General features: G+C 61.9%; 52 protein-coding genes (2 of these 52 cut by a window edge). 38 read left to right on the top strand and 14 right to left on the bottom strand.

The features are described 5' to 3' along the window. The 13 genes from IOC61_RS07735 to IOC61_RS07675 form a co-directional block, all read left to right on the top strand. On the top strand, positions 1–459 hold the final stretch of the coding sequence (locus IOC61_RS07735; protein WP_195688279.1) for a Na(+)-translocating NADH-quinone reductase subunit A. Its footprint begins 891 nt before the window's first position; the window shows 459 of its 1,350 coding nt (coding positions 892–1,350); its start codon lies off the left edge, out of view; the stop codon is at positions 457–459. Next, complete coding sequence (locus IOC61_RS07730) at positions 459–1,685, top strand: NADH:ubiquinone reductase (Na(+)-transporting) subunit B (protein ID WP_195688278.1); 1,227 nt, start codon at positions 459–461, stop codon at positions 1,683–1,685. The genes IOC61_RS07735 and IOC61_RS07730 overlap by 1 nt, the downstream gene beginning before the upstream one ends. Beyond that, complete coding sequence (locus tag IOC61_RS07725; protein WP_195688277.1) at positions 1,685–2,503, top strand: Na(+)-translocating NADH-quinone reductase subunit C; 819 nt, start codon at positions 1,685–1,687, stop codon at positions 2,501–2,503. The genes IOC61_RS07730 and IOC61_RS07725 overlap by 1 nt, the downstream gene beginning before the upstream one ends. A 2-nt stretch (positions 2,504–2,505) precedes the next feature. Then, positions 2,506–3,174 carry an NADH:ubiquinone reductase (Na(+)-transporting) subunit D gene (locus IOC61_RS07720; RefSeq protein WP_195688276.1) on the top strand — a complete coding sequence of 223 codons (669 nt, stop codon included), beginning with the start codon at positions 2,506–2,508 and terminating at the stop codon, positions 3,172–3,174. Position 3,175: 1 nt separating this feature from the next. After that, positions 3,176–3,793, top strand: a complete 618-nt coding sequence (gene nqrE, locus IOC61_RS07715) for an NADH:ubiquinone reductase (Na(+)-transporting) subunit E (protein WP_195688275.1) — start codon at positions 3,176–3,178, stop codon at positions 3,791–3,793. Between the two features lie 69 nt (positions 3,794–3,862). Next, positions 3,863–5,095, top strand: coding sequence for an NADH:ubiquinone reductase (Na(+)-transporting) subunit F (gene nqrF / locus IOC61_RS07710; RefSeq protein WP_195688274.1), 1,233 nt, complete (start codon positions 3,863–3,865; stop codon positions 5,093–5,095). Between the two features lie 184 nt (positions 5,096–5,279). Then, positions 5,280–5,534 (top strand): (Na+)-NQR maturation NqrM, encoded by a 255-nt coding sequence (gene nqrM, locus IOC61_RS07705; protein ID WP_132045376.1) that lies wholly within the window; start codon positions 5,280–5,282, stop codon positions 5,532–5,534. Between the two features lie 517 nt (positions 5,535–6,051). Next, positions 6,052–8,427 carry a polysaccharide biosynthesis tyrosine autokinase gene (locus IOC61_RS07700; RefSeq protein ID WP_195688273.1) on the top strand — a complete coding sequence of 792 codons (2,376 nt, stop codon included), beginning with the start codon at positions 6,052–6,054 and terminating at the stop codon, positions 8,425–8,427. Between the two features lie 30 nt (positions 8,428–8,457). Next, positions 8,458–9,540 carry a glycosyltransferase family 2 protein gene (locus tag IOC61_RS07695; protein ID WP_195688272.1) on the top strand — a complete coding sequence of 361 codons (1,083 nt, stop codon included), beginning with the start codon at positions 8,458–8,460 and terminating at the stop codon, positions 9,538–9,540. Positions 9,541–9,679: 139 nt separating this feature from the next. Beyond that, positions 9,680–10,879, top strand: a complete 1,200-nt coding sequence (locus IOC61_RS07690) for an O-antigen ligase family protein (RefSeq protein ID WP_195688271.1) — start codon at positions 9,680–9,682, stop codon at positions 10,877–10,879. Continuing rightward, complete coding sequence (locus IOC61_RS07685; protein WP_229332993.1) at positions 10,879–12,141, top strand: glycosyltransferase; 1,263 nt, start codon at positions 10,879–10,881, stop codon at positions 12,139–12,141. Before IOC61_RS07690 ends, IOC61_RS07685 begins: the two co-directional genes overlap by 1 nt. Then, positions 12,138–13,319 (top strand): glycosyltransferase, encoded by a 1,182-nt coding sequence (locus IOC61_RS07680; protein ID WP_195688270.1) that lies wholly within the window; start codon positions 12,138–12,140, stop codon positions 13,317–13,319. Before IOC61_RS07685 ends, IOC61_RS07680 begins: the two co-directional genes overlap by 4 nt. Further along, on the top strand, positions 13,316–14,446 hold the full coding sequence (locus IOC61_RS07675) for a glycosyltransferase family 4 protein (protein ID WP_195688269.1): 1,131 nt from the start codon (positions 13,316–13,318) through the stop codon (positions 14,444–14,446). Before IOC61_RS07680 ends, IOC61_RS07675 begins: the two co-directional genes overlap by 4 nt. Before the next feature lie 506 nt (positions 14,447–14,952). Here the strand turns inward: IOC61_RS07675 and IOC61_RS07670 are convergent. From IOC61_RS07670 to IOC61_RS07655, 4 genes are all read right to left on the bottom strand, one after another. Next, the gene (locus tag IOC61_RS07670) at positions 14,953–17,049 is read right to left on the bottom strand and encodes a polysaccharide biosynthesis protein (protein WP_195688268.1); all 2,097 of its coding nucleotides are present in this window, start codon (positions 17,047–17,049) and stop codon (positions 14,953–14,955) included. 328 nt (positions 17,050–17,377) lie between these two features. After that, complete coding sequence (locus IOC61_RS07665) at positions 17,378–19,453, bottom strand: YjbH domain-containing protein (RefSeq protein ID WP_229332992.1); 2,076 nt, start codon at positions 19,451–19,453, stop codon at positions 17,378–17,380. A 74-nt stretch (positions 19,454–19,527) separates the two neighbouring features. Next, positions 19,528–20,346, bottom strand: a complete 819-nt coding sequence (locus IOC61_RS07660; protein WP_195688266.1) for a capsule biosynthesis GfcC family protein — start codon at positions 20,344–20,346, stop codon at positions 19,528–19,530. A gap of 111 nt (positions 20,347–20,457) precedes the next feature. Continuing rightward, positions 20,458–21,234, bottom strand: a complete 777-nt coding sequence (locus tag IOC61_RS07655; protein ID WP_195688265.1) for a hypothetical protein — start codon at positions 21,232–21,234, stop codon at positions 20,458–20,460. A gap of 2 nt (positions 21,235–21,236) precedes the next feature. Between IOC61_RS07655 and IOC61_RS07650 the strand changes: the two genes are divergently transcribed. The 13 genes from IOC61_RS07650 to IOC61_RS07590 all read left to right on the top strand — a co-directional run bounded on the left by IOC61_RS07650 (position 21,237) and on the right by IOC61_RS07590 (position 35,193). Beyond that, positions 21,237–21,398, top strand: coding sequence for a hypothetical protein (locus tag IOC61_RS07650; protein ID WP_195688264.1), 162 nt, complete (start codon positions 21,237–21,239; stop codon positions 21,396–21,398). A 779-nt stretch (positions 21,399–22,177) separates the two neighbouring features. Then, positions 22,178–23,320, top strand: coding sequence for a polysaccharide export protein (locus tag IOC61_RS07645; RefSeq protein ID WP_195688263.1), 1,143 nt, complete (start codon positions 22,178–22,180; stop codon positions 23,318–23,320). Between the two features lie 21 nt (positions 23,321–23,341). Further along, positions 23,342–23,779, top strand: coding sequence for a low molecular weight protein-tyrosine-phosphatase (locus IOC61_RS07640; RefSeq protein WP_195688262.1), 438 nt, complete (start codon positions 23,342–23,344; stop codon positions 23,777–23,779). 147 nt (positions 23,780–23,926) lie between these two features. Next, positions 23,927–26,125 (top strand): polysaccharide biosynthesis tyrosine autokinase, encoded by a 2,199-nt coding sequence (locus IOC61_RS07635; RefSeq protein ID WP_229332989.1) that lies wholly within the window; start codon positions 23,927–23,929, stop codon positions 26,123–26,125. Positions 26,126–26,269: 144 nt separating this feature from the next. Then, positions 26,270–28,099 (top strand): ABC transporter ATP-binding protein, encoded by a 1,830-nt coding sequence (locus IOC61_RS07630; RefSeq protein ID WP_195688260.1) that lies wholly within the window; start codon positions 26,270–26,272, stop codon positions 28,097–28,099. A 10-nt stretch (positions 28,100–28,109) separates the two neighbouring features. Further along, positions 28,110–28,880: a hypothetical protein gene (locus IOC61_RS07625; protein ID WP_195688259.1), complete on the top strand. Its 771-nt coding sequence runs from the start codon at positions 28,110–28,112 to the stop codon at positions 28,878–28,880. A 164-nt stretch (positions 28,881–29,044) separates the two neighbouring features. Continuing rightward, positions 29,045–30,067, top strand: coding sequence for an NAD-dependent epimerase (locus tag IOC61_RS07620; RefSeq protein WP_195688258.1), 1,023 nt, complete (start codon positions 29,045–29,047; stop codon positions 30,065–30,067). Between the two features lie 433 nt (positions 30,068–30,500). Beyond that, on the top strand, positions 30,501–31,205 hold the full coding sequence (locus IOC61_RS07615; protein ID WP_195688257.1) for a LuxR C-terminal-related transcriptional regulator: 705 nt from the start codon (positions 30,501–30,503) through the stop codon (positions 31,203–31,205). After that, entirely contained in the window at positions 31,184–31,702 is a 519-nt protein-coding gene (locus IOC61_RS07610) for a CsgE family curli-type amyloid fiber assembly protein (protein ID WP_195688256.1), read from the top strand. Before IOC61_RS07615 ends, IOC61_RS07610 begins: the two co-directional genes overlap by 22 nt. Positions 31,703–31,721: 19 nt before the next feature. Further along, positions 31,722–32,165 carry a curli assembly protein CsgF gene (locus IOC61_RS07605; protein ID WP_229332988.1) on the top strand — a complete coding sequence of 148 codons (444 nt, stop codon included), beginning with the start codon at positions 31,722–31,724 and terminating at the stop codon, positions 32,163–32,165. Between the two features lie 34 nt (positions 32,166–32,199). Then, the gene (locus IOC61_RS07600; RefSeq protein WP_195688255.1) at positions 32,200–33,036 is read left to right on the top strand and encodes a CsgG/HfaB family protein; all 837 of its coding nucleotides are present in this window, start codon (positions 32,200–32,202) and stop codon (positions 33,034–33,036) included. Between the two features lie 395 nt (positions 33,037–33,431). Beyond that, positions 33,432–33,926 (top strand): hypothetical protein, encoded by a 495-nt coding sequence (locus tag IOC61_RS07595; protein ID WP_195688254.1) that lies wholly within the window; start codon positions 33,432–33,434, stop codon positions 33,924–33,926. 118 nt (positions 33,927–34,044) lie between these two features. Further along, the gene (locus IOC61_RS07590) at positions 34,045–35,193 is read left to right on the top strand and encodes a hypothetical protein (RefSeq protein ID WP_195688253.1); all 1,149 of its coding nucleotides are present in this window, start codon (positions 34,045–34,047) and stop codon (positions 35,191–35,193) included. Positions 35,194–35,323: 130 nt separating this feature from the next. Here the strand turns inward: IOC61_RS07590 and IOC61_RS07585 are convergent, their stop codons facing one another. Together IOC61_RS07585 and IOC61_RS07580 are read right to left on the bottom strand one after the other, a co-directional pair. Further along, complete coding sequence (locus tag IOC61_RS07585) at positions 35,324–35,695, bottom strand: hypothetical protein (RefSeq protein ID WP_195688252.1); 372 nt, start codon at positions 35,693–35,695, stop codon at positions 35,324–35,326. 69 nt (positions 35,696–35,764) lie between these two features. Next, on the bottom strand, positions 35,765–36,985 hold the full coding sequence (locus IOC61_RS07580) for a DegT/DnrJ/EryC1/StrS family aminotransferase (protein ID WP_195688251.1): 1,221 nt from the start codon (positions 36,983–36,985) through the stop codon (positions 35,765–35,767). Positions 36,986–37,351: 366 nt separating this feature from the next. Here IOC61_RS07580 and IOC61_RS07575 point away from each other — a divergent pair, with 366 nt between their 5' ends. The 7 genes from IOC61_RS07575 to IOC61_RS07545 all read left to right on the top strand — a co-directional run bounded on the left by IOC61_RS07575 (position 37,352) and on the right by IOC61_RS07545 (position 44,185). After that, the gene (locus tag IOC61_RS07575; protein ID WP_195688250.1) at positions 37,352–37,942 is read left to right on the top strand and encodes a GNAT family N-acetyltransferase; all 591 of its coding nucleotides are present in this window, start codon (positions 37,352–37,354) and stop codon (positions 37,940–37,942) included. 204 nt (positions 37,943–38,146) lie between these two features. Beyond that, entirely contained in the window at positions 38,147–39,433 is a 1,287-nt protein-coding gene (locus tag IOC61_RS07570; RefSeq protein ID WP_195688249.1) for an alanine racemase, read from the top strand. Beyond that, entirely contained in the window at positions 39,405–40,493 is a 1,089-nt protein-coding gene (locus tag IOC61_RS07565; protein ID WP_195688248.1) for an ATP-grasp domain-containing protein, read from the top strand. The genes IOC61_RS07570 and IOC61_RS07565 overlap by 29 nt, the downstream gene beginning before the upstream one ends. Before the next feature lie 190 nt (positions 40,494–40,683). Next, positions 40,684–41,748, top strand: coding sequence for an O-antigen ligase family protein (locus IOC61_RS07560; protein WP_195688247.1), 1,065 nt, complete (start codon positions 40,684–40,686; stop codon positions 41,746–41,748). A gap of 256 nt (positions 41,749–42,004) precedes the next feature. Then, the gene (locus IOC61_RS07555; protein WP_195688246.1) at positions 42,005–42,868 is read left to right on the top strand and encodes a phytanoyl-CoA dioxygenase family protein; all 864 of its coding nucleotides are present in this window, start codon (positions 42,005–42,007) and stop codon (positions 42,866–42,868) included. A gap of 64 nt (positions 42,869–42,932) precedes the next feature. Further along, a complete protein-coding gene (gene purN, locus IOC61_RS07550) occupies positions 42,933–43,574 on the top strand; it encodes a phosphoribosylglycinamide formyltransferase (RefSeq protein ID WP_195688245.1) in 642 nt (213 codons plus the stop codon). Then, positions 43,571–44,185 (top strand): sugar transferase, encoded by a 615-nt coding sequence (locus IOC61_RS07545; protein WP_195688244.1) that lies wholly within the window; start codon positions 43,571–43,573, stop codon positions 44,183–44,185. The genes purN and IOC61_RS07545 overlap by 4 nt, the downstream gene beginning before the upstream one ends. 32 nt (positions 44,186–44,217) lie before the next feature. Here the strand turns inward: IOC61_RS07545 and IOC61_RS07540 are convergent, their stop codons facing one another. The 6 genes from IOC61_RS07540 to leuS form a co-directional block, all read right to left on the bottom strand. Then, positions 44,218–44,649 (bottom strand): DUF488 domain-containing protein, encoded by a 432-nt coding sequence (locus IOC61_RS07540; RefSeq protein ID WP_195688243.1) that lies wholly within the window; start codon positions 44,647–44,649, stop codon positions 44,218–44,220. Positions 44,650–44,669: 20 nt separating this feature from the next. After that, the gene (locus IOC61_RS07535; RefSeq protein ID WP_195688242.1) at positions 44,670–45,635 is read right to left on the bottom strand and encodes a PA2778 family cysteine peptidase; all 966 of its coding nucleotides are present in this window, start codon (positions 45,633–45,635) and stop codon (positions 44,670–44,672) included. 11 nt (positions 45,636–45,646) lie between these two features. Continuing rightward, the gene (locus tag IOC61_RS07530) at positions 45,647–46,039 is read right to left on the bottom strand and encodes a PA2779 family protein (protein WP_195688841.1); all 393 of its coding nucleotides are present in this window, start codon (positions 46,037–46,039) and stop codon (positions 45,647–45,649) included. Between the two features lie 225 nt (positions 46,040–46,264). Then, complete coding sequence (gene holA, locus IOC61_RS07525) at positions 46,265–47,323, bottom strand: DNA polymerase III subunit delta (RefSeq protein ID WP_195688241.1); 1,059 nt, start codon at positions 47,321–47,323, stop codon at positions 46,265–46,267. Further along, entirely contained in the window at positions 47,320–47,802 is a 483-nt protein-coding gene (lptE, locus tag IOC61_RS07520) for an LPS assembly lipoprotein LptE (protein WP_195688240.1), read from the bottom strand. Before lptE ends, holA begins: the two co-directional genes overlap by 4 nt. A gap of 3 nt (positions 47,803–47,805) precedes the next feature. Then, positions 47,806–50,400 carry a leucine--tRNA ligase gene (gene leuS / locus IOC61_RS07515; RefSeq protein WP_195688239.1) on the bottom strand — a complete coding sequence of 865 codons (2,595 nt, stop codon included), beginning with the start codon at positions 50,398–50,400 and terminating at the stop codon, positions 47,806–47,808. A gap of 215 nt (positions 50,401–50,615) precedes the next feature. Between leuS and IOC61_RS07510 the strand changes: the two genes are divergently transcribed. Beyond that, positions 50,616–51,131, top strand: a complete 516-nt coding sequence (locus tag IOC61_RS07510) for a zinc ribbon-containing protein (RefSeq protein WP_195688238.1) — start codon at positions 50,616–50,618, stop codon at positions 51,129–51,131. 55 nt (positions 51,132–51,186) lie between these two features. Here the strand turns inward: IOC61_RS07510 and IOC61_RS07505 are convergent, their stop codons facing one another. Continuing rightward, the gene (locus IOC61_RS07505) at positions 51,187–52,527 is read right to left on the bottom strand and encodes a hypothetical protein (RefSeq protein ID WP_195688237.1); all 1,341 of its coding nucleotides are present in this window, start codon (positions 52,525–52,527) and stop codon (positions 51,187–51,189) included. A gap of 31 nt (positions 52,528–52,558) precedes the next feature. Continuing rightward, on the bottom strand, positions 52,559–53,443 hold the full coding sequence (locus tag IOC61_RS07500) for a LysR family transcriptional regulator (RefSeq protein WP_195688236.1): 885 nt from the start codon (positions 53,441–53,443) through the stop codon (positions 52,559–52,561). Between the two features lie 321 nt (positions 53,444–53,764). Here IOC61_RS07500 and leuC point away from each other — a divergent pair, with 321 nt between their 5' ends. The 4 genes from leuC to asd all read left to right on the top strand — a co-directional run. Continuing rightward, on the top strand, positions 53,765–55,228 hold the full coding sequence (gene leuC, locus IOC61_RS07495) for a 3-isopropylmalate dehydratase large subunit (RefSeq protein WP_195688235.1): 1,464 nt from the start codon (positions 53,765–53,767) through the stop codon (positions 55,226–55,228). Positions 55,229–55,231: 3 nt separating this feature from the next. After that, complete coding sequence (leuD, locus tag IOC61_RS07490) at positions 55,232–55,885, top strand: 3-isopropylmalate dehydratase small subunit (RefSeq protein ID WP_195688234.1); 654 nt, start codon at positions 55,232–55,234, stop codon at positions 55,883–55,885. Positions 55,886–56,128: 243 nt separating this feature from the next. After that, on the top strand, positions 56,129–57,208 hold the full coding sequence (leuB, locus tag IOC61_RS07485; protein WP_195688233.1) for a 3-isopropylmalate dehydrogenase: 1,080 nt from the start codon (positions 56,129–56,131) through the stop codon (positions 57,206–57,208). A 317-nt stretch (positions 57,209–57,525) separates the two neighbouring features. Continuing rightward, positions 57,526–57,671: the 5' portion of an aspartate-semialdehyde dehydrogenase gene (gene asd / locus IOC61_RS07480; protein WP_195688232.1), read on the top strand. 967 nt of this gene lie beyond the right edge of the window; 146 of the gene's 1,113 nt are visible here — the first part of the coding sequence; the start codon lies at positions 57,526–57,528; its stop codon lies beyond the right edge, outside the window.

The raw sequence follows: 57,671 nt of genomic DNA, 5'->3' as shown, positions 1-57,671 counted from the left end.
GACACCCGCGTCATCTCCGGTTCGGTGTTTTCGGGCTTCACCTGTGAAGGCAGCCTGCGCTACTTGGGTCGCTTCCACAATCAGGTCAGCCTGCTCGAGGAGGGCAACAAACGTGCCTTCATGGGCTGGATCTCGCCGGGCAAGAACCGCCATTCGGTGATGGGCATCTATCTCTCGAAGCTGACCGGTCTCAAGAACTACGCCCCGACCACGTCGACCAACGGTTCCGAGCGCGCCATGGTGCCGGTGGGCGCCTACGAGCAGGTGATGCCACTGGATATCCTGCCCACGCAGCTGTTGCGCTCGTTGATCGTCGGCGATATCGAGACCGCCATGCAGCTCGGGTGTCTGGAGCTGGATGAGGAGGACCTCGCGCTGTGCACCTATGTGTGCCCCGGCAAGTACGAGTACGGTCCCATCCTGCGTGACAACCTCACCACGATCGAGAAAGAGGCCTGATGATGGGTATTCGACAGACACTCGACAATCTTGAGCCGCACTTCCACAAGGGCGGCAAGTACGAGAAGTTCTACCCGCTCTATGAGGCGGTGGACACCATCTTCTATGCGCCCCCCAGTGTCGCCAAGACCACGGCCCACGTGCGCGATGGCGTCGACCTCAAGCGCATCATGATCACCGTCTGGCTGTGCACCTTCCCGGCGATGTTCTTCGGCATGTGGAACGCCGGCTGGCAGGCCAACATGGCGATCGCCGACGGCTACGGCTCCATGGCCGGCTGGCGCGAGGCGATCATGATGGTGCTGGCCTCGGGCCACAATGCCGACAGCCTGTGGGCCAACTTCGTGCTGGGCGCCACCTACTTCCTGCCGATCTACCTGGTGACCTTCGTGGTGGGTGGCTTCTGGGAGGTGCTGTTCGCCATCAAGCGTGGCCATGAGGTCAACGAGGGCTTCTTCGTCACCTCCGTGCTCTATGCGCTGATCCTTCCGGCCACCATCCCGCTGTGGCAGGTGGCGCTGGGCATCACCTTCGGTGTGGTGATCGGCAAGGAGATCTTCGGCGGTACCGGCAAGAACTTCCTCAACCCGGCACTGACCGGCCGCGCCTTCCTCTACTTCGCCTATCCGGCGCAGATCTCCGGTGACGCGGTGTGGGTGGCGGCCGATGGCTTCACCGGGGCGACCGCCCTGTCGGTCGCCTTCCAGGACGGCATGAGCGCGCTGACCGAGCAGTTCAGCTGGTGGGATGCCTTCCTGGGCTTCATCCCCGGCTCGGTGGGTGAGACCTCGACCCTGGCGATCCTGATCGGTGCGGCCGTGCTGCTGTGGACGGGCATCGCCTCCTGGCGAATCATGCTGGGTGTCTTCCTGGGCATGGTGGCGACCAGCGCGCTGTTCAACCTGGTCGGCTCCGACTCCAACCCGATGTTCGCCATGTCGTGGTACTGGCACCTGGTGCTGGGCGGCTTCGCCTTCGGCATGGTGTTCATGGCCACCGACCCGGTCTCCGCTTCCATGACCAATCAGGGCCGACTGATCTTCGGCGCCCTGATCGGCGTCATGACCGTGCTGATTCGCGTCGTGAACCCGGCCTTCCCCGAAGGCATCATGCTGGCGATCCTGTTCGCCAACCTGTTCGCGCCGCTCATCGACCATATCTTTGTTCAGGCCAACATCAAGCGCCGACTCAAGCGCACCGGTGTGCCGGCCGAGGAGACTGCCTGATGGCACAGAGCAACAACTCCATCAAGAAGATCCTGACGGTGGCGTTCGCACTCTGCATCGTGTGTTCGGTCATCGTCTCTACCGCCGCGGTGGCACTGCGCTCCAAGCAGCAGTTCAACCAGGAGCTGGATCGTAAGACCAACATCCTTAATGTCGCCGACCTCTACGAGCCCGGCATGGATGTCAACGAGACCTTCGCGTCCAGCATCACGCCGCGCGTGGTCAACCTGGAGACCGGCGAATACTCCGAGGAGCATGATCCGGCCACCTACAACGCCTTCGAGTCGCGTCGTGACCCGGCCGCCTCACGGACCCTCTCCGGCGAGAAGGACCCGGCGGGGCTGACCCGTGTCGAGACCTACTCCACCGTCTACCTGGTCGGCAACCCGGATGATCCCGAGCAGATCATCCTGCCGATCCGTGGCCAGGGCCTGTGGGGCCTGATGCGCGGCTTCCTGGCCGTGGAAGGCGACGGCAACACCATCGTCGGCATCACCTACTACGAGCACGCCGAGACTCCGGGTCTGGGTGGCGAGGTGAACAACCCGCGCTGGCAGGCTCAGTGGGAAGGCAAGGAGATCTTCGACTCCGCCGATGCCGTCGCGCCGTCGATCCATCTGGCCAAGGGTGGCGCCAGCGGCGAGAATGAGGTGGATGCCCTCTCCGGTGCGACCCTGACCAGCAACGGCGTCACCAATATGCTGCAGTACTGGCTGAGCCCCGAGGGCTTCGGTGACTACCTGGCCAAGTTCCGTTCCGGCGTGAGCCAGGACGAGGCCCAGGGCGCCGACGTTGAACTCGAAACGGAAGGAGCCTGATCATGTCGGAAGCTACCCCGAAGGGCGTCCTGACGACGCCGCTGTTCAAGAATAACCCCATCGCGCTGCAGGTGCTGGGCATCTGCTCGGCCCTGGCGGTGACGACCAGCATGAGCGTGTCGTTGGTCATGACCTGCGCGGTGATCTTCGTGACGGCCTTCTCGAACCTGTTCGTATCGCTGATCCGTCACCATATCCCGTCCTCCATCCGCATCATCGTGCAGATGACCATCATCGCCTCGCTGGTGATCGTGGTGGATCAGATCCTCAAGGCCTACGCCTACGAGATGTCCAAGCAGCTCTCGGTGTTCGTCGGTCTGATCATCACCAACTGCATCGTGATGGGGCGTGCCGAAGGCTTCGCCATGCAGAACAGCCCGGCGCTCTCTTTCCTGGATGGCATCGGCAATGGCCTGGGCTACGGCTTTATCCTGATGACCGTCGGCTTTATCCGCGAGTTGTTCGGCTCCGGCAGCGTGTTCGGCTTCACCGTGCTCGAGACGGTGCAGAACGGCGGCTGGTACGTGCCCAACGGCCTGCTGCTGCTGCCGCCGTCGGCGTTCTTCATCATCGGCCTGATCATCTGGGTGCTGCGCAGCCTCAACCCGGAGCAGGTCGAGGAGAACGAGTTCAAGATGAAGGCCAACACCGAGCCGAAGGAGGCCGTGTAACATGGAACATTATCTGAGCCTTTTCGTTGCCTCGGTCTTCGTCGAGAACCTGGCCCTGGCATTCTTCCTCGGCATGTGCACCTTTATCGCCGTGTCCAAGAAGGTCTCCGCGGCCTTCGGCCTGGGCATCGCGGTGATCGTGGTGCTCTCCATCTCCGTGCCGGTCAACAACCTGGTCTACAGCTTCCTGCTGGCGGAAGGGGCGCTCTCCTGGACCGGCATCAGCGGTGCCGAGAACATCGATCTCTCCTTCCTGGGGCTGCTCAGCTACATCGGCGTTATCGCCGCGCTGGTACAGATCCTGGAGATGTTCCTCGACAAGTACGTGCCGGCACTCTACAACGCCCTGGGCGTGTTCCTGCCGCTGATCACCGTGAACTGTGCCATCCTGGGTGGCGTGCTGTTCATGGTCGAGCGTAACTACAACTTCGGTGAATCCGTGGTCTATGGCTTCGGTTCCGGCGTTGGCTGGGCACTGGCCATCACGGCCCTGGCCGGTATCCGCGAGAAGCTCAAGTACAGCGACGTTCCCGGCTCCCTGCAGGGCCTGGGCATCACCTTTATCACGGTGGGCCTGATGTCGCTGGGCTTCATGTCCTTCTCCGGCATCCAACTCTGAAGCAGGTCGTCCCCTGTCCGGCACCGGGAGGTGCCGGGTACCAGGCAACGCAAGCAATAGGAAACCGACATGGTTGATACATCACTTATCTTGCTCGGCGTGGTCATGTTCACCGTGGTCGTCATCGGCCTGGTGCTGATCATCCTGGCCGCCCGCAGCAGGCTGGTCAGCACCGGTGACGTGCAGATCGAGGTCAACGATGATCCCGAGAACACCATTACCACCCAGGCCGGGGGCAAGCTGCTCAATACCCTGGCCGCCAATGGCATCTTCCTCTCCTCCGCGTGTGGCGGCGGTGGCTCCTGTGCCCAGTGCAAGTGTCGCGTGGAGGAGGGTGGTGGCGCCATCCTGCCCACCGAGGAGTCCCACTTCACCATGCGCGAGAAGAAGGAGGGCTGGCGTCTCTCCTGCCAGGTGCCGGTGAAGCAGGACATGAAGATCGAGGTGCCCGAGGAGGTGTTCGGCGTCAAGAAGTGGGAGTGCGAGGTCCTCGAGAACCCCAACGTCGCCACCTTCATCAAGGAGCTCAACCTCAAGCTGCCCGAGGGCGAGGAGGTCGCCTTCCGCGCCGGTGGCTATGTGCAGCTGGTGGCACCGCCCTACGATATCGCCTTCAAGGACTTCGATATCGAGGAGGAGTACCGGGGCGACTGGGAGAAGTTCGGCCTGTTCAACGTCTCCCACAAGAGCAACGAGGAGGTCATCCGCGCCTACTCCATGGCGAACTACCCGGAAGAGAAGGGCATCCTCAAGTTCAATATCCGCATCGCCACGCCGCCGCCCAACACCGACCACCCGCCCGGTCTGATGTCGACCTACGTCTTCAGTCTCAAGCCCGGCGACAAGGTCACCGTGATGGGACCCTTCGGCGAGTTCTTCGCCAAGGACACCGATGCCGAGATGGTCTTCGTGGGTGGTGGTGCCGGCATGGCGCCGATGCGCAGCCATATCTTCGATCAGCTCAAGCGCCTCGACTCCAAGCGCAAGATTACCTTCTGGTACGGTGCGCGTTCCTGGCGCGAGACCTTCTACAACGAAGAGTATGACAAGCTGGCCGAGGAGCACGACAACTTCGAATGGCACCTGGCGCTCTCCGACCCGCAGCCCGAGGACAACTGGGAAGGCCCCACCGGCTTTATCCATAACGTCCTCTACGAGAACTACCTCAAGGACCACCCGGCCCCCGAGGACTGCGAGTACTACATGTGTGGGCCGCCCATGATGAACGCCTCCGTGATCAAGCTGCTGCTCGATCTCGGGGTGGAGCCCGAGAACATCATGCTGGACGACTTCGGCGGATGATTTCACCCGCCGCAGGCGACAACAAGGGCCGGCCAGAAGGCCGGCCCTTGTTGTATCCGGCGGTGATGATTGCAGGTATAGCTGAAACATGAGGCGACCTGCACTGTCTGCTGTACAAGACCAAATGCTACCGGATGAACCGCCCAGCCGATGATGGCAGGGCACCACCCAAGGAGAGATCCTGATGACTATCTGGCTTATTGCCCTGGCCTTCATGCTGCTGATCATGGCGGCGATGGCCGTCGGCGTGATCATGGGCCGCAAGCCCATCGCCGGTTCCTGTGGCGGACTCAACCAGCTCGGCCTCAAGGACGGCTGCGAGATCTGCGGCGGCAAGGACGAGGTCTGCGAGGAGGAGAACCGCAAGCGTGGCAGCGCCCGCCGACGCAGCGACGAGAGCCGCGGTGCCGACCTGGGGTATGACGCTACGCGGCGCTGAGGCCTCACGTATCCGGGAGCCTAACGCCGCCAAGAGCACACTTGCCGCATCAAATGCCTGCACCCCCCATCAACTTTGTTGATGGGGGGTGTCCCGTTTTTGGCTCATCGCCATTCGCATGATTTGCGAGTCTCGTGTTCTAGGATGGTGGCTCTGCCGCGCGACCGGTGCCGTCAAGCGCCTCGTTCATGCAACAAAGCATTATGACACCGCTCAAGGAAGCCTGTGTTCTCCCATCGCGATGCAGAGCATCTTCCCACTCAGAACCTGCCGAGTAGAGGTGGGGGTGCCCCGGGCAGTGCGAGTAGCAAGTATCTGGCCCTCTAAGCGTTACGAAAACCACTCCTTTCGGACTAACCATAACTGTAATTTTGTGTAATATTGTGTTGCATGACGTCCTGGCAGCACTCGTTGTACCAGCCGCATCTGCCGATGGAAGCCTGCACGCGTGTGGGGAGCGCAACAGATTGTGCGAGCTCCACGATAAGACCTTTCACATAAGGGTCGATATCCGAGCATGAATACGTTGACGGCACAGTTCGCTAGTCAAATCGAGATTAGTCGCATCATTAGCCAGCTATTTGATCGTAGGTGGCTGATCGGCATGATTACACTTGGATTTGCGTGCGGGGGGATTTTCTATGCCATCGTGGCGACGCCCATCTACCGAGGCGACGCTCTGGTGCAAGTCGAGAGACGTTCGTCGGTGAGCCCCCTCGGTGATCTGGCGAATGTGATGGGGGACTCGATGGCTGGCTATTCCGAAAGCAGCACCGCCGCGGAGGTGCAGATACTCCAGTCACGCATGGTGCTTGGACAGGTTGTCGACCGCATCGAATTGGATAATGTGATCATCCCCAAGGAGCTACCGCTAGTGGGGGGGGCTATTCGGAGACAGCAGCTCTCGCGCCCAGAATTTGTCGATCGCGATATACATCTGGGTGGTTGGTTGCCAGAGAAAATCCGGCTGCCAAGTATCATTCCCACCGACACCTTGCCCGAGGTCTTCAAGGCAGGTATCGAACTACCTGAATTCTTGCAGAGCCCGTTCACCCCACCAGGGTTTGATCTGGCGCGTACGGCCGTGTGGCACGGTGAAACCTTAACGCTCGGCTTGCTCGAAGTGGCCGACCACCTGCGTAATCAGCCGCTGGTCGTCACTGCGCTTGGCGAGGGCCGTTACTCGCTTACGCGGATCTATAAAGGGAGGGCTCGGCTCCTGGGAGAGGGGAAGGTCGGCAGGGTCGAGCGCTTTTTGAATGACGAGGTTAAGCTTCGCATCGCTACCCTCGAAGCTGTTCCGGGTGCCCAGTTCACCTTGATCAAGCGTTCGCGCTCCGCAGCCATAACATCCCTTGCCAAGCGTCTCCGCGTGAATGAGCTCGGGCAGGACAGCCCTCTTGGTGCCAGCGCCAGTACCGGGATGCTGAGGCTCATGCTGACCGGTGACGACCGAGCCGAAATACGCCGATCCCTGAACGCCGTGATCGAAACCTTCCTCACCCAGAACGTCGAGCGCAAGTCAGCAGAGGCTGACCAGAGCCTTGCCTTCCTAAAGGAGCAGGCCCCGGAGTTGCGTAACCACCTGGCAGCTGCCGAGGAGAGGCTGAACGAATATCGCATGGCGCAGCAGAGTGTCGATCTCAGCGCCGAGGCTCAGGGCGCCATCCAGCAGTTTATCGCCCTCGATAGTCAACTCAGCGAACTCGAGTTTGAGGAGGCAGTACTGGTTCAGCGTTACACCAGCAGCCACCCGACCTACCAGGCATTGATCCATCAAAGGCAGATACTGCTCGACGAGCGGGCCGAACTGGAGGCCAGGGTGAGTGAGCTACCCGGCGCTCAGCAGGAGATCATCAGTCGCACCCGGGACGTGGAGGCCACCCAGGTGATCTATGTCGATGTGCTCAACAAGATACAGGAACTCGAGATCGCCAGGGCGGGAATGGTGGGCAATGTACGGATCATCGATGACGCCCTGGTGGGCGTACTGCCGGTTGAGCCGCGCAAGTCATTCCTGGTGATCCTGGCCACCGTGCTGGGTGCCATGGCTGCGGTCGGCTTTGTCTTGACGCGAGCGCTGTTCAAGCGCGGTATCGAGACACCGGAACAGATCGAGGATACCGGCTTACCGGTCTATGCGAGCATACCGCGCGCCAATGCGCAGAAAAAATTGAACAAGCGGGTGAGGCACCGTAACGAACATCATTATCGTAACGTGTTCTCCGAGATACTGGTGGAGGTGGAACCCACCGATATCAGTATCGAGGCCTTGCGCAACCTACGCACTAGCCTGCATTTCACCATGCTCGATTCCCAGGACAATAGGTTAATGATCACCGGCCCCAGTCCTGGTGTTGGCAAGAGCTTCATCACCGTGAACCTCGCGGCAGTCTGCGCCCTGTCTAACCAGCGAGTGCTAGTGATCGACGCAGACATGCGCAGAGGGCAACTGCATCATGCCTTTGGCACCCATGCACAGGGCGGGCTCTCCGAGCTGCTAGCGGGCCGGCTTTCCGATGAGCAGGCCATTCGCCACTCTAGAGTGCGCGGCCTCGACTATATTTCACGGGGCCTGGCACCTCCTAATCCCTCGGAACTGTTGCTCGGCGCCTCGCTCAAGCCCTTTCTGGCCCGGGTCAGCGAGCGGTATGACCTGGTCATCATCGATAGCCCACCAGTGCTGACGGTCACCGATCCTGCGGTGTTAGGCGCCCAGTGCGGCACCACGCTGATGGTAGCGATGTTCGAAACCACTACCAGCCGTGAACTCAATATTGCGAAGCGACGCCTGGAAAACGCCGGTGTTACCCTCCAGGGGGCGATTCTCAACGCCATGGAACGCAGAGCAGCCGTCAGCTATGGCGACGGTGACTACCAATATGCTTATTAACGGCAAGGGATCAAGGTGAGGAGTCATGCAATGAAATCAAGTCTGAAGGGGCTGGGCATGAAACCGATGGTTAGTGAAGAGGAGATCATGGCGACCTGGCCCATGGCAACCTCTGAGGGCTCACCATTGGTCACTATCTTCTGTGCGACATATAACCATGAGCAGTATATTGCATCAGCATTAGATGGAATGTTGGCCCAGAAAACCAGCTTTCCTTTTGAGGTCGTGGTCAATGATGATGCGTCAGACGATGGTACGGCGGATATCATTCGAGGTTACTTGAATGGCTATCCCAACCTGATCCAGGCCAACCTTCATCTCGAGAACCAGTTGCGTCAGGGTATTTCTCCGGAAGAACATACCTTTCCCATGTGTCGTGGGCGTTATATCGCCTTCTGCGAAGGTGACGATGCCTGGAAAAGCCCCGATAAACTGCAGCGTCAGATAGAAATGCTTGAGGCCAATCCCGAGTGCGATATGGCTTTCCATCCCGCAGAGAAGCACTACTTCGGCCTGGGGCGCCAGAGTATAACTGGATATTACGGAAATTCACCAAGGGTGGTGAGTGCCGAAGAAATTATCGAGAAACGGTATGGAAGTATTCCCACCCAGTCCGTGATAGTGAGATCGAGAGTTGCATTCGAGCTTCTGCGTTTTATGAAAGGGCAGGAGGATAAGATGGTTGCCGATGTCTATCGTAATATGCTTGCGTCACAACGGGGAGGTGCATGCTACCTTCCTGAAGTGATGAGTCTTTATCGATTTCGTGTTCCAGGGTCTTGGTCGAGCAGTGTCAATGATATCAACAAGAAACTAGTGCACTATCGCCGACGAATCATTTCCAACAGGCGCATGGATGCATGGCTGAAGTATCGCTTCACACGAAGTTTCGATATCGCCAACTGGCACATGATCTTAAAAATCCTGAAGTCTCCCGAGATCAGCGACAAGGAACGGCGTGACTTCTATTTCAGCTATGGCGACAAGCTTGGCTTTCCCGATCGCCTGCTGGCCAGGCTACTGCTCGCCTGGCCTGAGAGCATCGACCATTACCGTGGCGTAAGGGAGTGGATCAGGCGAAAAACATCCCCGATGGGGCAGGCAGAGACCTGATCTAGGGGTCACCGGGCCAATTCTATTGCCGTGCTAACGGTGTTGCCGAGGCAAGAGTGACCAGGACATATTGATGGATCACCCTCCCTGACATGCTGCATAAGGTGTCGGGCGGTGACACAGGTAGAGGTCACAAGCGATGCGATCCATACATATTGTTGCCATCCTGCTGTTTCCGGTGATCTTTACCATACCGATCGAAAATGTGCTGGTCATCGATGGCCTGGGCACCATCAATCGTGTGATCGGCATTGCCGCCGCACCAGCGGTATTCTTCCTGGTGCTCGCGGGGGGGCGAGTCAATCAGGCCGTCTATATGCTTGGGCTTGCCATGCTGATGTTTATTGTGTATGGCGGACTCTCCATCGCTTGGGCGCCCTCATCCCATGAGGCCTATATCAGCTGGTTCTCCATGGTGCAGGTCATGGTGATGGCGCTGATGATTAGTCTGGCGGGTATCTGCTACGGACTAAAGGTGATCTGCGTACCCTATCTTATGGGTGCTGTATACGGTGCGATAACCGTGATCTCCTATGCTGCATCATCGGACAGCATTCGTCGAATTGTGGTGGATAACTTCAATCCCAACTGGATGAGTTTCCTGTTCGTGATGTCCGGTGTTTGTCTCTTTGTCTTGCTGGATTCCGCAAGCTTCAAGGCGCGTGTTTTCTATCTGTTTTCATGGTGCATTATTGGTCTTTCCATCTTTCTTCTTGGGTCAAGAGGAGGCATGGGGTTTTACGTGTTGATGAGCCTTTCCATCATGCTAAAGCTCACCTTTATCTACAAGCTGATACTGGTTGTTCCTGTCGCGCTCACCATGCTGGTCTACCAGCTGGTGGTGCAGGCCGATATCGAGTACCTGCTGATGCGTTACATGATGGCCGGTGACCTGATTAGCTCCGGCGATTTCTCGGGTCGCGGCAATATCTGGCAGCATGGAATGGATGGCCTCGGCAACCCCTTGTTCGGGGCTGGCATTGGAAGTTTTCACGAGATCATCGGGCTTGCTCCACACAATGCCTTCCTGTCGGTGGTGTTTGGGCTCGGAATTGTGGGGCTGGTCATGTACCTGGGACTATGGCTCGGCCTCATCTACCTTTTTCTTTGCTTGGATCGTGGGCGTATAGCAGCCATGGTCATGGGGGGGGCACTTTTAATTCCGATGAATCTGGCCAATTGGGAGTTTCACAAGGGGTTGTGGTTCGCGTTTGCGGTAACTTTCGCCTACGCCATCTTGCGCTTGATCGATCAGTCACATAAGCGTGTATCTCTTCTGGATGATGATGGCTACACCAGGCAAGACGTGCTCCGACCGCTCACGACGGTGACATCTTGATGATTACAACAACATCTTGCGTAAAGGAGTCCATAGTGACATCTCAATCAATACAACCTGTCACCCTATTTATACCCTCGTTAAGTGGGGGGGGAGCCGAGCGTGTTTTCGTCAACCTGGCCAATGAATTCGCTCGTCAGTCGGCGGCGCCCGTAGATCTTGTTGTCGCAAGAAGCGGCGGCCCGCTGGTCGGCGCTGTTTCATCAGACGTGCGCATCGTGGATCTCGGCAAGAAGCGGGTTGCACATGCCATGCTGCCGCTGCTCGGTTACCTGCGCCGAGAGCGACCCCAGGCGCTGCTCTCCACCATGAGCGAAGCCAATGTAATCGCGCTTCTGGCGTGGCAACTGGCCGGCCGGCCATGTCGCATCGCGATCCGGGAAACCTGCGCGAAGCGCAGCGACGAAACGGTGCCGCCGGGGATTCGCCAAGCCGCACTGCGCTGGATGATGACGCGGCTTTATCCCAGGGCCGACACCATGGTGGTGATCGCCGACGATGTGCTGGCGACCTTGCAGCGAGACGGCATTCATCCCGGCCGTTGCTGCCATATCGGCAATCCGGTGACACCTCATTCTGCGTCGGCCTTAACATCATCCACGCGGGCCTCAGCATCGTCCACGCCAGGCTCAATATCGGCGGCGGGCACGACAGCCATGCCGAGCTGGCTTGAGTTGCTTCCCCGTGAGGCGCAGCTGATCTGTAGCGCCGGCCGCCTGGTAGAGGCCAAGGGCTTTGACCTGCTTCTGGCGGCGTTCGCTCGACTGCAGGACCCTCGGCTGCATCTGGCCATCCTCGGTGATGGCCCCCTCCATCAGACGCTGCTGGCCCAGGCACGAGAGCTGGGCGTCGAGGAGCGTGTGCATCTGCCCGGCTTCGTGGCGCAGCCGCAGCACGTCATGGCGCTCAGCCGACTCTTTGTGTCGTCGTCTCGGCGGGAAGGCTTTCCCAATGTGCTGCTCGATGCCCTGGTGGCCGGGGTACCCATTGTGGCGACCCACTGCCCCGGGGCCTCGGCCGATATCCTCGAGCACGGCAGGCACGGGGTGCTGGTCCCGCCGGAGAGTGTCGAACGCCTTGTCACGGCGATGACGCGTGCGCTGCAGGCGCCGGTAGGCACACCCGAGTCGCGACAGGCGCGTGCCGATGACTTCAACCTATCCCGTATTGCACGACGCTATCTTCACGAGGCCCTCGAAGTCGTTGAACCACAGCCCTCTGTGGAGGCCGTCAGCCACTTCTGCCCAGAGGAACGAGCATGAGAGTCGCACATATCATTACCAGCCTGGGAGAAGGAGGAGCGCAGGCGGTGCTCTTCCGGCTATGCACCAACGATCCCGACAACCAACATACGGTCATCAGCCTGATGGCAGAGGCACGTTATGGGCAGATGCTGAGCGAGCGAGGCTTTCGCGTCATCAATCTCGATATGCCGCGTGACAAGTTGCGCCTGGGACCCCTGTGGCGGCTGTGGAAGCTGCTCAGGCAGGAGCGCTTCGACATCGTTCAGACCTGGATGTATCACCCTGATCTTCTGGGGGGCCTGGTTGCCCGCCTAGCAGGACAGCGGCGAATCTTCTGGGGCATTCGCCATACCGGCCTGGAGCCCAGTCATAGCGCCCGCTCGTCGATCTTGATCGCTCGGTGGTGCGCCTGGCTCTCGCCCTGGTTACCCATCGCGATCGTCTGCTGCGCCGAAAGGGCGGCCCAGGTGCATCAGGCGTTGGGCTACTGTGCGGACAAGCTTCGGGTCATTCCCAATGGCTACAACTTCTCTCACTGGAATGTGGACCCGAGTGAAGCGCGTGTGCTTCGCCACTCGCTCGGCGTCGATGATGATACCCTGCTGATCGGCATGGTGGCGCGCTGCCATGCACAGAAAGATCATCAAAACCTGCTAGATGCCATCGTCAAGCTTCGTCAGCAGGGCATTGCGGTGCGCTGCCTACTGGTGGGCGATGAGGTCACGCGAGATAACCCCGAAGTAGATCGATGGATCGTTAGCCGGGACTTGGGCGACAGCGTTGTGGCGTTGGGAAAACGTACCGATATTCCGCTGGTGATGGGGGCACTAGATCTGCATATATTGTCCAGTCAAGGCGGTGAAGGGTTTCCCAATGTCGTTGCCGAGGCCATGGCGGCAAGTACGCCCTGCGTGGTGACAGATGTGGGGGATTCCGCTCGAATCGTGGCCGGTGATGGTTGGGTCGTTCCCCCGTGTGACAGTTCTGGCCTGGCTGATGCCATTTCCAAGGCGCTGGCAGAATGTCGACAGCACCCCGGTGCTTGGCGAGCCCGACAGCAGCGCTGCCGACAGCGGATTCGCGACGAATATGGGATCGATCATATGGTAAACGCATATACATCGTTGTGGCAGTCAACATTGTCAGGGGCCGTAGATCCAGGCGTCACCAGGAGCTCCGAGGGGCAGAGCTCATGACACGTCGTTTCCTGTTGATTGCTGGATATGCGCCGTCACTGATCAACTTCCGCTGGCATCTGATGCTGGCATTACAGGAGGATGGTTTTGAGGTTCACGCTGCGGCCCCCAGCCTTTCGGCTGATAGCGAGATACACCAGCGTCTGGTTGCCCAGGGGATCCAGGCTCACGACGTACCCATGCAGAGGAACGGCATGGATCCACTGGCAGACCTCGCCACGCTAAAAGCGCTATATCGGTTGATGCGGCACGTGTCGCCCACGCATGTCATGGGCTACACCATCAAGCCGGTAATCTACGGCAGCCTGGCCGCGCGTTTTTCCGGAATCCCGTTTCGCTTCTCGCTGATCACTGGTCTTGGCTACGCCTTTATCGAGGATTCAATGACTATAAAACGGCGTGCTCTCCAGCGTTGCATTGAAGGCCTATACCGGCTGGCCATGGCCTGCTCACACACGGTCTTCTTTCAGAACCCTGATGATATGCAGTTGTTCATTGACAGAAAGATCCTCGGCAAGACTTACGCTGTAGTGGTGAATGGTTCGGGAGTGGATATCGAGCATTTTGGTGTCACCGCACTGCCGGATACGCCTGTCTTCGTGCTGGTCGCCCGGCTTTTTGCCTCTAAGGGAATTCGTGAGTACGCCGAAGCGGCGCGCCTACTACGCCAGGAGTATCCGCAAGTTCGATTCCAGTTGGTTGGTGAGCCAGACCTCGGTCCCGATGCCATCGCCCCGGCGGAGCTGCAGGCCTGGTTGACTGATGGTCGGCTCGAATATCTGGGCCAGCTTGATGATGTGCGTCCGGCGATTGCCTCGGCAACGACGGTCGTTCTTCCGAGCTACTACCGTGAAGGAATACCCCGAACGCTACTCGAGGGGCTTTCGATGGGGCGAGCCATTATCACCACCGATACCCCAGGCTGTCGCGAAACCGTGCAAGAGGGATATAACGGTCATTTGGTGTCGCCGCGTTGTGTGATCTCGCTGGTCAACGCCATGCGTCGAATGATCGAGCAACCTGATCGCCTGCAAGCGATGGGGATTCATTCACGTAGAATCGCCGAAGAGAGGTTCGAGGTCACTCGGGTCAATACCGTCATGCTGGAGGAGATAAATGCCATTTGAGTAAGCGCCTGTTAGACATCGTTATCACTGCGCCGGCGCTGCTGCAGGCACCACTACTGATCATCAGAACATCATCGCGATTGTGGTGCGAATCGTCATGGGCCCCACGGTGCTGCTTTGCCAGCAGCGTCCGGGCATCACCGGCTGGGCGTAGGTCGACGGCCGCAATGCCCTCGACTGGAGCGACAGGCTCCGACTGGATGTCTGGATTCTCTGCCTGACCGTATGGCGGGTATGTTAGATGCCTGGCGTTAGGCAGCCCGGGCATGGCACCAGCCCCGGTTTTCAGGGGCAGCGGCATAAGTCGTAGCCAGGGGCGAGGTGAGAGGTGTGAAGGCTGATGTTTGGGGGGAAATAGAGAGGCAGGGGTAAGGTTCGGTGAGTGAGGAGTCAATAAGGGGCGCGCATTAGCGAGAGGCTGTCTGTTCGGCGTCACGCTGATTTACGATGAACCAAAAAACAAGGAGCGAGGTGTCTGTTCCTCGCACCTCGTCCCTCGCCCCTTATCATGACCTTGCGATCAGCGCCTGGCTGAGGCTCTGGTCGGTCAACAGTTGAGATTCATCCGAGACGGCCTTGACCATCTTTACCTTCCTGCGGTTTGTCGTCGAGGCGTTACGTGTACCGAAGCCATTGCTACCAGAGGTCAGGCTGAGATCAGTAGCGCAAACATCCTGGGCCGTGTCGGGCGTGGCGCCCGGAAGGGGCAGACCCTGGCTCAGCCACTCCAGGTCGACGATGGGGCTGTCGGGCTGATAGGCAGTCGGGGCGGTACCCAGCAACTCGCGCACCTGCTCCATCGCGTTGGCCTGCACGGCCTCCTTCAGGCGCTGCAGATAGGGGGCGAGCCTCTCCCACTCCCAGTGCTGCTCCTCTTCGGTCAGGATGCGCGGATGATCGGTCAGGCTGGCGTCGGCTCCGATCAGCACCTCCTCGTATAGCTTTTCACCCGGACGCAGCCCGCTGAAGACGATCTCGATATCGCCCGCGGGTTGGCCCACCGAACGAACCTCCAGGCCGGAAAGGCGAATCATCTGGCGAGCGAGGTCGGCAATCTTCACCGGCTCTCCCATGTCCAGCACGAACACATCGCCACCCTTGCCCAGGGCGCCGGCCTGAAGCACCAGCTCGGCCGCTTCGGGAATGGTCATGAAGAAGCGCGTGATATCGGGGTGGGTCACGGTCAACGGGCCACCGTTGGCGATCTGTCGCTTGAACAGGGGGATGACCGAGCCCGAAGAACCCAGCACATTGCCGAAGCGCACCATGCAGAACCGCGTGCTGCGCTGGTGTCTGGCCAGCGCCTGGCAGATCAGCTCCGCCAGCCGCTTGGTGGTGCCCATCACGTTGGTGGGCCTTACCGCCTTGTCGGTGGAGACGAGCACAAAGGTTTCGACCTCGGCGGCCACCGCCGCCAGGGCGGTCTCCATGGTGCCGAACACATTGTTGCGCACGCCCTCGGCGACGTTATACTCCACCATCGGCACATGCTTGTAGGCGGCGGCGTGATAGAGCGTCTGCACACCGAAGCTGTGCATCACCCCCTCAAGGCGCTGACGATTCTGCACCGAGCCCAGCAGTGGCTTGATCTCGATATCGGTCAGTCCCTCAGCCGTGGCGATATCACGCAGCTCGCCATCGATGGCATAGAGCGCGAACTCGCTCAGCTCCAGCAGCAACAGCATGCGAGGCCGCTGGAGCAGGATCTGCCGACACAGCTCGCTGCCGATCGACCCTCCGGCACCGGTCACCATGACCACTTTGTCGCGCACATCGGCCTGAAGCAGCTCCTGACGGGCCGCGACCGGTTCGCGCCCCAGCAGGTCCTCTACCGAGACATCGCGGATCTCGTTGATCTGTGCCCCGTGCCGAACCATGTCCTCGATGGCGGGAATTGTCTGCACGGCTGCCTTGAGGGTTTCCAGAGAGTGGAGGATCTCGCGGCGTTTCACACGGGGCAGGCTCGGCATGGCCAGCAGAATGCGCTCGGCGCCGCAGCGCTCGATCAGTTGCTCCAGCAGCAGCGGCGAGTACACCTTGAGGCCCTGAACAATGGTGCCGTGCATGCCACGCCAGTCATCGATAAAGGCCACGGGCAGGAACTCCTTACCCTGGCGCAGCGAGTGGACCAGCTGCACCCCGGCCGAACCGGCCCCATAGATGACCACCCGGATGCGCGGGCGCATCGTGACCTGCTGGTAGAGGCTGCGTACCACCAGCCGCGAGACACTGAGACCGAGCAGCGAGAGCAGGGCAAAGATCGACAGCGTCGAGCCGGAGAGGGGGAAGCCCAGGGCCCGGCCAGCGCCCCAGAGGGTCAGGCACGCGAGCGGCAGGCCGACTGCCATGGTCAGCAGCGCTCGCAGCCCCATAAAGCGCACGATGGCATGATAGAACCCCATCAGCCACAGCGTGATCAGGCAGAGTGGCACCGAGATCAGCAGCATCGGCGACGCAGCGTCGGCCGCCGCCGTCACGGCTCCCTGCTTCAATACCGTTGCCAGCACCAGGCAGGCCGAGAGTATCAGGGCGTCCAGTATCAACAGCAGAAGCCGCTTGTTTCGGCGAGAGATGCGAAAGGCGCGTTGCAGCAACAAGCTCATCGGCCTGACTCCTTATGGCGAAATTACCTACGTCCAAGACCCCCATTACCTCGACACGCCTAGAGCATCTGGCTATTGCAATCGAACGCTGAGTTATAGCCCTCAATCACGTCCCCAGTTGCACCTTCGAAGAATGCTGTGGTTTAGAAGTGGTTAAATGTGACGGTATGTAACTTCACTATAAAGCCAATCGAAGTGTTGCCAAGTTGAAATCGGTGATGGGCCAGGATGATGGAAGCCATACTCGAGGGACCGGACGGGAGATCATATGGATTCCCGATCCGGTCCCTTCGATGCCATCACGAGGCAAGCGGAAGGGTGCAGGGGCTCACTCCCAGGTGGCGGGGTAACCGTCCCAGTAGGGTGTCAGGTTACGCTCCTCGGTCATGTCATAGAGCCGATAGCGCCGACCCAGGCGGGCCCCGCCATCGCGGGTGAGCGGGCGCCATGCCAGGGTGGCCGCACTACGACTCGAGCGGGTAAAGAACGCATCGAGGGGAAAGGAGACATACAGCCCCTTGTCGAAGCCCCCCTCGCCGAAGTCATCATCGGCATCGGTCCAGGTGCCCCAGGCACCGACCCGCACGCCGGAGTCGAACTCTCGTGACAGATCCAGGGTGCCGCCGACATCGCCGGCCAGATAGCGGCCAACGCTCACCTTGGCCAGGATATCCTCGAAGCCGGTTTCGATATAGGCGTTGAGATGACCGGTCCAGGTGTCATAGTCACGCATCTCGAAACCCTGCTCGAAGTCGCGCTGGCGCACCCAGTTGACATCCGCGCCAATGGCGAAGGGGCTATCGAGAGGGCGGTGCAGCACCTCCGCGCCGGCACCGGCAAACATCATCTCCAGCAGGCCGGCATAGCCCATGGCGTACCAGTCATCGGCCAGGTTGGCGGTGCGGGTGTACTGCAGGTTCTCTATCCCTACATCGGAGGCCGACAGGTAGTCTCCGAGATAGCTGCGTACCCGGGGCAGTTCCGAGGGCCCCAGGTACTCGTAGCCATCGAGGTTGTCTGCCATCGTCCAGGCACCGGCGGCGGAGAGCCAGCCATTGCGATCGGTGTGGTATTCGCCCGAGGTGACCATTACCAGCCGATAGAGATAGCCATCCGGGCCGCCGAAGTTCTGGTCGAGACGCGGCCCCACTCGCCAGTTGAAGCGCTGGGGCGATTCACGATGCACGATCTCTTCGCGGGCCGGCTTGGCCAGTCGAGTATGGGAATAGATCCCGTAGCGGTGACCAAACTCCCGGTCTGCCGATTCTGCCGCCGCCACGAAGGCAGCACGATCATGCACATCCTCACGCAACGCCAGCCCGTTCTGCTGCCACTGGAAGCGGAAGGTATCGATCTCCGGTGAGGCCTGGGCGTGCAGGATGCGCGCGGCGCGCCCCTCGCTCTGGTTAAGGTTGCGGAAGGTCTCGGGCTCGGCCACCACGCGCAGGCTGTCGCCACTCTCGGCGATCTCATGCACCCGAATGCCGGCATTCTCCTCCAGGGCCTGGGACACGTTGGCCCAGTCCGGGAATGCGGGGGCGTTGATATCCCGTGGTGCGGGATCCCGCTTCACCTGGGTGAGTCCCGCCAGGTCGACGTGATAACTGATGCCGGCCATGGCGGTGCTGCCCCGTTGCCAGCCGGCGCGTAGCTCGAGATTATCGGTCACGGCAAGGCGGGCGCCGATATTGACGCGTGACTCGCTCTGCTGATCGTTGCCGAGCGGCTCGTCGGTGTAGTCGTTGCCCTCATACTCCAGCTGCAGCACCAGCGGGTCCCAGGGCGTCTGCCACTCCACGCCACCGAAGATCGAGGCCGGGCCGTGGAACAACGCGTCCACGGCGAACTCGCCGCCCTGGTCGCCACCGGCCCGGTTCGGCCGGTCGTCGAAGCGGTCGGCGAGCCAGCCCAGGGGCGAGTCGATATCACTGGCGGCCCCCAGGTAGCCCCAGCCGATGCCCAGCGTGAAATCGAAGTCATACCAGCGCTTGCTCGCCGCCAGATACTCGGAGCCGAACAGGGTCGTCCCTCCCACGTCACGCAGCCCCACGGCCAGCTGTGGCCAGTAGCGGGTCTCCTCGAGCAGGCGAAGCTTCATGTCAAAGCCCTTGTCGAGGTAGCGGTCGAAGAGGCTGGTACTGACATCCTCGACCTCCACATAGCGAAAGCCGCCCTCGAACCACTCGACCGGCTGGATAAACACGCTGTAGCGACGATAGGGCGCGGTGCGGCTCCAGTTGATGCTCATGGTGCCCACGGGCGCCATGCGCGCCGTAGGGGTCTGCATCAGGCCGACGCCACCAAAGTCGCTCTGCCCCGCGCCCAGCTGCCCGGCGATACCCTCCTGGCTCAGGGCGGGGGGCGCCATGGCAACCCCCAGGCTGCCGGTTACCAGTGCGACCATGCTTGTCCTGACATTTCTAGTGATGTTCTGGCCAACACGTCCGCTGACGTTACGGGTAACGATAGTGACAGTTTTCATTCCTTGACCTCGTGTCCCTCGTCGTTGCCCCATACCCGGCAGCGCTCACCGGGTACGCGGGTCGCCAGCAGTTCGGGCAGGCGCCGGTTGATCAGGTCTACCTCATCGCCGACCCCCGGGAAGGGCAGGGCGCCCCGAAGCCCTTGGCGAGAGGGTAGCTCCAGGAGCACGCGACTCCCCGGGGCAAGAAGCGTCGGCTGATAGTTCCAGGCCGCGATGCCGCGACGATGAACCTCTCCCAGCGGGGTGACGATGGCGGCGGTATCGCTCTGGCGGGCCGCGCTGGCGGTCAGCGAGTCGCGCAGGTGCTCGAGTGACATGTCGGGCACCCAGTCCAGTCGCGTGACGCCGTCCAGGCTCCAGACCTCCACCCAGTTCGGCGCCTCACAGACCCCGAAGTGAACGATGCGCTTGAGTGGAGGATTGTGGCGTAGATTGGCCGCCAGCCAGGGCAGGTCCAGTCGCTCCGGTGTACGGATATGTCGGTCCTGCCATTCGCCGAGATGCGAGCGCCAGGCCTCAAGGCTCTGTTGGCGTGGCGCGTTGCCGGCCACCCGGGCGCTGACCGCCAGGGTATGCAGATCGCCGATCAGGCGTCGGCGCAGGCGCGGCACAGTCTCGGCGGTGGTGTCGCGAAGCGCGAAGGCGTGCTGCCACTCGATGGCGCCGGGCTGGCGCCGTTCGAGGTCCAGCCAGGCATTGGCCAGGGTCGCCGGTGGTGTGGTGGCGCCAAGTGCCGTTCCTGTGCCGCCCAGGCCAAGGGCAGCTGCCGCCAGCCACGCCCTGCTTCGTCGGCGGAAAGCTCCGTTAATCACATTGTCCCCTTGTTCCCCGTAACCCATGGCACCCAGGCCGAGTCACGTCCTCTATTGGATAGTTGGCCCCAGCTGGAAGGGTGGCCCCTTCTCGAATATTGATCTGTTGCGTCACCACCAGGCGCGCGCGACCCGCCACTCGATATGTGGGGCTCCCGGCCAGGGCTCCCCCTCCACGGCCCAGAGGCGCAGGGTGTCACGGTCACGCCACAGGGTTGAGCGAGTTTGCTCGCCATTTTCCCAGTTCAGGGTCATCTCGCAGCGCTGCAGCCGTTGCTCACCCAGCGGCAAGGCGAGAGGCTCCAGCGTATCGTGGCACGCCAGGGCGCCACGGGCCCCCAGCTGGCGAGGCAGCCCATCCGCCTCCAGCCATTGGCGTTCCAGGCGAAAAGCCCCGGGGCGCACTTCCTGCCATGGCACATAGTCCAGGGTGTCGTCCAGGGTGCCTGCTGCCCCGGCGTCTGCCTCTCGGTGCTCCACCTCTCCGGCATCAGCGCTCGGCGCCTGCAGAGGGAGATAGCGGGTACCTAGGAGATCGCTGCCCAGGCCGCTGGTCGCCTGCAGGCCATCGCGGTGGAGCACCAGCACGCCCTGGTGGCCCATCGGCCAGTAGGTGGTTTCGCCGGTCGTGGTGCCCAGCACCACCAGACCGCGATGGCGCTGGCTGTCAACGGCAAGCGAGGCGTAGGGGAGGGCGTCGGCCCGCTGAGAAAGGCTCGCTTCGCCGGTGGCCCCCTCGGCCAGCAGGTTCGTCAGGGCATCGCCCAGGGGGGGCTTGCCGCTACTGGCACAGCCTGTCAGCCAGAGCAGGCAGGCGCCCAGGGTCAGCAGGCGGGCAGCAGGGCGGCGCCTCGAGGGGCAGCCGGCGGGGTCATGGAAGTTCACCATCGATGAGCGATGCCTCAGTTGGTGCCGGTGCCGGTGCCAGTGCCCGTGCCCGTGCCCGTGCCGCTATTGTCGCCATCGGTTGTCAACGCCACCAGAATGCCGAGGCCGAGCGCCGCGCCGGCGGTGACGAGAGTGGCCTGGGAGAGGCCGGTCGCCTTGCTTAGGCCAGCCGGGGAGCCTCCCGCTGCGGGGGAAGGCTTTGCGGCGCCCTGGGCCAGGGCGGTGGAGCTCGCCAGCATGCCGGCAACCGCCAGTAGGGCGAATGGGCGTTTAAGCTGCGCTTTCATGGTCTCTCTCCTGGATCGTGGCGTGTTGCATCGGACAGGGCGATTTGATCGTAACCGTTTGTACACTCTAAGCATAGCCGCATTACGTCTACCATGTCGTGACAGCAGCATGTCGCCAAGCTCTCTGGTTCGGCTTGACGGGCAAGCATAGGCTTCAGGTGTAGGGTTAGGCTTACCCCGGTGTAGGAGAGGAGCGGCAAATAGAGCCGTCTGGTGATTCACTCCTCGTTCCGATAGTGATGGTCGCCTTCCTATGTAACGTTCAGGCGTTAAAGCCAGTCGGAATTCGCCCTGACATCATGAAGTTGGGGCGAACGTGCTGGCTTGGAGCTCAGCCTAATGGAGCCCAACATAGTGGAGTCTGGCCTAGAGGAGGGCTTTGTAACCCTGGGACGGGAGTGTCCTGTTTTCTACTTGGAGAGCCTGCCTGGGCTGGGTATGGACCGCACGGGGCCAGCCAAAGCCGTACTTTTGTGGCGGGTGACCAGGGTTTTAGTTTCAGTAGGCTAGGCGTGGTGAATATTCACTGATATGTTACACTATGTAGCAGAGGGTTACGGAGTTATTGTTTACTTATTTGCTTATCTTTCCACGTTTTTGATCTTTCCATGGTGCCTGCCTCCCCCGTTTGGCGGCTGCTATCAAGAGGAACCTACATGATCACATCGTCGATCCCACGTCAGCGTCACGCACCGGCTTTCCGGTCGACGCCCCTGATTGCCTGCGCCGTGGCCCTTCTGCTATCAGGCTGTTCTATGGCTCCCGGTGGGCATATCGATTACCAGACGGAAACCGCGCCGATCGACGACCTAGTCGATATCGAGCCCATTACGCCGGGGCTGGTTTCGACCTTTCGGCTGGCCGAAAGCCAAGCTGCGCCCATGTCCAGCGATCTGCGCCAGGCCATCGAGGACTACGAGTATCGCGTGGATCCCGGCGATGTACTGAGCGTGATCGTCTACGACCATCCCGAGCTGACCATACCGGCCGGTGCCGAGCGAAGCGCCGCCGAGGCGGGCAACGAGGTGCGTAGCGATGGCACCATCTTCTATCCCTATATCGGGCGCGTGAAGGTCGCAGGGCTCACCCTGGATGAGGTCCGCGACATGCTGGCGCGCCGACTCTCCGGCTTTCTGGCCGAGCCCCAGGTGGATGTCCGCATGGCGGCCTTCAACTCCAAGAAGGTCTACGTGAGCGGGTCGGTGGCAACACCCGGCACCCAGCCCATCACCAGCGTGCCGCTGACCTTGGCCGACGCCATCAGCCGGGCCGGTGGCGCCCAGCCCACTGCCAACTGGCACGAGGTAATTCTGACCCGCAATGGTCAGGAGCAGCGTCTCTCTCTCTACCAGCTGCTGCGCCAAGGCGACCAGACCCAGAATCGTCTGCTCCAGGATGGCGACGTGGTGCACGTGCCGAGTTCCGAGAATCAGGCCGTGGCGGTCATGGGCCAGGTGCTCTCGCCCGGCAACTTCGCGTTGGGCAACGAGCGCCTCTCCTTGACCGACGCCGTGGCACGGGCCGGTGGTATCAACGAAACTACCGCCGAGCCCTCGGGAATCTTCGTCATTCGCAGCCAGACTTTCGACAGTGACAAGTTGGCCACCGTGTATCTGCTCGATGTACGCAACGCCGCCGCCTTCAGCATGGGCAGCCAGTTTGTCCTCGAGCCCCAGGATGTGGTCTACGTTACCACCGCGCCCCTGGCGCGCTGGAACCGTGTGATCAGCCTGCTGCTACCCTCGCTGGTGTTGCCGGGTAGTGTGGCGGAGAGTGCCAGCGACGTCAGCGATCTCTAATCCACCCATAGCGAGCGGCTTGTGTTTCAACGTATCTTGGTGGTGTGTACTGGTAACGTCTGTCGTAGCCCCGTGGCCGAAGCCATGCTGCGCCGGGCCCTGCCGGGGAAGCAGGTCGCCTCGGCAGGGTTAGGTGCACTGGTCGGTCAGAACGTCGATCTCAGCGCCAGAGAGCTTGCCGAGGCGGAAGGACTTGACGTCTCCATCCACCAGGCCCGCCAGCTCACCACCGAGATGCTCATCAACCACGATCTGATCCTGGTGATGAGCAGCGGCCAGCGACGCGCTGTCGGTGAGCTTGCCCCCGAGGCCCTCGGCAAGACCATGCTGCTTGGCAAATGGCTCGCAGCTGGCAAGGGACTCGATATCCCCGACCCGTATCGGAAGAGCAGGGAGGCGTTTGAGCATGTTCACCAACTGCTGGCTGAGGCCACCGCCGGGTGGGTTGCCCGCCTATAAAAAGTCCAAACCCCAGGCGATGGCGTCGTTAGACTTCGGCGTACTCACGGATACCGACGAAACATCCTGGCTTAAATTACCTTCCTTTCACTCTTACAAATACAAAGCCACGCCATGACTGACACCTCCAACACCGCAGCTTCACCTATGGCCCCGGTCGATAATAAAATCGACCTCGCACGCCTGTTTGGCCTGCTCCTCGATCACAAGTGGCTGATCCTCGCCATCACCCTCTTGTTCGCCTTGGGTGGGGTGGTCTATGCCCTGCTGCAGACGCCGGTGTACCGCGGCGATGCGCTGGTACAGGTGGAACGGCGCTCGACCGTCAGCCCACTGGGCGATCTCTCCGAGGTGTTCGGCCAGGAGGGCGAGTCCTCCACCGCCGCCGAGGTGCAGATTCTGCAGTCTCGCATGGTGCTGGGCCAGGTGGTCGACCGGGTCGGGCTGGATACCGTGGTGAGTCCGAATCTGCTGCCGGTGGTGGGTGGCTTCCTGGTGCGCCGTGGCATCGAACGACCGGCATTCATGGCCGGCAAGCCCTGGGTATGGGCGGGTGAGACCCTGGCCCTGGGACGCCTGGAGGTCGCCGACTCGCTGCGCGGCATGCCGCTGATCGCAACCGCCGGGGAAGCGGGGGACTATCGGCTGCGCCTGGGCGGCGAGATGCCGCGGGAGCTGGGCCAAGGGCGAGTCGGGGAGCTTGCGAGCTTCGCCGATGGCGATATCCAGATACGCATCGCTGAACTGCAGGCGCCTCCCGGCACGGAGTTCACCCTGATCAAGCGCTCGCGGCCTACAGCCATCAATGGTCTTGGCTCGCGGCTTAGCGTCAACGAGTTGGGCGCCGGGCGCGGCACCAGCATCGGCACCGGCATGCTTCGGTTGACCCTGACTGGACCCGATCGCAGCGAGATTCGTCGCTCACTGGATGCCGTGGCAGAGACCTTCCTGACCCAGAACGTCGAGCGTCAATCCGCCGAGGCGGAGCAGAGCCTGGCCTTTCTCGAGGAGCAAGCGCCGGAACTCCGCGATCAGCTTGCCGCCGCTGAAAATCGTCTTAACGAGTATCGCGTCGAGCAGGATAGTGTCGACCTCAGCTCCGAGGCACAGTCCGTAATCCAGCGCTTTATCGAGCTCGACAGTCGACTCAGCGAGCTGGAGTTCCAGGAAGCCGAGCTGGCCGAGCGATTCACCCCAAGTCACCCTAACTATCAGGCGCTGCTGCGCCAGAAGAGTCAGCTGCAGCAGCAGCGGGCCGATCTTGATGAACGCGTCAATGAGATGCCCGCCGCCCAGCAGGAGGTAGTGCGTCGTACCCGCGACGTCGAGGTCACCCAGGCCATCTACGTCAACGTGCTGAACAAGATGCAGGAGCTGCAGGTCGCCCGGGCTGGTACCGTTGGCAACGTGCGTATCATCGATGACGCGCTGGTCGGCCCGTTCCCCATCGCTCCGCGCAAGTCACTAATCGTGATCATCGCCACCGTGCTCGGCGGCATGCTGGGGGTGGGTATCGTGCTGCTGCGCGGCCTGCTCAACCGCGGCGTGGAGTCACCTGAGCAGATCGAGAGCGCCGGCCTGCCGGTTTACGCCACCGTGCCGCTCTCCGACGAGCAGCGAAAGCTGGTTCGACGAGTCAAGCATCGCCGTGATCGCCAGGCACGGGAGGTGGTCAGCGGGGTGCTCGCCGAGCGCCACCTGGCTGATACCTCCATCGAGGCCCTGCGCAGCCTGCGCACCAGTCTGCACTTCGCCATGCTCGAGGCCAGCAACAACCGCCTGATGATCTCCGGTCCCAGCCCTGGTATTGGCAAGACCTTTATCTCGATTAACCTGGGCGCTGTCTGCGCCCAGGCCGGACAACGGGTGCTGGTCGTTGATGCCGATATGCGCAAGGGGCACATGCATAACGCCTTCAAGGGGCGCAGCAAGGAGGGGCTCTCCGAGCTGCTGAGCGGGCGCAAGGGCCTGCTGGAGATCATCCGGTCCAGCGGTATCGAAGGGCTGGATTACGTGGCTCGCGGTGAATCTCCGCCCAACCCCTCGGAGTTGATGATGACCTCACGCTTCACCACCTTCCTCGAAGAGGTCAGCCAACGCTATGACCTGGTGATCATCGACACTCCGCCGGTGCTCGCCGTGACCGATGCCGCGGTGGTTGGCGCCCAGTGTGGCACCACCCTGATGGTCGCTCGCTTCCAGACCAACCCGATACGCGAGCTGCAGATCGCTACTCGTCGCCTCGAAACTGCCGGCGTTACAGTCAAGGGCTCGATCCTTAACGCCATGGAGCGCAAGGCCGCCACCAGCTATGGGTATGGGTACTACAACTATTCGTACAAGTGAGTAAAGGATGAGGGGCGCACCTACCTCGCGGACCTTGCTCCTCGCACCTGGTACTACCTATTTCATACTTGCCTAACAGATACAAAATGTCACATTAATAGGGCTGGCCGCGCAGACGCGGCGTCGATGATTTTGTGAGGCCCTATGTTCGCCAATCTCCGTGCCTTGTTAGGCTTGCTTACCCGCGAGCAACGCCGGCGCTTGCTGCGCCTCCAGGGGTTGGTGGTGCTGATGGCCTTCGCCGAGGTGGGTGGGGTGCTCGCCATCGGCCCCTTTATGGCCCTGGTGGGCGACATGAGCCGGCTGCAGGGCGATGCCCTGCTCGCCCAGATCTATGCGGCGAGTGGTATCGGCGAACCGCGCGATTTCCTGTTCTGGATGGGAGTGGGGGTGCTGGTGGCGTTAGCGCTCTCTGCGGCCATCTCGGTGGTCGCCGTATGGCGTCTGACGATTTACGGTCAGCAACTCGGTGCCGAGCTGAGCGTACGGTTGTATCGCCACTATATGGCGCAGCCCTGGCTGTTTCACGCCGAAGGAAGCAGCACTCGCTTGGTCAGCAATATTGCTCAGGAGACCCAGCGCATCACCGATACCCTGATCTCGCCGCTGATGCGCATGAACGCCAAGGCGGCCACCGCCATCTGCATGGTGATCGCCCTGGTGCTGTTCAACCCGATGGTGGCGCTGATTGGCCTGGCGGTGTTCGCCTTCTGCTTCGTGGGCCTCTATGGCACGGTGCGGGCGCGCTTGGCCGCTAATGGTCGTGCCGTGTCGCGCAGCCAGGTGGCACGCTATCAGCTGATGGCGGAAGGCTTCGGGGGTATCAAGGACACTCTGTTGTTGGGGCGCCAGGCGATGTTCAATCAGCGCTTCGAAACAGCCAGCCGTCGCTATGGCCGCGCCCAGGGGGTGACCAAGGCACTCGCTCAGGTTCCACGTTACCTGGTTGAGCTCGTCGCCTTCGGCACCGTGATCTTCCTGGTGCTCTATCTGCTTGCCGCCCATGAGGGCAACCTTGGCACCATTCTGCCGTTGCTCTCGGTCTATGCTCTGGCCGGCTTCAAGCTGCTGCCGGCATTCCAGCAGATCTACGGCAGCGTGGCCCTGATGCGCGGTAATATCGCCGCCTTCGAGGCGGTACATCAGGATCTCAAGGACAGCCGCGGCAAAGAGGAGGTCAGCCTCAAGGCATCGTCTGTTACCAGGCCGACCACGTCAACACCTGCGCACGTCAAGTTGGTGCCGCGAGACTCGGTGGCTCTCAGCGGGGTGACATTTTTCTATCCTGGCAAGGAGCAGCCGGCGCTGGATGATGTCTCGCTGGTGATACCGGCTCAGCAAGTGATCGGGTTGGTGGGACCTTCCGGCTCCGGCAAATCCACCGCCATCGACTTGCTGCTGGGACTGATCAGTCCCCAGCGGGGAGAGCTCAGGGTCGATGGCCAGCCGCTGACGGGGCCACGCAAGCGTGCTTGGCAGAACGCGGTGGGCTTCGTGTCCCAGGCAATCTTCCTGGCCGATGCCAGCATCCGAGAGAACATCGCCTTCGGCCTGCCGTGCGAGGAAATCGATGATGAGCGGGTGCGCCACGCCGCCCAAATGGCTCATCTCGACGAGTTGCTTGAACAGTTGCCTGCAGGGCTCGATACGCGGGTCGGCGAGCGCGGCACCCAGCTCTCCGGGGGGCAGCGTCAGCGTATCGGGATAGCCCGAGCACTCTACGACGATGCCGAAGTCCTTATTCTCGATGAGGCCACCAGTGCCCTGGATGGCATCACCGAACGCCAGGTGATGCAGGCGATCCATGGTTTTGCCAGCAGCAAGACCATCATCATGATCGCCCATCGGTTGAGCACGGTGCGCCGTTGCGACGTGATCTACCTGATGCAGAAAGGGAAAGTGGTCGACCAGGGGAGTTACGACGAGTTAGTTGAGCGCAACCCCACCTTCCAGCGCATGGCCGCGCACTCCTAAGGATGTCGTCATGCTAAAACATTTGCTCAAGTCTACCCTGAGTCGTAGTGGATTTGCGTTAATGCGCACGCCGCCGCTTCCCCGCGGCGCACCGAGTGCCACCCATGGCCAGCGGGTGGAGATGATTGCGCCCTCCGGAGCGGGCAAGACCACCCTCTATCGTCAACTGGCGTTCCACAACGAGTGGATGCGTGCCGAGCGCATACTAATTGGCCGCGATGCCTTCCCGGAGCTACCCGGCGGCCATGTGGGGGAGCTCTACGCAAGACTCTTGTTCGGAAGCCTTCAGGCGCTGGAGAGGTTGCCGTTAACCCCCAGCCACAAGCTACGCCTGGTGGACTACATCACCACCACGCTGCGTCACGATATTGCCTGGCGCAGTCGCCACTATCCGCGTGGCATGGTCAGCGAGGAAGGCATCTGCCATAACTTCTCCGCCCAACTGGCAGCCCTGGCGGCCGAGGATCCAGAACCGCCAGGGCTCGCAGGACTACTTGCCGGCCGTTCACTGATACGGCTCGAGACAAGTGTCGAGCGGGTCATGGCGCAGCTGGCCAGTCGCCACAGACAGCGCCCCGGTGGCGGCAACGACTGGCTCGGCTATCTTGGCGAAGAGGCGGCCCTGGCCCACGTCGAGCAAGAGTTGGCCTGGGGCCTGGCCGTCTGCCGACTCTTCGAGCGGCACGCGCGACCGGTACTAATGCTCAAGGCCGAGGATGACCTGGCTACTCATCAACATCGAATTAACGCCTTCCTTGCCCGTCTGGCAGAAGGCGCCTAGCCGTGACACGACGCCTTGGCCCTTAGCGCCTTTGATCGCTTGAGTTCAGGGTTTCCAGCGAGCCTAGTGTCAGCAGCGAAGAACGGCATGAGGCCGGCCATTGCGACCCGAACATTGACCCATGAGGTCACCGTGCCCACCTGGACCAATAACAAGGAGTTGTCATGAAGGTTCTCGTCACCGGCAATGCCGGCTTTATCGGTTTCCACACCGCCAAGCGTCTGCTCGAGCGCGGCGACAGCGTAATCGGCTTCGATGAGGTCAACGACTATTACGATCCGACGATTAAGGAGGCGCGGCTCGAGATTTTGAATGAGACTGCCTCACGTACTGGTGCCGAGTATGTGTTCGTGCGTGAGGACCTGGCCGATCAGGCGGCGGTCAACGCTGTGTTCGAGAGTCACAAACCCGAGCGGGTGATCCATCTGGCCGCTCAGGCGGGGGTGCGTTACTCGCTGGAGAACCCCCATGCCTATGTGCACAGCAATATAGTGGCGTTCACCAATATCCTGGAGGCCTGCCGTCATCACCCAGTTAAGCATCTCACCTATGCCAGTACCAGCAGCGTCTATGGTGCCAACACCAGCATGCCGTTCTCGGAGCACGAGGGCGTCAACCATCCGCTGCAGTTCTACGCCGCTACCAAGAAGGCCAATGAGCTGATGGCGCATAGCTACAGCCACCTGTTCGACTTGCCCACCACTGGTTTGCGCTTCTTCACTGTGTATGGCCCCTGGGGGCGCCCCGATATGGCGCTGTTTCTCTTCACCAGGAAGACCCTGGCCGGCGAGTCGATTCCGGTATTCAACCATGGCCAACACACCCGAGACTTCACCTACATTGATGACATCGTGGAAGGGGTGATCCGTGCCAGCGATGATATCGCCGCGCCCAATCCCGAGTGGAACAGCGATGCACCTGACCCGGCCTCCAGCAACGCGCCGTATCGCATCTTCAATATCGGTAACAACAACCCGGTCAAGCTCTCCGCCTATATCGAGGCGATCGAGCAGGCTTTAGGCAAGGAGGCGATCAAGGAGTTGCTCCCTCTGCAGCCCGGCGACGTACCGGATACCTTCGCCGACTCCAGCGAGCTGGAGAAGGCGGTGGGCTACAAGCCTTCTACCACGGTGACGGAAGGGGTGGCGAACTTCGTGGCCTGGTATCGGGATTTTTATCGGGTCTGAGGAACGAGAGCCTCGAGCCGCGTGCCCTCTACATCCGTACCACTAAGGACAAAGCCTGCATAGACTATCGATAACGCTCGCGTCACCGGCCTGGACTATGTGGGGCTGCCGTTTAGGCAGCCCCCTTTCATCACTTCGACTAACGTCCAAGCACGGCCCTGTGCCGGGCTTTGGCGGTTACGGCTGGCTGAAACATAAACATGAATAATACTAATTTTAAAAACATATTGAATTTATTTGGGTCATCGAAAAGCCCACTAAATGCCTGATTAGCTGTCTAATTCGAAGGCATTAATGCTAGAGATACGTTGGTGACCATCGAATACACAAGTTAACAATATTTTACGTTTCTTAGTGAGTAGGCCATACTTACCTCCAGCTGTACTCCCTAACAACAACGCATACAGACACAACTCGTCATGAGGAGGAAAGCATGAGCCAACGGAATGGGGGGGTGGCGTTTGTCACGGAGCAGAATCCGCAATCGTCATTATTCATCGACTACATCAATGACCACGTCGACTGCACTGTCACGTTGCTTTCGCCCGCCGATGCTCCTTCCAGCGTTGCTGAGGAGACCTCAGTGGTGCTGCTGGATCATGATCATGTCGATGACGCCCTGCTGCAGGCGTGGCAGGAGGAGGCGTCGAGTCGTGGTCATCGACTGTGCATCGCGGCACTGAATCTGAAAGATGGTGATGAGGCAGCCGAGGTACTCTCCTATGCACATCTGTCGGGCGTGTTCTATCGCACGGATTCGCTGGACATGATCTGCAAGGGAATCGGTCGGCTGCTGGAAGGGCATCTCTGGATGTCACGCTCGTTGATGTCGCACCTGATCGAGTTCTTCCGCAAGCAGTCCATCAACTCTTACCGGCCGGCCTGTGGCCTGACCCAGCGTGAGCTGGAGATCATCGGGCTGCTCGGCTCCGGTGCCTCCAATATGCAGATCGCCGATCGCCTGTTCGTCAGCGAGCACACGGTGAAGTCGCACCTCTACAACATCTTCAAGAAGATCGATGTGCACAACCGTACCCAGGCGGTCAACTGGGCACGCCAGAATCTGGGCGCCCCCCCTCCGCTGTTTCATTTCGACCAACGCAAGGGAGCCAAGAGATGCAACCACAGTACGCCTTAGTCGCGGGTTGTGTGCTGCTCCTTTCGCTGATCTGGGGAGGGAGCCGCCCGGCGCAGGCTCAGGTGGCGCCCGATGAGCCGGCGATGACGATCGAGGAGTCGGAGGAGACCATCGAGACGCCCGGGCAGGCCGAGGAAGAGCTGGAGCGCCAGTTCAGCCTGCAGGAGCCGGGGATCTCGGGCCTGGTGATCGACCGCACCGTGACCATGACCGGCCGCACCTTCTATCGGCAGTTCAGCCAGCTGAGCCTGGAGCGCCCGGTGTTGAACAACGTGGTGCTGACGGTGCATGAGCGACCTTCGGCGCGTTGGGGCAGCCAGGTCTGGATCACCCGGGACAATAACCGTGTGGTCTATCAGGCCACCATGTCGCCCCGTCTCAGCGATATCGACGGGTATGTGCAGGCGGCGGTGGAGCAGGTGGAGAATCTGGTGATTCGGCAGACGCTGACGGAAGCCCTGGCCGATGACCCCGATCTGGCAGATGAAGAACTCTAGTGCATCGAGGAGAACGACAATGAAACGCACAAAGCAGCGGATGACGGCAAGAGTGGCGGCAGGGGTAGTGACGACGAGCCTGTTGCTGGGGAGTGGTTTCGCCTGGGCGGGCCAGCTGGTGTATGAGCCCATCAACCCGTCATTCGGGGGCAGCCCTCTCAACGGCAGCTATCTCTTCAACAAGGCGCAGTCCCAGGATGACAACAAGGATCCCGATGCGCCGGATTTCGGCAACCTGTCGGAGACCGATCTGTTCCTGCAGGACCTTAGGGCCGGGGTGGTCAACGATGCCATCAATGATGCCAAGGAAGGGGAGGCGGGGCGCACCAGTGTGATCGAGAGCTCGACGCTGCGAGTGCGGATTCGCAGCCTGGGGAATGGGGGTTTCGTGATGAATATCGTCGACCGGCGCACCGGCGAAGAGACGACGGTCAACTTTGGCCAGCCGTCGGGCCAGTTCTGAGCGGATACACGGACAGGGACAAGGGAGCAGAATAATGAAACTCATCACGACACTGGTTACCGCGGGCATGTTGACCCTGAGTGGGTGCGCCAGCCAGGTGACATCCTACGACCACCTGGAGGGGGCACCCGCCACCCTGACGCCGCGGACAGCGACCTACGATGATCTCAAGAGCCTGCCGGCACCCAGCTCGCGGATTCTGGCGGCGGTATACGACTTCCGCGACCAGACGGGGCAGTATCGTCCCCAGCCGGCGAGTACCTTCTCCACCGCCGTGACCCAGGGCGGCGCCGCCATGCTCAGCTCGGCGCTGGCCGAGTCCGGCTGGTTCATTCCTCTCGAGCGTGTGGGGCTGCAGAACCTGCTGACCGAGCGGCGCATCATACGTGCCAACCTCGAACGCATGGGCCGGGAGAATGAGCTCTCGTCGCTGAATGCCGCGCGGGTACTGCTCGAGGGGGGGATCATCGCCTACGACTCCAACATGAAGACCGGCGGTATCGGTGCCGAGTATTTCGGCATCGGCGCCTCGGGGGAGTATCAGGTCGACCAGGTCACGATCAACCTGCGTGCGGTGGATATCGCCACGGGGGAGGTGCTGGGGAATGTCACCACCAGCAAGACGATCTACTCCCACGAGCTGCGGGCCGGGGTCTATCGCTTCGTCAGCTTCCAGCGTCTGCTCGAGGCCGAGGCGGGCTTTACGCATAACGAACCGGTCCAGATGGCGGTGATGTCGGCGGTCGAGTCGGCGGTGATCCATCTGATTACCCAGGGGGTCGATCGCGGGCTGTGGAGCCTGGCGAATCCTGAAGATGCCGACCATGAGGTGTTGGCGGCTTACCGTGACGAAACCGTGCCAATGCTCTGATCTTTCCGAGCGGAAATTGTCGAGGAGCGGTAGTTGTCAAGGAGTCTGTCGCTGGCTGCCAATGCTTTTTCAGGCCCTGTCAGGTAACACCAAGTCTAGGTAGTAGTAGTATTAGGCTTCTTTTCTGAAGAAAAACCTCTGTTAAACGGGCGCCGCTTCCTGCGAGAAGCGGCGCCCGTTTCGTTTGATGATGCGAGCCATTTTCTCAGTATGAGAAAAGATGATCTAGCAAGGCCAAAATGATGAGTTATCTCGCCTTCAAAAATAATGAAATACGATGATTGCTGATGCGTTTCTTTATGTAAATACTTGTAAGCATCAAGGGCGGTATGAAACAACGCTCAAGAAACATCAGAAATGACACAACAATGATTACGAGGCGAGGCGAACTTCCTATGAAAACGTTAATGGCTCTTGGCTGTATCGCTTTCGCTACCGGGGTATCGATGACGCCGACCGCTGATGCCGGTGATCTGCACCTCGAGTCGGAGTTCGGGCAGGTGTCGCCGAGTTTTGTGGTCAATAACCTGGCCAGAACCGACCAGGACGGTATCAGTCATGAGGCCAATATCTTCCAGTCCGGTCAAGGGCAGGAGGCACTGATCGTACAGCGAGGTTACTACAACCTTGCCGAAATCGATCAGGTGGGGCAGCAGCATGACGCGGCGGTGCTGCAGGCTGGCGGATATCTCGAGGCGAGCATCGCACAATCGGGATATGGCCATGGGGCTACCATCGAGCAACGCGGTGTCGGCAAGCAAGCGTCCATTGTTCAGAGTGGTGTTCACGGCAGTGCGAGCATCATGCAAGTGGGATCCACGCGTCGAGCGCCTGTTGAGGTAATACAGCACTCGCGTGGTCAGGCAGCCATCCAGGTGATCCAGCATTGATAGATCAATATGGACATCTGGTGCTGTGGAGTCGACTGGGGTCAGCGACTTCATGTAACGACCTCCTGGTGAATGCCAACAATAGCTAAACCAGGGCACAATACGAAGGGGATCAATCATGAAAATGAAGATGACTTTACTTGCCGCCTCTATCGCCATGATCAGCAGCCATGCGATGGCCAGCGGTGGTAACGTTGCCAACACCTATCAAACGGGCTGGGGCAATGATGCGCTGGTCGCTCAGGATCGTGGCAACGGTAATCAGACCTCCAATATCACTCAGCTTGGCGATTACAATGATGCCGAGGTGCTCCAGACTGGCTCCTATCAGGAAGCAAGCATCCATCAGGAAGGTTGGAGCAATGACTCCTTCAGCTATCAGACAGGTCGGGGCAACGATGCCGAGGTGACCCAGAAGGGTTCCTACAATAACTCTAGTATCGAGCAGCGCGACCGCAACAATGATGCGACCGTTGAGCAGCATGGTGTTGGTCATAAATCCAGTGTCGATCAGCGTGGCTACCGTCAGGAAGCCAATGTTTATCAGACCAACTACTACAACGAATCCGAGGTCAATCAGAGCGGCAGTGATAACACCGCCAACGTCAATCAGACTGGGTCGTTCAACGACTCCACCGTTAGCCAGAGCAATGGTGCCTGGGGAATCTGGGGTGGTGACAACACGGCCAACGTGAATCAAACGGGGCTGGTGGGTGATTCCAGTGTCGAGCAGTCTGGTAAGAAGAACTACGCCGAGCTGAATCAGGGCGGTCTTCTTAACAGCGCCGATGTCAGTCAGACTGGCGCGTGGAACGACTCCATGATTAACCAGAGTGGCGTGCTTAACGGTGCCGAGGTCAGCCAGGCCGGCATGTCGAACACCTCCTATATTGATCAGGGTGGTGCCGGCAATGGGGCCGATGTCAGCCAGACTGGCTGGGCGAATACTTCCGATATCGACCAGAGTGGTGTCGGTGATATGGCCAGCGTCTCCCAGGATGGGGAATGGAACTACTCCTATGTGCATCAGGATGGGCTGCTCAACGACGCCGATGTTAGCCAGTCAGGCCTGGGTAACGTCTCGCTGGTCAGCCAGACCGGAGCCTTCGGCGATGCGAATGTGAGCCAGGCAGGCGTGGGTAACTTCTCCTACATCTCGCAGGCCAATGGCGCCTTCAACACGGCGACCCATACCCAGACTGGGGGAGGCAACTGGGCTGTCACCACTCAGAGTGGTTGGGGCAACAACGCTCTCGTGGTTCAGTAAGAGCTCCTGCCTCAAGAGCAGCACTGGCTCAAAAGGAATCTGCTCCAAAGCAACCGGCCTCCCAGGAGGCCGGTTTCATATTAATGGATGTTGCTATTGCTTCGGCTCGTGTTGCTATTGCTTCGCCTCGTTAGTTGACCGATACCTGAATGCGACTCCCCACACCCGATACGCGTGAGACGCTGCGATTACCTCGCTTGATAACCTCGATGGTCAAACTACCCGGGCTCTGCTGGGTCAGCTCCAGCCTGGCCTGTTCACCAGGGTAGGTCAGCTGAGTGGGGGCGGTGCCCTCCAGCCGGTGGGTCTGCGTATCGTCCTGCGATGACACGGTCAGGTTGCCATGGTAGCGGGTGCCTTCGCTGCCGCCGATATGGATCTGGATCATCTCTGGGCTAGGCTCCGGGTTCGAGAGTGAAGAGGAGTCGGCGTGGGCCGCAAGTGCCGGGGGTAGGAGCAGGGCGAGCGCCGGCAAGGCGTTCAACCAGCGGGTACGTAGCATGGCAGGGCTCCCTTGTGTCAGGGCAGGTTTGTTGATCTGGGACCTGCGTTTGTTAATCTGGTCCAGCGTTTAGAGGCTGGGGGTGCCGTTGGGAAGGTCTCGACGTTGGCAAGCCTCCCGCATCACGCTTTCCAGCACATCACAGGTTCTGTCGAGTTCAGCCGCCCCGAGAGTCGGGTGACACAGAAACATCAGGCTTGTATCGCCTAGTTCCCGGGCTACCGGCCGCCGCGTTGCGGGGTGCCAGCCGGGGTGATCGCCCCTGGGCCCGAAGGCCTTCTCGCGATAGACCTCCGAGCAGGAGCCGCTGAAGCAGGGCACCCCCTGACTGACGATGGCATGCAGGATGCGGTCTCGGTCCCATCCTGCCTTGAGGTGCTCAGGCTCGACGAAGAGATAGCACTTGTAGGCGGCGTGGTCGATATATGCAGGAATGTGCGGCACCCTGAGGCCGGGAAGCTCCTGGGCGGTGTTCCATATGCGCCGGGCATGGGCCTGGCGTGTGGCCTTCCATTCCGGCATTCGGCCAAGTTGAATGCGACCGATGGCGGCCTGCATCTCGGTGAGACGCCAGTTGGTGCCGATGCTTTCATGCAGCCAGCGAAACCCGGCTGGATGCTGGCGTTCGTAGACGGCTGACCAGCTCTTGCCATGATCCTTGTAGGCCCACATGCGCTGCCATAGTTCGCTGTTCTGGGTGGTGACCATGCCACCTTCACCGCCGGTGGTCATGATCTTGTCCTGGCAGAAGGACCATGCGGCGATATCTCCCAGGCTGCCCACGCGATTGCCGTGATAACGGGCGCCATGGGCCTGGGCACAGTCTTCGATCAGGGCGAGGTGGTTGTCGTTTGCCAGTGCCCTGAGCTCATCCATCTCACAGGGCCAGCCCGCCAGATGCACGGCGATGATGGCCCGCGTTCTCGGCGTGATCAGGGGGGCGACCGTGGCGGCGGTAATGTTCTGGGAGTCGCGATCGATGTCGGCGAAGATGGGGCTGGCGCCGGCATTGACGATGCTCGAGGCCGAGGCCAGGAAGGTGCGGGAGGTGACGATCACCTCGTCGCCTGGGCCGATGTCGAGTGCCTTCAAGGCCAGGTCCAGCGCGTTGGTGCCGTTTGCGACGGCGATGGCATGCTGTACCCCCACGTAGCCGGCAAACTCCCTCTCGAATTGTCGACACTCCTGTCCGGTCCAATAGTTGACACGATTGGACATCAGCACGCGTGTCACCGCGTCGGCTTCCTCTTGGGTATAGGAGGGCCAGGGGGGAAAGGGGCCGTCCAGCATGCTGTCATCTCCTGTCGGCGATCGCGATCGGCTGTGCCGCATCCTGAGCGTGACACGCTTGCGATCCAATTTACAAAACTTACTATTGATACATAAGTTTACCGAATCCATCTCTCATTGAGTGTGATGATTTTTCTCATGCTCGGATTCTCCTCCGCCGAATCCAGTCAGTGATCTGACGTCGTTCGGCGCTTCGAGATCAGATGCCTCACCCTTTCAGGCGCTAACAGACCCCCCCTTACTCGTCCTGGCTGGACTGAGTGTGTCTGTTTCAAGTGACTAAATAATTCGTACGGCAGCGTTTCACGTAAAGTGTAACAATGAGTGACATTGATGGTCGAAATGTTACTTGGGCGGGAGCTGCCAATGAGCCTTCAGTTGATTCCGGCGAGTCGTACTCGTGGTGTTACCAAAAAGCGTGTTCGCGTCCGTGCCGGTTCATCATCGTGGAACACCAGAGTCCTGGCCCCCAGTGAACACAGCTTGTATGCCGATGAACTGCGGCGCTTGACCCATGAAGAGCAGGCGCGTCAGCAGGGGGAGCTGGTGCACGGTATCGATCTCGATGCCTATGTCACCAAGATTCTGGAGAAGGCCGATATCGCGGTGCTTATCGTCGATGGCCATTTGGCCGGCTTCTGCGCCTTCTATACCTATGATCCTGGCCAGCCGAGCGCTTTCATCACGCTCCTCTTGTTGGCATCCGAGGGGCGTCGCGGTGGCATGGCTCGGTCCCTGTTGGAGGCGACGGCAGCGTTGGCGGTGGCAAGGGGCTTCGACTGTTTAACCCTGCAAATTTCACACAGGGACTGGCCGGCGATTCGTTTCTACTTGCGTCAAGGCTTTCGTGAGTCGGGTCGATATGGTCGTGACCTGGAAATGTGTCTGGATCTTACAGGTGCTTTCTCTCTGGAGGCATGTCCAAGAAGATATTCGGCAAGCGGTGTGGGGCGGTGAAGAGGAAACTTGGTTCAAGGGTCGTCGGCTTCCGTATCAAGCCGGCGGTGAACCATGCACGCAGGCTGGGTAAGGAGTATGGATGCTCGCTATCGCCGCTGACGCGCCAGATGCTTGGTAATAACGCGCGGGTTCCGGTGAGTCTGAGTGGTATCGCCCGTCGGGCGAGCACTTTTACCGATACGGAGCGAGGATGATATGACGATGTGCGAGCATGCATTTCTGGACAAGATCGCACGAGAGGTCGGCGACAGCTTCTACCTCTTCGACGAAGCGGCCTTTCGGCGCAATTATCTCGGACTACGGGGTCGCCTACGGCAGCACTGGCCCGGCACCGATGTGGCCTATGCGCTCAAAGCGAACTATATGCCGGCCCTCGTGGCCTGCGTGGCGGATATGCAGGGTCAAGTGGAGGTGGTCTCTCGCTTTGAATATGACGTGGCGCGCCGCTTTCTGCTGGCCGAGCGAATCATCTACAACGGGCCGATCAAGCGTGAGGCGGATCTGCGGTTCGCCCTCGAGGCGGGTAGCCAGGTCAATCTGGACTCGTTCGCCGAGCTCGAGTCCCTTGCTCGGCTCGCCGGCGAGTTGCCACGGGTGAGAGTCGGGCTGCGCCTCAACTTCCCATCATCGCAGTTGATGAGCCGCTTCGGCTTCGATGTGGAAAACGGTGAACTCGACGAGGCCCTCACACATCTGGAGGCCCTGCCTGGGGTCGAGGTGGTGGCGCTGCACTGTCATGCGACATGTCGTGCGCTGGGGGTGGAGGATCCGGTGCGGCGTATCCGGCGGCTGTGCGAGGTGGCCAGTCGCCTGCTTCCGACCCACCCCATCGAGACGATCAATATCGGGGGAGGCTTGCTCGGTGAGATGCCGGCCAGTCTGCGTTCTCAGTTTTCCTTCCCGGTGCCCTCTCTGGAGGAGTATGCCGATGCCATCGGCGAGGCGTTCGTGCACCACCGGCCTTCGGCGGTAACACGATTGGTAGTCGAGCCGGGTGTCTCGTTGGTGGCCAATACCATGTGCCTGGCCGCCCGGGTGATGGAGGTGCGACAGCGTCGCGATGGCTGGCAGGCGCTGCTGGATACCAGCATCAACGCCGTGAATCCGACGCGTTCCAGCGTGGCACCGCTACTTGAGGCCGTGAGCGCGAGCCGCGACGAGGCGAGCCAGCCGCAGTCTTTAAAGCTGGTGGGACACACCTGCATGGAGCATGACGTGATCTGTAAAGACTTCACGGCGGCTCTGCAGCCGGGGGACTTCGTGCTGGTCAAGAATCGCGGTGCCTACTCCCTGAACTATACCCCTCCCTTCATCGTGCCGGCCTGTGGGGTCGTCGATCTTGAGGGGCGCGTCCTCAAGTGTGCCGATGGGGAAGCGACCATTCTCGCCAGCTATATGCAGCAGCTTGATGCACCCCAGGCGTCTCAGCCGGCCTCAAATAACAAGGAAAATGCTGATCATGAACATACTTTTCACCTGTGCCGGTAGACGTAACTATCTGATCGCCTATTTTCGTCATGCCTTGGGGGGTGTCGGTCAACTGGTAGCGGCCGACTGCTCCGACCAGGCTACGGCGCTGCGGGAGGCCGACGAGGCGGTTATCCTGCCGCGGGTCGATGCCCCGGACTATATCGACGAGCTGCTGGCACTGTGTGCGGAGAAGCAGATTGCTCTGCTGGTGCCCTTGAACGACCACGAGCTGCCGTTGCTGGCCCGTGAGCAGGCGCGCTTTTCCGCTATCGGTACCCGGGTGCTGGTCTCCTCTCTGGAGGTGGTCGAGCTCGCCGCCGACAAGCTGGCCACGGCACGCTTCGCCGAACAGGTAGGACTGCTTGCCCCGAAGACCTATCACAGCCTTGAGGCCGCGCTGGTGGCCCTCGACTGCAACGAGATTCAGTTCCCCCTGATTATCAAGCCACGCTGGGGTAGCGCCTCGCTGGGGGTCGAATGGGTCGAGGATCGTGAAACGCTGGTGCTGGCCTGGCGCTGGAGCCAGCACCGTTTTCCGGCCCTGGGGCTGCGTCAGGACGCCGTTGACGGCAGTGGCCTGATCATTCAGTCCGCGCTGCCGGGGCAGGAGTATGGCCTCGATGTGGTCAACGATCTGTCGGGGCGCTATCGCGCGACCTTCGTCAAGCGCAAGCTGTCGATGCGGGCCGGGGAGACCGAACGCGCCACCACCGAGTCACACCCGGTGCTCGAGGCCGTGGGGGAGCGCCTGGGACAGGCGCTGGGCCATATAGGCAATCTCGACTGCGATCTCTTTTACGATGGCCAGCGGGTCTATCTGCTGGAGCTCAATCCGCGCTTTGGCGGCGGCTATCCCTTCAGTGCCGAAGCGGGGGCTGATGTACCGGCGGCACTGATCGCCTGGGCCCAGGGGCGGGAGCCCACCTCCCGCTGGTGTGAACTGTGTGCCGGGGTGAGCGTGGCAAAGTGCGACCGTCTGGTGCAGATGGCGCGAATCAATAGACAAGCTGAGGTGGTCTCCATGTCGGGTCCTGCGGAGGCGATGGAGATACCGGGCGTGTCTAGTGTCGGCCACTAGTATCAGCCGTTATCAGTCAGCCACCAAGGGAGCAAGGATGATGCGGGCTTGGACCGGTTTGGCTGTTTGGTCAGCGGGAGCGCTGGCGCTAACTTTCCCTGGCAGCTATCTGGCCTTCATCATTCTATTGAGCATGGCGATTCCGGTGTTCGGATGGTCATTAACCCGGTTATGGGATTATGCCCTGCCCATGGTGCTGCCGGTTGTCTGCGCCCTGTTCGCGTTCCTGTGGCTGTTGGGTAGTAGCTGGCACGGCGAGACGCTGCAGGCGTTCCAGCTGGTGTGGCCGACCATGCTGATGGCCCCCATGCTGATGGTGCTATTACGATTTCCCCCCGCCTCGGCGTGGTTTTGGGCCGGTGCATTAACCGGTGGGGTGGCGAGTGGTGTGTTCAGCCTGTGGCAGCGCGCTGTCTGGCATGAGGTGCGCTCCGAAGGGTCCGGGAGCCTGAACGCGATTCTCTATGGCAACTTCAGCCTGCTACTGGCGATGTTCTGCCTGGCCGGACTGGGGTGGGCCTGGGGCTATCGGCGCTCCTCACTCTGGGTAGTGGCGTTGCTGGTGGGAGCCGGTGGGGGCCTGCTGGGGTCGATCCTCTCGGGTACCCGAGGCGGCTGGGTGACGCTGCCGGTTCTGTTGGGAGTGTTGTGGTGGGTCTATGGCCGGGGCTTCAGCAGCTTCCAGGTGCTGACCTTGGCGTCGGGGGGGATATTGGCGCTTGCGTTAGTGGTCATGCTGCCCCAGACCGGTGTGCAGCAGCGAATCACCGGTGGCCTCGAGCATGCGACACGCTACCTGCAGGGCGAGCGGAGCGTGGAAACTGGTGCGCGGCTCGAGATATGGCGCGGTGCGATCATGTTGATTGCCGAACGGCCCGTGTATGGCTGGGGCTCGCGGGAGTCGCGACTGGAACTGGAGCGCCTGGGAGCCGACGGGCAGCTTGATCCGAGGGTGGCGGGTTACGTTCATTCGCACAGTGACCTTCTGGATGCCTGGGTGCGCCGTGGGCTGCTGGGGGTTCTGGCACTGTTGATGCTCTATATCGTACCGGTGGTGCTGTTCTGGTCAGGACTCGGTGATAGCTGTCCCAGGCGCCGCGCCCTGGCCACCTGCGCCGTGCTGTTGGTGGTGGGCAGCTTCGGCTTCGGTCTGAGCTATAGCTTCATGTTCTATCCCGTGGGGGTAACCCTCTACACGGGCTGGCTGTGCGTGCTATGGGGGCTCTACTGTAGCTCATCCCGAGAACCCTCCTGACTCCATGAGCTTCCAGCCTTTGCCGGTGAGGCCAATTCTTGGGCCTGGTGGGGTGCGAGACGACAGCAAGCCCCGTCACGTTCTCTGTGAACAACACGAGCAGCCGCCATGTAGCCCCCAAAACTTAGTATTTTAAGCATTATTGAATGAGAAAAATGGTGCAGGAAAGGTGTCGGTGCGGAGTGTAATATTATGTATGTGAAGAGTAATAACGTGCATCGGGTTGGCGTGAAAGATTAGACGACCACTTCTTTGCATGAGTATGGGAACGCCTTGGCTGTTGGCGCGTGATATTAATTTGGGTACTTCTGTAGCTGGGGTATTGAAAATGTATACCGGAATGGCGATGACAGAGTATGAGCACCAGATGAATGAAGCAGGATGGGTCATCTTCGAGAAGGCAGTGGACGATGATTTGGTCGCTGAGATGAAGGCTGACGTATTCAAGTGGATTGATATCTGTGAAAGCTACCAGGTCAAGCGTGGGTTGAATGATGCCGGTGATGGTACGGCGCATCAGACGGTTGGGGGCAATGATAGTCTCGACAGGTTCTATCACATGCACCTCTTCCACGATTACATAGCACGCTACTTCGATGAAAAGCCCTACACCTTGTGCTGCAGTACACCTACGGCAGGCTATGCACGCAAGCGCAATTACCTGCACAGCGTGCATCGTGACATCGGCACTTACATTCCTGGTTATAAGGCGCGCCTTAACATGATCGTGATGCTCGATGACTTTACCGTCGAGAATGGTGCTACCCAGATCCTGCCTGGTTCTCATCTCACGGAAAAGAAACCCACCGATGAGGAGTTCGAGGCCAATCTTGTGCCGGTCACCGGTCCTGCCGGTTCCGTGGTGTTCTTCAACTCCTATCTTTGGCACCGCGGTGGACAGAACAAGACTGAAGATACTCGTGTCGCCCTAACCAGCGGCTTCACCCGACCCTTCATTAAGCCGCAGATGGATTACGCACGCATGCTGGGAGAGGAGTATGGACGGAACCTATCGGCGCTGACTCGGCAGTTACTGGGCTACAACAGCCGGGTTCCGGTGAATCTAGACGAGTGGTATCAGCCCGATGTTGAACGCTTCTATCAGAAGGGCCAGGGTTGATGTCGGGCGCCTTGGCTGAGGCTCAAGCGCTTTAGAAATCACGAAATCTCCGGGTTGGTGTGACATGACGAAGAGCAAGAACATGGTGGTGCTGGCGTCTTCAGGCGGCAGTGTGCTTGATCAGGCACTCAAGGTGGAGGCCTGCAGGCAGCACATTGCCCTCGTGGTGTGCGACCGCGAGTGCGGTGCCGTAGAGGTCGCCCGACAACATGGGGTTGCCGTTGAGGTCTTGCCATGTCGCACCGGCAGGGAGTTCTCGGATGCCCTCTATGATTATTTCCTTGACCAGCCCGAGGTGGATCTCTTTATCTCTTCATATTCCAGGCTGCTCTCTGGACTGTTTCTGCAGAAATACCGAGGGCACATCATCAATTTTCATCCCGCTATCCTGCCTGCCTGCCCCGGCCTGGATGGGTTCGGCGATACGCTGAAAGCCAACTGCAAGTTTATTGGGGCAACCGCCCATTTCGTGGATGAAGGTATGGATACTGGTAGTCCGATTCTCCAGGCGGCCAGGCCTCATGATCCTGAGCTTAGCGACGAGGAGAACCGCCAGAGGGTTTTCCAGCAGATGTGCCGAATGTTCGTTCAGGTCGTCGCCTGGTTTGCTGAGGGGCGCGTTGATCAGCTAGGTCGCGTTGCCGGGGCTCGTTACGAGCTGTCGGAGTTTTCTCCTAACCTCGACGAATGGGTGAAGCTGTCATGATAAAACGCACCTTCGATATTGCAATGGCCGCCATCTTGCTTCTGTTACTGAGCCCTATCATGCTCGTTGTAGCCTTGCTAATACGATTCGATATGGGCGGGGAGGTCTTTTTCCGTCAGTGGCGTCCAGGAAAGGACGAGATTCCCTTTCAGGTGATCAAGTTCAAAACCATGCGTGATGCAGGAGACGATCAGGGGCGCCCTCTGCCTGACGAAGAGCGTGTGACTCGTCTCGGACTTTGTATCCGTCGTGCAAGCCTCGATGAGCTTCCTCAGCTGTTCAATATCCTCAAAGGCGATATGTCTTTCGTGGGGCCACGCCCATTGCTGATGGAATATCTTCCTTACATCATAAACGACGAGCGGCGCCGCCACGAGGTTCGCCCCGGAGTGACCGGGCTGGCTCAGGTCAACGGACGACAGGATGTCAGCTGGGAGAAAAAGCTGAGACTGGATGTGGAATACGTTGAACAACAAACGCTTTGGCTAGATCTCAGAATTCTATGCGCCACCTTAGTGGTCGTTTTCAAGCGTGAGGGTATTCTCTACGCCGCTCCCCAGGGGAGGTTGGATGATTACCGTAAACGCCTGGGGCTTCGGCATGTGGCCTGACTACTCATTTCTCTCCTCCCCGCACGCACCTTCTATCCAAGATCTTCGAACAAATACCTGTAGCAGGGCGGCGAGCTGGGTTCCCTGTCTGCCGCATCCTCCTCCTGAAGGGCGAAGAGCAGCCACTCCTTCAGTATCGGCAGCGGCGAGGCATCGAGATCACGTTCGGCGGTCAGCAGGGTGAGGGCCCCACGATAACGGACCTGGCGCATCAGCGGCAGCAGCCGTTCGGGGTGGTCGCGTAGCTCGCCGCGATAACGGACGGCGAACACGGTCGGGCTGACCTCTCCCTGCTGATACTGGCGCCTGAGCGCCGGGCTCGGCGAGGCGTCACGGTACCAGTCGTCAAGCGCCAGTGCTTCCCGGGAACGCCCCCGGGGCCACAATCGATCCACCAGCACGCGGGCGCCGTCACCAGGTTCGGCGGGCCGGGCGATGCCCTTGATCTCAATGTGATAGCTCATTCGCTCTTCCTCGCTCCTCGTTACTCGCCAAAGCGCTCCAGGGCTTCGCGGCTGTGCGACTGCCAGCGCCCGGGGAGTGCCGCGGCGCGCGCCAGGGCCTCGAGGGCCGGCTCCCTGCGTCCGGCTGCCTCCAGGGCGAGCCCCAGGTTAAGCCATGCCGGGGCATGCGATTCGTCCACCGCCGCGGCAGCGGTGAAGGCGTCGATGGCCCCCTCGAGATCGCCACCGGCATGGCGGGCATTGCCCAGGCCGAAGTGGGCCGTGGCGTTCGCCGGATAGCGCTTGGCGAGTGCCTCCCAGGCGGGGAGCGCTGCCTGACTGCCGTGCACCGCCTCGAAATCACCGATCGCCTGGAGGGCTGCCTCGGTGCCGATGGTGGTTGGCAGCTCCCCGGGGGGAAGCGCCACGAAGGCCCAGCGATCGCTGCGTGCCCAGGTGGCATCGAAGCGCTTGAAGGACTCCTTGCGCCTGGCCTCCATGCCGCTGTGCAGGATCATCGTCTCTTCCTGCAAATCGTAGCCGATGGCCACGGCGTAGTGCCACAATGGCCAGGCGGGCAGGGAGAGATTCTGCATCACCACCACCGGATGACCGGCATCGAGTTCACGGAGCAGGGTCTCGAAGCGACCTTCAATGACGAAGGGGATTCGCCCCTGGCGGCGCACCGTGGCCAGCATCTCCGGCTGCACGCTACCCTCGCGGCCGGGGGTAAAGACCTGGGGAATCAGGGCGTCGACATCGGTCGCCACGCCGTCATGCTGGAGCACCATGGCCAGGGAGGCGGGGCCGCACTGGTAGTCGCGTTGGCCGTGGAAGGGGACCTCGTCGATCAGCACGTGCGGCGCCACCGCGCTGCGGGTGGCGCTATCGAGCCGGGGCGTGGTCGCGCAGCCGGAGAGCAGCAGAAGCAGCAGCACCAACGCAAGAACGCCCGCGTGGCGGGCGTTCCTGTCGCGGGTCGGCTGCCGTTGAGGGCAGTCGATCATGCTGGCACCTATCAACGCGTGAAGGGGTAGACGTTGGTCAGGCCGAGGATATCGGTGACCAGCAGGATCACGAAGACGGCGAACAGGGCACCGACCACGCTGGCGCCGGCAGGCATCTGATCGAGGCGCTCGGCCATCTGGGCGGCCTCTGCATCGGAGAGCGCGGCGACACGGGCCTCGACCTCGGCGGGGTCCACGCCTTGGGCGACCAGCTGATCGCGCACGTCATCGCGGGCCAGCACGGCATGGATCCGTTCGCGATCCGACTGGCTACGCTCGGCGGCGAGAGCCTCCTGGGTGGTGATCATGCCACCGGCGGGAGCGGGTGCGGCCACGACCGGCAGGCTGCCCAGCATCAGGGCGAGGATCAGCAGCGGGCTGAGGTAGCGGTAAAGCTTCTTCATCATGTCGGTGTTCCTTTTCTTCGTATGGGGCTCTGTGTGGATTTCCGGCTCCTGGATGGCCCACGCGTCGCGTCCTGGCGACTGGGTGGGGTCACGATGATACTCGCCCAGTATAGAATGAAATGGTGTGAAATTTCATACCCTTGCCCACAAGGTCCTGGACTATTAGCTTCCACTGGGGTCTGACCCCGTCCTTTGGGGCAGCCCCCATTCGGCCGAGCCAGGTCAGGCGATACGGTAGGAGGAGGGCAGCTCGGCGAGCAGGCCGCGGCCGCCGGCGAGGGTCAGTGCCAGGTCATGGAGGCCATCCTGGAGGGGCAGGGTAGCGGCACCCTTAATGGAGAGGTCCAGCCGCTGGGCAAACAGCAACAGCTTGTGCAGTCGCTTGACCGGCAGGCGGGAGAGGGCCTGCTGATAGGCGGTGCGGCGCTTCTCGAAGATGGCAGGTTTCTGCGCCTTGCAGGCGTGGTCGAAGCTCTGGCCCTGGTCGAGGTGCTGATGCAGGGAGAGCAGGGTACGCAGCTCCCTGGTCAGGGCCCACAGCACGATGGGGGCCTCCACCCCTTCGCCGGCAAGCCCGGCCATGATGCGGGCGACCCGCGAGCGTTCGCCCTTGAGGCAGGCATCCACCAGGGTGAAGACATCGAAGCGCGCGCTGTCCTCCACACCGCCGGCGACCTCGCGGGGCGTGACCCGGGCGCCGGCGGGCAGCAGCAGGGCGAGCTTCTGCAGCTCCTGGTCGGCGGCGAGCAGATTGCCCTCGGTGCGTTCGCCCAGCAGGCGAGCGGCGTCGAGATCGAGATTGAGGCCATGGCGAGAGGCGCGATCGCGCAGCCAGAAGCCCAGCCTCGAGACATCCACCGGCCACACCGGTACGAACAGGCCCGCCTTGTCGAGCGCCTGGAACCAGGCACTCTTCTGCTGGCGGAAGTCGAGCTTTCCCATGGCCAGCAGCAGCACGTTGTCGCTGGCCTTCATCTCCTCGGCATAAGCTCTCAGCGCCTTGGTGCCCTCCTGGCCGAGGTTGCTGCCGGAGAGGCGAAGCTCGATCAGCTTGGCACTGGCAAACAGCGATAGGCTGGCCGAGGCCTCGTGGAGGCGTCCCCAGGCAAAGCTGCCCTCGACATGCAGGATCTCGCGCTCCTCGATGCCGCGTGAACGCGCGGCGGCGCGCACGGCGTCGCAGGCTTCCATATGCTGCAGGGGCTCTTCGCCGGCGACGATCACCACCGGCGGCAGCTTCTTCGCCAGGGCGTCGGCCAGCTTGTCGGGGAAGACCTTCATGACAGGCCGCGCAGTCGCTCGATCAGCTGGAGGGCGGCCTCCTCGAGCAGTTCCTCGCGCACGGTGTCGCGACGCTCCTCGCGGCCCAGCAGGTCACCGTCATCCACGCTGTAGCGGCGGCTGATCTCGAGGCGCTGCTGGTCGAGCAGATAGGCCCCGTCGGCGCGCTGCACCGAGAAGGGGGCGACGAGCCGCATCTCCTCGTCCCGCGGCCCCGACTCCAGCACGCTGACGCGGCGCTGGCGAATATCGGGTCTGCCCAGGTTGAGAATCCGGTCGGCGCCGTCATGGACCAGGGTACCGGCGGCGACCAGGCGCTGCTCGACCCGCCTGGCCAGGTCGCTGTCGGACCCCGCCAGGGCGAGCTCGCTCATCGGTGCCGATGGACTGTTCAGGCCGCGCAACTGAAAGCCGCAGCCGGCGAGAGCCAGGCCGGCACCGCCGACCAGACCCAGGGTGAGGAAGGTGCGTCGCTGCATGGCTTAGCCCACCACGATATTGACCAGCTTGCCCGGCACGACGATCACCTTGCGGACCGTCTTGCCCTCGGTGTGGCGCTGGACGTTGTCGGAGGCGAAGGCCGCGGCCTCGGCCGTGGCCTTGTCGGCATCGGCGGGCACCTCGATGCGCGCCCGCAGCTTGCCGTTGACCTGCACGACCAGCTCGATGGTGTCGCGGGCCAGGGCGCTCTCGTCAAGCGCCGGCCAGCTGGCGTCGATCACCGGCTCGGCATGGCCCAGCGCCGACCACAGCGCATGGCAGGCGTGGGGGATGATGGGCGCGAGCAGCAGCACGCAGGCCTCCACGGCCTCGCGCGCCACGGCGAGGTCCTGAGGCGAAGACGAGTCGCTCTGCTTCTGGAACTGGCCGATGGCGTTGGTCAGCTCCATCACCGCGGCGATGGCGGTGTTGAAGGTGGTGCGTCGGCCGATATCGTCGCCCGCCTTCTTGATGGTTTCGTGGGTCTTGCGACGCAGCTCGCGCTGGGCGTCATCCAGATTGGCGACGTCCAGCGTGCCGGGCTGGCCCGCCTCGAGGTGCTCGCCGACCAGGCGCCAGAGGCGCTTGAGGAAGCGATGGGCCCCCTCGACGCCGGCATCGGACCACTCCAGGGACTGCTCCGGCGGGGCGGCGAACATCATGAACAGGCGCACGGTGTCGGCGCCGAAGCGGTCGATCATCGACTGAGGGTCGACGCCATTGTTCTTCGACTTGGACATCTTCTCGATGCCGCCCATCTCCACCGGCAGGCCGTCCTCGAGCAGCACTGCGCTGACCGGGCGACCCTTGTCGTCGCGCTTGACCTCGACATCGGCGGGGTTGAACCACAGCTTGCCGCCGTTATCGGCCTGGCGGTAGTAGGTCTCGGCGATCACCATGCCCTGGGTCAGCAGGCGCTGGAAGGGCTCGTCGACGTTGACCATGCCCAGGTCGCGCATCAGCTTGGTGAAGAAGCGGGCGTAGAGCAGGTGCAGGATGGCGTGCTCGATGCCGCCGATATAGAGGTCCACCGGCAGCCAGTAGTCGGCGCGCTCGTCGAGCATCGCCTCCTGGTTGTCGGCGCAGCAGAAGCGCGCGAAGTACCAGGAGGACTCCATGAAGGTGTCGAAGGTGTCGGTCTCGCGTACCCAGCCGTCGCCCAGGTCGGAGAACTCCGGCATGCGCTTGAGCGGCGAGCCGGTGGCGTCCACGGTGACCTCCATGGGCAGGGCCACCGGCAGCTCCTCATCGGAGAGCGGCTCGGTCTGACCCTCGGGACCATACTTGACCGGGATGGGCGCGCCCCAGTAACGCTGGCGCGCCACGCCCCAGTCGCGCAGGCGGTAGTGGGTCTTGACCTCGCCGCGGCCGAGCTCGGCAAGCTTGGCGGCGATGGCGTCGAAGGCCGCCTCGAAGTCGAGACCGTCGAATTCGCCGGAGTTGATCAGGATGCCGTGCTCGTCATGGGCGCCTTCGGAGAGATCCGGCACCTGGCCGTTCTCGTCGGCGATCACCGGCTCGATGGCGATCTCATACTTGGTGGCGAACTCCCAGTCGCGCTGGTCATGGGCGGGTACCGCCATCACCGCGCCGGTACCGAACTCCATCAGCACGAAGTTGGCCACATAGACCGGCACCTCACGGCCGCTAAGAGGGTGCACCGCCAGATGGCCGGTGGGCATGCCCTTCTTCTCGCGGGTGGCAAGCTCCGCCTCGCTGGTGCCGCCCTGGGCGCACTCCTCGCGGAACGCGGCCAGTTCGGGGTTGTTCTCGGCGGCCTGGCGGGCCAGCGGGTGGTCGGCAGCCACCGCCACATAGGTCACCCCCAGCAGGGTGTCGGGGCGGGTGGTATAGACCGACAGCGGCTCGACGACTTCGCCCTCGGCGGTCTTGATATCAAACGCAAGCTCGACGCCGCTGGACTTGCCGATCCAGTTGCGCTGCATGGTCTTGACCTGCTCGGGCCACTCGATGCGGTCGAGGTCGGCCAGCAGCTCGTCGGCGTAGTCGGTGATGCGCAGGAACCACAGCGGGATCTCCTTGCGCTCGACCAGGGCGCCAGAGCGCCAGCCGCGGCCGTCGATCACCTGCTCGTTGGCGAGCACGGTCTGGTCCACGGGGTCCCAGTTGACCGTGGACATCTTCTTGTAGACCAGTCCCTTCTCCACCAGCTTGGCGAAGAACCACTGCTCCCAGCGATAGTAGTCCAGATCGCAGGTGGCGAACTCGCGGCTCCAGTCATAGGCGAAGCCCAGGGCCTTGAGCTGCTGGCGCATATAGTCGATGTTGGCGTAGGTCCATTCGGCCGGGGGGACCTGGTTCTGGATCGCGGCGTTCTCGGCCGGCATGCCGAAGGCGTCCCAGCCCATGGGCTGCAGCACGTTCCTGCCCTGCATGCGCTGGTAGCGCGAGACCACGTCGCCGATGGTGTAGTTGCGCACGTGCCCCATATGCAGCTTGCCGCTGGGGTAGGGGAACATCGACAGGCAGTAGAACTTCTCGCGGGTGGCATCCTCCACCGCCTTGAAGCACTGGTTCTTTTCCCAGAACTGCTGGGCGTCGCGTTCGATCTCTTGGGGCTTGTACTGTGCGTCCATCGCTTTCAACGGGTACCTTGGCTATCGGTTCGGCGCGCCGGGGGCGCACGCTCGAATGGCTTGTCCGGCGTCATGTTGCCTGTGCATGCTGGTGACAAGGCGTTGAACTGACGGCGGGAAGTCGTCTAAATGGTAGGGAGAGGATACCCCAGCACGGCCTTGCCCGGCTACGTTGGGGCTCGGCGTTTCCCTATTCGCATATCGAGGAGAGCACCATGAGTGATTCACACAAGGAGCACGAGGAACGCCACCTGCGCCAAGGCTATGAGCGCATGCTGGACCGTCTGCGCGAGGGGGCCCGGGAGCTAAACTGGGAGAACCTGCAGAAGGAGCTGGATGACGCCGTGGAGTTCGAGTCCGAGCTCGAGGAGTTCACCAAGGACGAGCTGTCGCTGCTTCGCGCCTGGGTGGAGCGCGATCTCAAGGATATGCGGCGCTACCTGAATGCCGGCGGCGAGGGCGTGGCGGCCTGGCTCGGCATCGATCTCTCGGCGCTGTCGCGCCAGGTGAGCGAGTCGCTGCTCTCGATTGCCGATCGCAGCGTGGTGGAGCGCGAACGTTTCGAGGAGGAGCTCGAGGCGGCGCGTGCCGACTACTGCGAAGGGGAGATGGCGGTACCCGGCCGGCTGGCCTGCGTGCACTGTGATGCCGAGGTGGATCTGCCCGAGCTGACCCGCATCGACCCCTGCCACCAGTGTGGCCATCGCTTCTTCCGGAGGGTGTCTCAGTAGGAACAAGGGGTGAGGAGCGAGGTGCGAGGGATTGGCCCCTTGACCCTCGCCCCTGTTACAGCCAGGCGTCCAACACCACCACTCCCGCGACGACCAGCGTGGAGAGTGCGGCGGCATAGCCCAGGTTCTGGCGCATCATGCGCGTGCCGCTGATGCCGTAGCGGCCCTGCAGCGAGAGGTTGATGCCCGAGAGGGGGCCGACACTGGTGCCCACCGCCCAGGCGGCGAGGGCGATAAAGGCGAACAGCGTCTGGCGGTCGCCGCTCAGCTCGAGCATCGAGGCGAGTACCGAGACGCCGATGATGGGGTGTAGCCCGGCCACGGCGCTGGCGACGATGGCCAGGAAGCTGGCGATGGCCTGGGGGGCACCGAAGTGCGCGAAGAGCTGCCAGTCGCTGCCGGTGGCGGCGGTGATAAAGGTCGATAGCCCCTGGGTGAGTAGCCCCGCACACAGGAAGAGCGAGATCTCGCCGCGCATCGCCGGCAGCCGCTCCAGGGCATGGTTACGTACCCGCGCCAGGGTCCAGCGCGGGCCGCGGGGCAGGTTGCTGGCCAGTGCCACTCCGGGGAGCAGGAAGGTGATGATGCTGACGATGGAGAGCCAGGGTGTTAGGCCGAAGTGGAACAGCATCACCAGGGCCGCCATGGCCACGGGCATCAGCAGGCTGCGCGGCGACAGCGAGTAGCCGGCCACCCTGTCCAGGTCGAAGCGCCGGGAGAGATCGAGCAGCGACAGGGTGCCGGCGGCCAGCCCCAAGGGCACGCCAAACGCCAGGATGGTGGCATACTCCATCTGTGGTGCCAGGGTCATCACCACCCCCATGGAGGCGAAGAAGGGCGACCACAGAGCGGCGGCGGAGATGCCACGATTGAGGGCCAGCAGCTGGGGCATGCTCAGCTCGCCATGCCGGCGCAGGCGGTCGCCGACCATGAAGATCGTGGAGAGGTTGAGGATGGCGCCGAGCAGATGCACCCCGAGCCAGGTGCCGGCGGTGCCGCGTCGCCCGGTCACCGCGCTGCCGGGCGGCGGCGCATGCCCCTGGCGGGTGCCGATCAGGCCGATAAAGCTCACCCCGACCAGCATGGCCACCACGTAGGCGTTGCCATCCAGCATATGCGCCCAGGCGATATCGGCGTCGTAGCGCAGCGCGGCGGCGAGCAGCAGCGCCACCCCCAGCCCGGCCAGGACGCTGGCCTGACGCCGATTGCTGCGCTTCAGGTCTCGCCAGAGCAGTGCCACCGCCAGCCAGAAGGCGACGCTGACCGCCGGCAGCATCACGGGCAGTCCCGCCAGGCGCAGGATCTGCAATACCAGGCCGGTGAGGATCAGGCCGCCGGCGAGCCGATGACGAGGCGGTGTCGAGGATGGGGGCGAAGAGGAGGGGGGCTGAGACAAGGGCTGGGCTCCTGGCGGTTCGGCTAGCAGTCTAACGAATCCTGCGCTCCCGTGCCGTCTCCAGCGCCGCGAGCATTGCCTGCGCAGCATTGGATAGGGTGCGGTTGCGATGTACCAGATAGCCCAGCGGACGATGGATCGGCGGATGATCGACCACCAACTCGTGCAACTCACCGGCCACCAGCCGCTCCGGCAGCAGGCTCCAGCCCAGGCCGATGGCGGTCATCATCTTCAGTGTCTCTAGATAGTTGGTGGAAAGCGTGGGTGGCAGGCGCAGGCCGGCGGCTTCGAAGCGCGCCTCGATCAGGCCGCGGGTGAAGGTCAGCGGCCCGGGCAGCACGCAGTCGAAGTCGCACAGCTCCTCTAGGGCCAGGTGCCGGCGCCGGGCCAGCGGATGGTCATGGGCGCAGACGAAGCAGAGGCGGTCGACCCACAGCGGCACGGCCTCGAGCTGGGCGTCCGGGTGAGGCGCCAGGGTCACCACGGCGATCTCAAGCGAGCCATCCAGCACGCCCTGATAGGCCTCTTCGGAGTCGAGGAAGTGCAGGTCGAGGCGCACGTCGGGGTGGGCGCGGGTGTAGGACTTGAGCAGCGGTGGCAGGCGATGCAGGCCGATATGGTGGCTGGTGGCCAGGGTCAGGCTGCCGCCCACGGCGCCGGCCAGGTTGCCCAGGGCACGGCGACTGTCGTTGACCATCACCAGGATCTCTCGGGCGCGAGGCAGCAGCACGCGTCCCGCCTCGGTCAGGGTGACGCGGCGACCGATGCGGTCGAACAGCCGGGCGTCGACCTGGGTCTCGAGCACGGCGATGCGCTTGCTGACCGCCGGCTGGGTCAGATGCAGCTGCTCCGCCGCGCGAGAGAAACTGCCGCTATCGGCCACGGCGAGGAAGGCCTGCAGGCTCTGGGTATCCACGGCGCCTCCATTTCGGATTCCATGTAGGAATGCAATACATAAATAACATGAATTGATTTTATGGGCGAGGGGCGGGAGACTAGCCCTAAAGCGCCAAGACTGGAGCGCCGTGGGGTCAGGCCCCCTTGACCGGCTGGAGCGGCGCCGGGGATAAGCCGAAGCGGGGGTCCTATGCCATGGATGGCATCGGTAGCGTACAGGGAAGTATTCACAGCGCCCCCGCAGAGGCCTGTCGCCGGAGAAGCCGCTCCTGGAAAGTGTAACAAGGCGCTTCCAAGACCGACTGAAAAAGCACAGGGCTTCAGGCCCGGGAGAAACGATATGGCAGGCCAGACACTCTACGACAAGCTGTGGTCGCAGCATCTCGTCAAGGAGCGCGATGACGGCACCGCGCTGATCTACATCGACCGTCAGCTCCTCCACGAGGTGACCTCGCCCCAGGCCTTCGCGGGGCTGCGCCTGGCGGGTCGCAAGCCGTGGCGCATCGACGCCAACCTGGCCACGCCCGACCACAACGTGCCGACCACCCTCAAGGAGCGCGCCGAAGGCAATGCCGGGATCAAGGATCCGGTATCGCTGATCCAGGTGCAGACCCTCGATGACAACTGCAGCGAGTTCGGCATCGAGGAGTTCAAGATCAACGACCCGCGCCAGGGCATCGTCCATGTGGTGGGGCCGGAGCAGGGCGCGACGCTGCCGGGCATGACCGTGGTCTGCGGTGATTCCCATACCGCCACCCACGGCGCCTTCGCCGCGCTGGCGCATGGCATCGGCACCTCGGAGGTGGAGCATGTGCTCGCCACCCAGTGCCTGCTGGCCCAGAAGATGAAGAACATGCAGGTGCGCGTCGAGGGCACGCTGGGTGCCGGCGTCACCGCCAAGGATGTGGTGCTGGCGATCATCGGCAAGATCGGTACCGCCGGCGGCACCGGCTACGCCATCGAGTTCGCCGGCAGTGCCATCGAGAGCCTCTCCATGGAAGGGCGCATGACCGTGTGCAACATGGCCATCGAGGCGGGTGCCCGGGTCGGCCTGATCGCCGTCGACGACAAGACCATCGACTACCTGCGCGACCGCCACTACGCCCCCCGGGGCGAGCAGTGGGAGGCCGCGGTGGCCGACTGGCGCGGGCTCGTTTCCGACGCGAATGCCGAGTTCGACAAGGTGGTGACCCTGGATGCCGCCGAGATCGAGCCTCAGGTGAGCTGGGGCACCAGCCCCGAGATGGTCACCGGCGTCTCCGGCGAGGTGCCTGACCCGGCCGCCCAGAGCGACGACAGCGTGCGTAATGGCTATACGCGTGCACTGGAGTACATGGGGCTCGAGCCGCGCCAGAAGATCACCGATATCCGCCTCGACAAGGTGTTTATCGGCTCCTGCACCAACTCACGCATCGAGGATCTGCGTGAGGCGGCCAAGGTGGCCCGCGGCAAGAAGGTGGCCGACTCCATCACGCTGGCCATGGTGGTGCCGGGCTCCGGCCTGGTGAAGCGTCAGGCCGAGGCCGAGGGCCTCGACCAGATCTTTATCGAGGCGGGCTTCGAGTGGCGCGAGCCGGGCTGCTCCATGTGCCTGGCCATGAACGCCGACAAGCTGGGTGCGGGCGAGCACTGTGCTTCCACCTCCAACCGTAACTTCGAGGGGCGTCAGGGCTACGGGGGGCGCACCCACCTGGTGAGCCCGGCGATGGCCGCCGCCGCCGCCATCGCGGGTCACTTCGTGGATGTACGCGGCTTTGGCAACGATGGCGCCGCCAACGACGACGCCCAGGCGCAGGAGGCCTGAATCATGAACAAGTTTGAACGCACCACCGGCATCGTCGCGCCCCTCGATCGGGCCAACGTCGACACCGACCTGATCATTCCCAAGCAGTTTCTGAAGTCGATCAAGCGCACCGGTTTCGGCGTCAATCTGTTCGACGAGCTGCGCTACCTCGACGAGGGCTATCCCGGCCAGGACTGCTCCCAGCGCCCGGTGAATCCCGACTTCGTGCTCAACCAGCCTCGCTATCAGGGGGCCAGCGTGCTGCTGGCGCGCCGCAACTTCGGCTGTGGCAGCTCTCGCGAACACGCCCCCTGGGCGCTGGAGGACTTCGGCTTTCGGGTGGTGATCGCACCGAGCTTCGCCGATATCTTCTACAACAATGCCTTCAAGAACGGCTTGCTGCTGGTGACCCTGCCCGAGGAGACGGTGGAGCGCCTGTTCCAGGAGGTCGAGTCCAATGAAGGCTATGCCCTGGACGTGGATCTTGAGAACCAGCGCATCACCACGCCTTCGGGCGAGGCCATCGAGTTCGAGGTGGATGCGTTCCGCAAGCACTGCCTGCTCGAGGGGCTCGACGATATCGGCATCACCCTGAAGGATGAGGATGCCATTCGCGCCTTCGAGGCAAGGCATCGTGAAGCGCGTCCGTGGCTGTTCCGCGATAGCACGCAGGCCTGATACTTCTTGCTCCTGCCGGCGGGAAGCGGGGCTGATCCGCGACGGCGCCCATGCCCTGGTGGCTCAGGCCTAATGACATAGACTGGCCGCCTTGCGGGGGAGGGGCGCCGGGGACAAGCCGAAGAGGAGGTCCTACGCCATGGATGGCGTCGGTAGCGTACAGGGAGGTATTCACAGCGCCTCCTCGCAGGCTTGTCGCCGGAAAAGCCCCGTTCCGAAGGTGGTTCATACAAGGAAGCAAAGATGACGCAGAAGATTCTGGTACTGCCGGGCGATGGCATCGGCCCCGAGATCACCGCCCAGGCCAGCCGCATCCTGGCCGCCTGTCAGGCCCGCGGCCTCGATGTCGAGGTCGAGGAGGGGCTGCTGGGCGGCGCCGCCTATGATGCCCACGGCGAGCCGCTGCCCGCCGAGACCCTCGAGAAGGCCAGGGCCGCCCGCGGCATCCTGCTCGGTGCGGTTGGCGGGCCCAAATGGGACAAGATCGAGGATCTCGCCAAGCGCCCCGAGAAGGGGTTGCTCGGCGTGCGCAAGCAGCTGGGCCTGTTCGGCAACCTGCGCCCGGCGATCACCTATCCGCAGCTGGCCGAGGCCTCGAGCCTCAAGCGTGAGCTGGTCGCCGGCCTCGATATCATGATCGTGCGTGAGCTGACCGGTGGCATCTACTTCGGCCAGCCGCGGGGCATCGAGGAGCGCGACGGCCAGCGGGTCGGCTTCAACACCTACGTCTACAGCGAGAGCGAGATCGAGCGTATCGGCCGGGTCGCCTTCGAGATGGCGCAGAAGCGCAACAAGAAGCTCTGCTCCGTGGACAAGGCCAATGTGCTCGAGGTGACCATCCTGTGGCGTGAGGTGATGGAGCGGCTGGCGCCGGAGTACCCGGATGTCGAGCTCTCCCATATGTACGTCGACAATGCCGCCATGCAGCTGGTGCGTGCCCCCAAGCAGTTCGATGTGGTGGTCACCGGCAACATGTTCGGCGATATCCTCTCCGACGCCGCCGCCATGCTGACCGGCTCCATCGGCATGCTGCCATCGGCCTCGCTCAACGAGACCGGCCAGGGCATGTACGAGCCCTGCCACGGCAGCGCCCCGGACATCGCCGGCCAGAACGTGGCCAACCCCCTGGCGACTATCCTCTCGGTGGCCATGATGCTGCGCTACTCCCTGGACGCGCCGGCCCTGGCTGCTCGCATCGAGGAGGCCGTGGGCAAGGTGCTCGACGATGGCCTGAGAACCGCCGATATCGCCTCCGAGGGCACCCGTACCGTCTCCACCAGCGAGATGGGGGATGCGGTGCTGGCCGCCTTCGAGGCGCTCTGAGATGCCTCTGGCTGATGGCGTTGCGGGAGGCGCCGGGGATAGGTTGTAGAGGGGGCCGAGGACCAGGGGTGAGGAGCACTGCTCCGAACGGGCTGGCCATGGATGGCCAGCACCGGACCTGCAAACAAAGCGGGACGCGAGAGGTGCCGCAGGGCCGAGGTAGCGTACAAGGATGTATTTACAGCGCCCCCTCGACGGCCCGGCGTTCCGGAACCTGTCGCCGGAGCAGCCTCGAGCTTGAGATGACCGGGCCCGCCTGCGAGGTGGGCCCGCTTTCTGTATAATACTCAGCACATTCGATTTCTGGAGGACTTCACATGTTGAAAGTCGGTTTCGTTGGTTGGCGCGGCATGGTGGGCTCGGTACTCATGCAGCGCATGGTCGAGGATGGTGACTTCCAGGGCATCGAGCCGGTCTTCTTCACCACCTCCCAGGTCGGCCAGGCCGGTCCCGACGTAGGCGT

Source organism: Halomonas sp. KAO, assembly GCF_015595025.1.
Taxonomy (GTDB): Bacteria; Pseudomonadota; Gammaproteobacteria; order Pseudomonadales; family Halomonadaceae; genus Halomonas.
Note: the sequence above shows the minus strand (reverse complement) of the source record. Positions and strands in the feature narration are given on the sequence as shown.

Bases quoted from the DNA above. Each gene is read 5' to 3' on its own strand.
- IOC61_RS07730 (WP_195688278.1), top strand. From the start codon at position 459: ATGATGGGTATTCGACAGACACTCGACAATCTTGAGCCGCACTTCCAC.
- IOC61_RS07725 (WP_195688277.1), top strand. From the start codon at position 1,685: ATGGCACAGAGCAACAACTCCATCAAGAAGATCCTGACGGTGGCGTTC.
- IOC61_RS07720 (WP_195688276.1), top strand. From the start codon at position 2,506: ATGTCGGAAGCTACCCCGAAGGGCGTCCTGACGACGCCGCTGTTCAAG.
- nqrE (WP_195688275.1), top strand. From the start codon at position 3,176: ATGGAACATTATCTGAGCCTTTTCGTTGCCTCGGTCTTCGTCGAGAAC.
- nqrF (WP_195688274.1), top strand. From the start codon at position 3,863: ATGGTTGATACATCACTTATCTTGCTCGGCGTGGTCATGTTCACCGTG.
- nqrM (WP_132045376.1), top strand. From the start codon at position 5,280: ATGACTATCTGGCTTATTGCCCTGGCCTTCATGCTGCTGATCATGGCG.
- IOC61_RS07700 (WP_195688273.1), top strand. From the start codon at position 6,052: ATGAATACGTTGACGGCACAGTTCGCTAGTCAAATCGAGATTAGTCGC.
- IOC61_RS07695 (WP_195688272.1), top strand. From the start codon at position 8,458: ATGAAATCAAGTCTGAAGGGGCTGGGCATGAAACCGATGGTTAGTGAA.
- IOC61_RS07690 (WP_195688271.1), top strand. From the start codon at position 9,680: ATGCGATCCATACATATTGTTGCCATCCTGCTGTTTCCGGTGATCTTT.
- IOC61_RS07685 (WP_229332993.1), top strand. From the start codon at position 10,879: ATGATTACAACAACATCTTGCGTAAAGGAGTCCATAGTGACATCTCAA.
- IOC61_RS07680 (WP_195688270.1), top strand. From the start codon at position 12,138: ATGAGAGTCGCACATATCATTACCAGCCTGGGAGAAGGAGGAGCGCAG.
- IOC61_RS07675 (WP_195688269.1), top strand. From the start codon at position 13,316: ATGACACGTCGTTTCCTGTTGATTGCTGGATATGCGCCGTCACTGATC.
- IOC61_RS07670 (WP_195688268.1), bottom strand. From the start codon at position 17,049: ATGAGCTTGTTGCTGCAACGCGCCTTTCGCATCTCTCGCCGAAACAAG.
- IOC61_RS07665 (WP_229332992.1), bottom strand. From the start codon at position 19,453: ATGGTCGCACTGGTAACCGGCAGCCTGGGGGTTGCCATGGCGCCCCCC.
- IOC61_RS07655 (WP_195688265.1), bottom strand. From the start codon at position 21,234: ATGGTGAACTTCCATGACCCCGCCGGCTGCCCCTCGAGGCGCCGCCCT.
- IOC61_RS07650 (WP_195688264.1), top strand. From the start codon at position 21,237: ATGAGCGATGCCTCAGTTGGTGCCGGTGCCGGTGCCAGTGCCCGTGCC.
- IOC61_RS07645 (WP_195688263.1), top strand. From the start codon at position 22,178: ATGATCACATCGTCGATCCCACGTCAGCGTCACGCACCGGCTTTCCGG.
- IOC61_RS07635 (WP_229332989.1), top strand. From the start codon at position 23,927: ATGGCCCCGGTCGATAATAAAATCGACCTCGCACGCCTGTTTGGCCTG.
- IOC61_RS07630 (WP_195688260.1), top strand. From the start codon at position 26,270: ATGTTCGCCAATCTCCGTGCCTTGTTAGGCTTGCTTACCCGCGAGCAA.
- IOC61_RS07625 (WP_195688259.1), top strand. From the start codon at position 28,110: ATGCTAAAACATTTGCTCAAGTCTACCCTGAGTCGTAGTGGATTTGCG.
- IOC61_RS07620 (WP_195688258.1), top strand. From the start codon at position 29,045: ATGAAGGTTCTCGTCACCGGCAATGCCGGCTTTATCGGTTTCCACACC.
- IOC61_RS07615 (WP_195688257.1), top strand. From the start codon at position 30,501: ATGAGCCAACGGAATGGGGGGGTGGCGTTTGTCACGGAGCAGAATCCG.
- IOC61_RS07610 (WP_195688256.1), top strand. From the start codon at position 31,184: ATGCAACCACAGTACGCCTTAGTCGCGGGTTGTGTGCTGCTCCTTTCG.
- IOC61_RS07605 (WP_229332988.1), top strand. From the start codon at position 31,722: ATGAAACGCACAAAGCAGCGGATGACGGCAAGAGTGGCGGCAGGGGTA.
- IOC61_RS07600 (WP_195688255.1), top strand. From the start codon at position 32,200: ATGAAACTCATCACGACACTGGTTACCGCGGGCATGTTGACCCTGAGT.
- IOC61_RS07595 (WP_195688254.1), top strand. From the start codon at position 33,432: ATGAAAACGTTAATGGCTCTTGGCTGTATCGCTTTCGCTACCGGGGTA.
- IOC61_RS07590 (WP_195688253.1), top strand. From the start codon at position 34,045: ATGAAAATGAAGATGACTTTACTTGCCGCCTCTATCGCCATGATCAGC.
- IOC61_RS07585 (WP_195688252.1), bottom strand. From the start codon at position 35,695: ATGCTACGTACCCGCTGGTTGAACGCCTTGCCGGCGCTCGCCCTGCTC.
- IOC61_RS07580 (WP_195688251.1), bottom strand. From the start codon at position 36,985: ATGCTGGACGGCCCCTTTCCCCCCTGGCCCTCCTATACCCAAGAGGAA.
- IOC61_RS07575 (WP_195688250.1), top strand. From the start codon at position 37,352: ATGAGCCTTCAGTTGATTCCGGCGAGTCGTACTCGTGGTGTTACCAAA.
- IOC61_RS07570 (WP_195688249.1), top strand. From the start codon at position 38,147: ATGTGCGAGCATGCATTTCTGGACAAGATCGCACGAGAGGTCGGCGAC.
- IOC61_RS07565 (WP_195688248.1), top strand. From the start codon at position 39,405: ATGAACATACTTTTCACCTGTGCCGGTAGACGTAACTATCTGATCGCC.
- IOC61_RS07560 (WP_195688247.1), top strand. From the start codon at position 40,684: ATGGTGCTGCCGGTTGTCTGCGCCCTGTTCGCGTTCCTGTGGCTGTTG.
- IOC61_RS07555 (WP_195688246.1), top strand. From the start codon at position 42,005: ATGAGTATGGGAACGCCTTGGCTGTTGGCGCGTGATATTAATTTGGGT.
- purN (WP_195688245.1), top strand. From the start codon at position 42,933: ATGACGAAGAGCAAGAACATGGTGGTGCTGGCGTCTTCAGGCGGCAGT.
- IOC61_RS07545 (WP_195688244.1), top strand. From the start codon at position 43,571: ATGATAAAACGCACCTTCGATATTGCAATGGCCGCCATCTTGCTTCTG.
- IOC61_RS07540 (WP_195688243.1), bottom strand. From the start codon at position 44,649: ATGAGCTATCACATTGAGATCAAGGGCATCGCCCGGCCCGCCGAACCT.
- IOC61_RS07535 (WP_195688242.1), bottom strand. From the start codon at position 45,635: ATGATCGACTGCCCTCAACGGCAGCCGACCCGCGACAGGAACGCCCGC.
- IOC61_RS07530 (WP_195688841.1), bottom strand. From the start codon at position 46,039: ATGAAGAAGCTTTACCGCTACCTCAGCCCGCTGCTGATCCTCGCCCTG.
- holA (WP_195688241.1), bottom strand. From the start codon at position 47,323: ATGAAGGTCTTCCCCGACAAGCTGGCCGACGCCCTGGCGAAGAAGCTG.
- lptE (WP_195688240.1), bottom strand. From the start codon at position 47,802: ATGCAGCGACGCACCTTCCTCACCCTGGGTCTGGTCGGCGGTGCCGGC.
- leuS (WP_195688239.1), bottom strand. From the start codon at position 50,400: ATGGACGCACAGTACAAGCCCCAAGAGATCGAACGCGACGCCCAGCAG.
- IOC61_RS07510 (WP_195688238.1), top strand. From the start codon at position 50,616: ATGAGTGATTCACACAAGGAGCACGAGGAACGCCACCTGCGCCAAGGC.
- leuC (WP_195688235.1), top strand. From the start codon at position 53,765: ATGGCAGGCCAGACACTCTACGACAAGCTGTGGTCGCAGCATCTCGTC.
- leuD (WP_195688234.1), top strand. From the start codon at position 55,232: ATGAACAAGTTTGAACGCACCACCGGCATCGTCGCGCCCCTCGATCGG.
- leuB (WP_195688233.1), top strand. From the start codon at position 56,129: ATGACGCAGAAGATTCTGGTACTGCCGGGCGATGGCATCGGCCCCGAG.